Origin of the sequence: Paludibacter propionicigenes WB4 (genome assembly GCF_000183135.1) — a bacterium.
GTDB classification, from domain to species: domain Bacteria; phylum Bacteroidota; class Bacteroidia; order Bacteroidales; family Paludibacteraceae; genus Paludibacter; species Paludibacter propionicigenes.
This window is the reverse complement of the sequence record NC_014734.1, coordinates 2883569-2941239: the sequence shown is the minus strand read 5'-3', so window position 1 is coordinate 2941239 and position 57671 is coordinate 2883569. Positions and strand designations below refer to the sequence as shown.

Sequence of the window (57671 nt, the reverse complement as noted above, 5' to 3'; positions counted from 1 at the left end):
GTATAGCGTCTTTTACTTGTTCTTTACTATTTGCGCCATAAATTCTGCTTCAGCAACTATTTTTCCACCAACAAAAGCATGACCTTTCATTAACGCACAGCCTCTGCGCATTTCATCAGGCATCTCCAGATGGAAAATCACCGTATCGCCCGGAACCACTTTCTGGCGAAATTTCACATTGTCTATTTTCAAAAAATAGGTTGAGTATGTTTCCGGATTTTCAACCGAGTTTAGCACCAACAAACCACCGGTCTGCGCCATGGCTTCAACTAATAAAACACCCGGCATAACCGGTTCTTCAGGGAAATGCCCCATAAAGAAAGTCTCGTTTACAGTAACGTTCTTTACGCCTACAATAACTTTTTCGCGCATTTCTATGATTTTATCAACCAGCAGAAATGGCCAGCGATGTGGCAAAAGTTTGCGAATAGCGTTTACGTCCAAAACAGGTGCAATCGTGTCATCGTAAACAGGCGCCTGAATTTCTTGCTTTTTAAGCTCTTTACGAATCAGCTTGGCTAATTCCGTATTTATTTTGTGTCCGGGATAAGTTGCAATTACTTTTCCACGAATAGGCTTACCAATCAGAGATAAATCACCAATCACATCCAACAGTTTGTGACGTGCCGGTTCGTTTGGAAATTTCACTCCCCCATTCAGATAACCCAGTTTACCGGCATCCTGGTGAGGTTGATTCATCAAATCAGCCAGGTTATCAAAGTCTGCCTGAGATACCTGCTTGTCATAAATAACAATAGCATTTTTCAGATCACCACCTTTGATAAGGTTGAGCTTCACCAGTTGCTCTATCTCGCGTACAAAAACGAAAGTGCGTGCACTGCCTATTTCGGTTGCAAAGTCATCCAACGATGAAAGGCTTGCAAATTGGTTATTCAGCACAGCTGAATCAAATGCAATATGCACATCCACACTGAAAGTATCATCGGGAAGTAAAATGATTTTTGCTCCGGTTTCAGGTATGGTATATTCTATTTTTTTCCGAACTATGAAATAGTCCTTTTCTGCTTGTTGTTCTACAATTCCTATTTGTTGAATTTGTTCAACAAAATATTTTGCACTTCCATCCAAAATAGGGAATTCCGGTGCATTTACTTCCAATAAACAATTGTCGATTCCGAATGCATAAAGTGCTGATAAAGCGTGTTCTACAGTACTAACCTGCATTTCCCCTTTTTTCAAAACTGTACCTCGCGTAGTTTCAGTTACATACTCGGCTACTGCATCCATCTCGGGTTGCTCTGGCAAATCTACTCTTTTAATTTTAATTCCGTGATTTTCGGGGGCTGGATTGAACGTTAAGACTATTTCCAAACCGGAGTGTAAACCTTTTCCGGCTAGTGTAAAGGCTTCTTTAATCGTTTTTTGTTTCGACATACGTTATTTTAGAGATACTACTTTTTTATTTTGTTTTCTAACTCCTGAATTTGCTTTTGCAATTCCAAAATCTGCTTTTGAATTTCAGGTAAATTTTTATAAACTACTGAAGCCCTTTGAAAAGTCATAATCGGTAAAGCAGGATATCCCTGTAACGTTTGATTTGGTTTTTTCACTGAACTCGGCACGCCGGTCTGAGCACCAAAAATAGTGCCATCGGCTATATGTAAATGCCCGGCTATGCCTACCTGACCAGCCAGAATACATCGTTTTCCTAATTTTGTAGAACCTGAAATCCCTGTTTGTGCAGCTATAACAGTATTAACTCCAACCTCTACATTATGTGCTATCTGCACTAAATTATCTATTTTCACTCCTTTGCGAATGATGGTACTACCCATTGTAGCTCTGTCTACCACCGAGTTTGCCCCTATCTCTACATCATCTTCGAGTACAACATTACCCATCTGAGGAATTTTGCTATACGAACCATCTTCTACCGGAGCAAAGCCAAAACCGTCGGACCCAATCACGCAACCGGAATGCAGTGTACAATTATCTCCGATAACGCAACTGTTATATATCTTCACACCAGAGAACAACGTAACATTCGCTCCTAACTTCACACCATCTTCGACGCTGCAATGAGCGTGAATAGTTGCATTGGGAGCAATAACTACATTTTCTCCAATATAAGCAAATGGAGCAATATAAGCATTTTCACCTATTACGGCACTATCTGAAATAAATGCCAATGGCGAAACGCCTGTTTTTCTTGGTTTTGCCTGATCAACCAACGTTAACAACGTGGCTAATGACTGATATGCATCATCTACCCTTATCAGGGTAGAACTAATTTCTTTTTCTGGAGTAAAATCTTTATTAACCAGCACAATACTTGCCTGACAATCGTAGATATACTGATTATATTTCGGATTCGACAAAAAAGTCAGTGTTCCGAGTTTCCCTTCTTCAATTTTTGAAAAATTGCTTACCTTTACTGAAGGATCTCCTTGAATTTGACCGTGTAAAAAGTCTGCAATTTGTTGAGCTGTAAACTCCATATAAAATTTTTTTGGGTGCAAAAGTAATAAACTATTTCCAATAATCCATAATGACGGCCACGCTATTTAGAAAAGAAAACACATGCATCGATTGCAAAAGCCGATTTATAAGCAAGTTCAATCCGACTGTTTTACAGTTTCAGGTAGCAATAATAAAACTTCTCAACTTTCTTAGTAAGCACGGATATATTCAGCATATCCGATGCATCTGCTATATCTTTAACAGTTCCATCTTTATATAGGATGTTGATGTTGTCATCTTTCGGACTATAGGTATCAGTACTCACGATTTCTTCACCCATAAAATAGGTTGCGTCTTCTGCACTAACGTTGAAGTGAGTCATGTATTGTCTCAACAGCACTTCGCGTCTTTCGTCAGCTACAGGTTTAGTTCCGGTCTCCACTTTAAACAATCTCCTGTCGATAAATGACTTACAAAGAAACGACAGAACAATATCCGAATGCTCAGACCATACTTTGATAGCACAAATTACATCGGAATCATCAAGCATAGCAAAATGTCGAAGAGCAACCTCAGAGTCTGTAAAATGCTTTTTCGAAACTTCATTGTAAAGAAAATAATGCAATGCCGGTGATGCAAAAAGATCAACATTCCTGCCTGCCAGTTCCTTGGCTCTCCTCAGTATATTCATCAACATCTTTTCGGCTGCCACGGAAGTTTTATGCAAATAAACCTGCCAGTACATCAGTCGTCTTGCCACTAAAAACTTCTCGATAGAATAAATCCCTTTAGCTTCAACAACCAATTGATCATTATGTATATTTAACATCTTAATAATTCTGGCTGCTCCTATTATTCCTTCGCTCACACCCGAATAGAAACTATCCCTACTCAGATAATCAAGTCTATCCATATCAAGCTGACTCGAAACAAGCTGATGTAAAAACTTACGGGGATAATTATTCGTAAATATCTGCAAAGCCATATCCAGTTTTCCATCAATCTCCCGATTAATCTTCTGCATCATCCACAACGAAATTTCCTCGTGATTGACACCCGACACCAAACTGTGCTCTAAAGTATGCGAAAAAGGTCCATGTCCTATATCATGCAGCAACATACAAGCCTGCACCGCTTCTGATTCTTCTAACGAAATTTCATGTCCTTCCAGCCTTAACTGTGCAATTGCCTCACTCATAAGATGCATGGCACCCAACGAATGTTGCAAACGAGTATGTTGTGCTCCCGGATAAACGAACGACGACAATCCCAACTGTTTGATTCTACTCAAACGTTGGAAGTAGGGATGTTGGATAATATCATACAGAAAGTTATTCGGAATGTTGATAAACCCGAATACCGGATCGTTTATAATTTTCCGTTTATTTGGTTCTTTCATGCTTATTCTTTCCTGAAATTTTTTCGAAATCTACCTGCCTAAATTAACAAAAAGTTACGACAAATTTTAATTCATGAATTAAGAAGATTGTTGTTTTCGAAAAAAAGGAAAACAACGCGCTAAATTGCAAATATACTAAGGAATAAGGAATAATAAATCAACATCTTAGTATACTTTCCTTTGGAATCACAAATTTATCTGTAAATTTCGCATTTTCAGGTAATTAATTGCTCGTATGCGGAGAGGAAAGTTTTTACTGCCCGAATTCTCAACAATACAAATTGAAAAATTAGAATTCCGGCTCCGGCACAACTTATCCCCATTATGGCATCAACAACGTAATGATGACCGGAATAAATCGCCGTGATCCAAATACCCACCATGACAATTCCAAAATACCATTTCATGCTCTTTACATTGCTTTTGAACGCATAGAAAAAAGCAATAAGCGGATAAGCGCAATGAAGGGATGGCATTGCAGCAAAGACATTCGAATTTCGTGAATACAACGAGCCAAAGATATTAGCATGTAACAATTTGTCAAACCGCCCTAATCCGGCTGTATCGCCCGGTGTGTGCTGAATAAAATCAAAGCCATACTTTGCCACATACCACGGAGGTGCAGCAGGATGAAGATAATAAATACAGAATCCGATCAGATTCACAAAAAGAAAGGTAAGTGAAAAATGCAAAAACTGCTTCTTGTTTTTAAAATACAACCAAAAAGCAAAAGCAACGGGTAAAGGAATCCAATTCAGATAGAAGAAACCTCCCAGAAGATCGAAAAAAGTGGTGTGATGTAGTGCGAAAAATTCGTTTGGTGTCACTATGGCTCCATGATAATTGAACCCGAACAATGACTTTTCAAAATTATAAATGCCGCCAATATCTACCGGATTTACCCTATAATTTGGGTAAACTTTCATTAAATCATAGATAATAGCAAAAAAGATAAAAATGCTGAATGCCAATATAAATTTACGACTACTCTGTGATAGCCAGATACAGGCATTGAATGCAAGCACAATTATCCAGTTCTCGGTCTTCAATCCTATCAAAGAAGAAATTATCAGTATGTAAAGGAGCGAAACGAATAAAGCTGTTATCTTAGTTCTTTTTGCCTCTTCAAAATTAAATGTGGTCATGCTTATAGAGTTATTCTTTCATAAACAGGTTTTCTGTCTTTTTGAGAAATGCCATAAACATCCATATATTTAAATGATATGGGTAATCCGATAGCATTATTTTCGGCTTTGATATACACATCTTCGAGTTCTGCTGTTTCATTATCGATTTTCATCAAAGCGCAGTAAGTGCCCGTTGCAGTCTTCACCAGCCTAATGTCACGTTTATTAAAATTATTAAACTGAACAATAAACGAATTGTCAGACTTATCAGCCAAACGGCATTTTACACCAAATGCCCTGCGCTGAATAAAAGATAGTTCTGCTCTTTTTCCTCCTTCTTCGAAACGAATCCACGATACTTTTATCGGATTTTTCACATCTATAGTTCCATCAGCCAGAGTATTGAGCTCGTAAACGATTGTGTTTTTATTATGTGACCGCTGAAGATAAAATAACAATTTGTTTGTTTTCTGCGGAACCGGATACGATTCATGATTATTCCCAAAACACAGATTGGAAACTAATAAAATGCTTAAAAAAGCAAAGTATCTGGAAAGGAATATGGATTTTATTGCGGCAGAAGATAACCTGAGAAACATCACTATTGTATTAGTCTTATTGTAAAATATTATTTTGAAGCATTATCCTCTCCGTTCATATGTAATCTACAGTAATTCAATCGTTTGATCGCAGTAAGATTAGACATAACAGCCACTATAAGGATGGGTATTGTAAATATCGATATTGTTTCAATAACATCGTACGACATATCATTTACATACAGCTTATGATTTCCGCCGGTTATAGCCGATACTATGCCGCAAATAACTCCCGATAATCCAATAGTTACAACTCTCTCCGGACGTTGCATCAAACCGCCTTTACATTCTATATTCAGTCCTTCGGCTCTGGCTCTGACATAACTTACCATCATAGAACCTATCAGAGCCACAAATGCAAAAATTGAACTTAAGAAATAATGGTGAGCAACCAAATAATAGCAAATTCCGAAAAACATAAACAGCTCACTGTATCGGTCAAGTACGGAATCATAAAGTGCTCCGAATCGTGAAGACATATTTCCTACACGCGCCAAGCGTCCATCAATCATATCAAACAAACCTGCAAAAAGTATAAGTCCGCATCCCCAGCCGATATAAGATAAATCTCCTGTAGCTCCTTTTTCTCCTCCAATAATAAAAACAACCACGGCGATAATATTAATTATTAAGCCCACCGTTGTAATCACATTTGGTGTTACTTTCATTTTTATCAACATCTTAATAAACGGATTTATAATCTTATAAATCAATTGCTGAGCTGAATCTTTTGCTTTCATTTTCTCTATATTACTATTTGTTTAGAAATCAAATTTAAACCGCATTCTGAGTCCGATATCTGCCACGTGTGGATGATTTAGGTACGAGAAACGTTTCACTAAATCTACCCTGAAAAGTTTAAATATATTACCGATACCAATACTTCCCTCAATGTATGGCGCTTTTGCCATAGAGTAAGTCAGCGGAGATCCATCAACCTCTGTAGGCAATTTGAACAAACCGCTGGTTTGAGACGGATCATTTTGTTTGGAAATATCTCCCCAAAGAACTTTACAAGTAACGCTTTCTCTTAAATCCAGCTTATTTATGAGCGGAATCTTATTCAGGAAAAAGCCATTGAAACAGTGATCTATATTAAGTGACACATACCTGTCGCTAACAAACTCGAGGAAATTCATCAAGTTGTACGACATAATCTGATAAGAATATGTCTGATTAGCACGTGCTATATTCAACAATGGATAAGGAACTTTTCCAAATATTTTATCTGCCTCAAATACAACATCTGAATATCCCAGAACTGAAAAATAAAACCTTTTAGAGGCTGAAAAGCGAAGATTGTAATAATTATAATCATTGCCCCACAGTTTTTGACCTGAATTAAGCTGGACTTCAAAAGCAGGATACTTACTCTTCACCGGTATCCTCATTGCCTTACCCTGATAAAACTTCTCATTGGGGGCGTAACGGAGCTTAAGCGAAAATTCAGATATATTTATGTTGTCAATATCGTTAGTATGCTGAGCATAATCGGTGTAATTATAAAACAGATTTCCACCGGGAGCCTCCTTTGTGTACTGATAACCGAGTGTGTATGAGAAATGATTCTCGAACTCATTCAGATGCTCCACCTTAAATGTTTTGTTATAAAACAGTTTATCGTTGACCCCTCTTTTTATCGAGAGCAGAACAAAATCCTCCTGAATAAACTGCATTTCCTGTCCGGGTATCTTGGTATCATTCTGATAACTCATACTCAGCGATTTTACAGGAAACTCATAGGCCGAATGAGGCGTCAGCGAAACTGTCCCACTCAGGTAATACTTTAGATTCTCATCTTTAAAGCCGTAAGCCAGGTACGTATCAAAGTTAAACCTCTTGCTAAACTTAGGAGTAGTTCTACCACCAAATCTTAAACGGGTACCTTCTATTGGATTGAAGCTGTAAAAAGTATTCACAGGTCCAACTTCGAAGATTCCCAAATCTTTGTATCCGAACAGCACGATATTGATGATATCAACCGTTCTTTTAAAAATAGGCGTACTCTGCACACTATCAATGATAGCGTAAGTTCCGGTTTCAGATTTCGAAAGTTCTTTGTGTCTGTGTGCCTTCCAGTATTCTTCACTTCTTATATTGGCACTATCAAGCACCACTACACTCTTTCCTCTGAATATGGAATCACTCTTGGATGGTTCAAACCGATAACCTTTGTATGAAACAGTCCTTTTTCCTAATAAACTCTGCCCTTTTTTGGTTAGTCCAAAGTTAATTGCTGTTTCATCGTACGATAGCAACCAGCCTTTATCAGCAGTTTTGTCAAACTCCTGCGTAATTTTCACATCCTTGACAAAATTGAGATTTATATTTTTGTTTACAGACAATTCTATACCCTTAATAGCGTAACTGCCATCCAGGGTTATATACAGAAATCCCTGAAAAAGCATATCTTCCTTATTTCTCGATCCGAAAAACAGCTTGACATATTTATCTGCTCCGGACTGAATAGTATCTGAAATATAATATCTGTAAAAAGTAGGAGCCGAATTTGCAATCGGGCTTAGAAACTGGTTGGTAAGCAAGGTAATATTATTATCATATATCTCAATATCTTGATACATGTACTTGATATTATCTTCAATCCCTTTATTGTCCAATCCCTCAAAGTTGACTGACTTATTTGATTTTATAATTTCCTTTTCGTTTTTAGGCGATTTGCGATAATAATAGTCCGATATGGTTTCTTTCATGTAAATCGGCAATATCTCTTTACCATTTTCCTCCGTCGAATCAGTGCTTGCAAACATAAACTGGAGGTTTTTAAAAACCCGCTTTTGTTTAAATTTGGGAGTTATATCGTTGAAAGCGAATTGTATTTTTTCATACTTCTCGTTTTCATAATAATTTACAGCTTCTTTTCTGTTCTTCTTCTTGTTAGCTATAACATTTTCAATAAGTTCTACAGCAGGATTGTTTTTATTGCGGTACCTTGCTTTTTTTACTGTAACCTCTTTCAGATTTTGCGCTTGAGCGGTAAGAAGAACTTCCATCTCTTTTTCAAGATCTAAAACAGCAGTTACGGCCTTATAACCAACGCACGAAACTTTGATTTGTGTTTTGGAAGAAATCGACGCATCTCGCTGAATTGTAAATTTTCCGGATGCATTAGTTTTGTAAACCCGCTTATTATCATGAACAAAAACAACAGAAGCTGATGGTATAGGTTCATTAGTTTGTGCATCAAGCACAATTCCTTTGATGGCAACAGTAGATTTATCTGCTTGAGAAAAACCCACAAATGGGATAAAACTTAGAAAAATGGCTAAGATTGCTATTCTTGTTTTCATCAATTTAAAAATCGTTCTATATAGTAACGGCTCAATTGTCGTTTACGGTTAAATACTGCTTTTAGTTTTAGTTTTAAAAACAAAAGTTTTTTGTAGATAGTAATTGAAAAAAACACCTACTATCACGGCAGTTGCTATTTTGGAGATTAAATAATAAAGCCCTACAATCTCTGTAAAAAAAATAATGCCACCCATATTTAAAAGCATGCTGGATAGCCACACAAGCATATATCTTGGTATCTGATCGGCTTTCTTCTCATTTTCGGCGCTAAAAACCCAGTAGCGCCCAAGTGTAAAATTGACAACACCTCCACAAACAACGCCTATTCCTGAGGATAGGATATAGGAAAAACCAACGAAGGATGTCAAAATATAAGTTATAGAAAAATCGACTAATGTGGCCGTTAATGATGCCACTTGCGCCTTAAAAAACTTTGCCAAATAATTGAATGCTTCTACCACATGAATTGTGTTTTAATGATTAGAAACAATTGTAATGTCACATTTGCAAAAACCCCGGCAGCCACATCATCCAACATTATTCCCCAACCCTGAGGAAACGCTTCAAATTTTCTTATAAAAAATGGTTTATAAATATCAAACAGGCGGAACAAAACAAATGCCAACAACATGAATAATATATTATTCGGGATGAAGAGCATCGAAATCCACATGCCTACAACTTCGTCTATTACTACTCTTGATGGGTCTTTTCCCCATTCTGGTATTATTTTATTAGAGCTATAAACACCAATTAGTGTAAAAAAGATTATAAGTGCCAGTATGTATATATCTGGTTGACTGGAATAGTGCTTAATAAAATAACCTGAAACAAACCCTCCTAGAGCACCAAATGTGCCGGGAGCGAGGGGTATTAACCCCAAGCCCATACCGGTACAAATAAGTTTATGCAAAAAGTTCATTTTCATAATAATCCAAACCTAAATGCGTAATCAAGTCTTCACCTTTAAGGTATCTTAAAGTGTTTTCCAATTTTTCCAATTGTTTGAATACATCATTTTGAGCAGGAAGTCCCTGAGCAGTTTGAGGAGATTTGCAGTAGAATGACAACCATTCTTGCACACCACGCATGTCTGCTCTTTTAGCCAAATCAATGAATAAAGCCAAGTCAAGAGCCAACGGTGCTGCTAAAATAGAGTCGCGACAAGAGAAATTGATCTTAATCTGCATTTTATAGTTCATCCAACCGAAAATATCCAAACAGTCCCAGCTTTCTTTAAAGTCGCCACGAGGTGGATAATATTCAATTCTGATTTTATGATAAGTATTACCATACAATTCAGGGAATAATTCAGGTTCAAGAATGTCGTGCAATACGCCTGATTTTGAAACTTCTTTTGATTTGAAACTTCCCGGATCGTCCAACACTTCTCCATCTCTGTTACCCAAAATATTGGTAGAGAACCAGCCATCAAGACCGATTAAACGAGCACGTAAACCAGGAGCCAAAATTGTTTTCATCAAAGTTTGTCCTGATTTAAAATCTTTACCCATAATTGGAGTATTTGTTCTGTGTGACAATTCTACCATAGCAGGCACATCACAAGACAAGTTTGGAGCTCCATTGATATACGGATAACCTAATTTTACTGCCGCGTAAGCATAAATCATACTTGGAGAAATGTTAGGATCATTGTTTCTCAGACCTTCTTCAAGACTTTCAACAGTAGCATGAACATCTGTTTGAGCTGAATATACTTCTGTAGAAGCACACCAAAGAACAACTATACGAGAACAATTATTTTCTTTTTTGAAGTTCTCAATATCAGCCATCAATTGTTGAGCAAGGTCCATTTTTGTTGGTCCTTCTTTGATATTGTTTGGTGTTAGATTTACAAGGTATTTATGATCATAAACGGCTGTCATTGGTTTAATCTTGATCAACTCATCTTTCAATGGTTCGATGTCTGATTTTTCTAATACACCAGCCTTATTAGCAGTTTCGTAAGCATTGTCGGTAAACAAATCCCAACCTCCGAATACAACGTCATCTAAATTTGCCAATGACACGAAATCCTTAATGAGAGGGTTTCTTTTGTCAGTTCTTTTACCCAAACGGATAGTTCCCATTTGCGTTAACGAACCGATGGGCTTTGAAAGTCCTTTTCTACTAGCTAAAACCCCGGCAATCAGAGTCGTAGCAACAGCACCCATACCTGGCAACAGAATACCAAGCTTTCCTTCTGCTTTTTTAATTTCTCTTTTCATTTTTCTGATATTAATTATATTAAATATATAAATCCTAACAACATAATTAGGCTGTTATTCTTGATTAAAAAATTTGAATAATTTTATTGCGTTTCCGTTAAATCTTACGTGTAAAAAGCATTAATAGTTCTATTAAAGAAATACAAAGGAACTATTTTTTCTTTTTACAAATATCTTTTTTCATGAATATTTTTTAATAAATATGCTTATTTTCCAGCTTCAAACAAACCAATCAATCATTGATGAAATCAACTATCTCGATCAGAAATCAAAGTTTCTCAGAGTTAGCTCTGATTTGATTTACCACTTTAAAAAAAGTAGCCATTTCTTCCTCAGTTACACCCTGCTTCAACTCTTGTATTAGCTTAGACCCAATTACAACATAATCGTTCAATCCCTTTTCACCGTTTTTTGTAACCATCAAGCAGTTTTTTCTCCTGTCGCTCACATCAACCACCCTTCTAACCATGTTTTTATCTTCTAATGAATCTATTAAGCGGAGTATCGAGGACTTATCCTTCCCCAACATATACGCCATATCTTTCTGAATAACGTCAACATCGTTATTATGAATCGTATTAAGCAATATAAATTCCTCTATCGTGAGCTTAATAAATGCCTGCTCTCCAGTACGTTTTTTGAGTACTCTGATTATCTCGCGCATCATCTTGCCCGCTTCCATTATTAATGATAAATTCCGATTTTCCATTTTGTTGATTTAATTACGTTGCAAAGGTAAAACAATTAATTGACAAGTTCAACTATTGTCGAAGAAATATGATTGCAAAAAAGCAAAATGTCAATTACACATGTTTTTTACAATCACATTTAAACTCCTGTTTGGAACAACGAAACTGAGTATATGTTTATAAAGACGAACAATGTAGAATTTTACTCTAATCATTGACTTCATTAACATATTAATTCCTTTCATCTGAAACAACAGGCAATTGGCAGTTCAGATAAAATCAGTCCGCAATAATTGATTAGTGAGAAATAATGTCGAGCTATTGCTTACTTGTATCTGCCTATAGCTTGCATATAATTTGCCATTTTTATTTTATAAGAACAAACTGCATCAGTAAACTGATTTTGAGAATCTTGATACAAAGCTTGAGCTTCCAGCAAATCAGACATAGAAGAGACACCTGCTTTATAGTTGTCATTCACTACCTTTAGATTTTCTTTCGACTGATCGACAGAGGCCTGACTGGTTTTAATTTGAAAGCGGCTCTCATTCAGTTCGTTTTTAGCTTGTTGAATTTGGAGATTAAGCAGTTCCGTTGTTTCCGATAATTTATTAGCTGCCTGCTCTATTTTAAACTGGCTTTCTTTTAGCTTATGAGACCCTCCCCACCAATCGGAAATAGGGATAGACACCGATACAAAAGCCATAGCATTGGATGACGTTTTGTTGGCTACATCGTTCACAAAACCAATTCCACCCAGCGCCACCTGCGGAAGGTATTCTCCTAAAGTCATTTTTTTCTGCAGTTTTTCAGCCTCCAATGCTTTATTCAACATTTGATATTCATACCTGTCCTTTGCAGCGTCGACGGTAGATGATTGTTGTAAGAACTCTGTAGGAACTTCGGGATGAATCAGCACGAAAGTACTGTCATAATCAATACCAATATGTTGGCATAAAGCTTCTTTCGACAAACTGATTCCGTTTTTCAGCTTCAGTTTATTCATTCCTACTTCATTCAGTTTCAATTGTACTTTCAGCAAATCACTTCGCTGTGCCAACCCCGCTTTAACAGACACAGAAACATCAGAGAGTAACTGATTGAGTAGTTTTTCGTAACTGGTCAGCGTCACCATCTTATCCTGCAAGGCAATTGTACTCCAATACAGGTTCTCTGTTTTTACAAGCACTTCGGTAGTATTCAACAGCTTCTTCTGCTGACTAACTTCAGAACCAATTTTAGCCAGTTTATTTCCATTCACAATACGCCCCCCGGCAAAAAGTGGCTGGGTTACCGAAACACTTGCCATATTGATATAATCTAATGCATTTATGGGTATTTCAGGCACGTAAGCAAATTGACTTGCCGTGGCCAGATTTGCCAAATTTCCATCATAGACCGGAAGATTCATCGACGGAATAGTTCCTTTAACCAGATAATCTGCAGATCGCATAGCTAAACCGGATGCACTTACTTTCGGGAAATAGTTGGTAAATGCGCTTTTTTTAGTCTCCAGCGCACTTTTCACCTCTAAATCGGCATTCTTAATTGTTTTATTATTTTTCAATGCATAAATCTTACAAGAATCTATTGAAAGTGTGCGACTTTGAGCATGAGATCCCGTCGACATAAATGTTCCCATTACCACAAACAGCATAATTAAAGGGGTGATCTTTTTGATATTACTGTATGGAATATGCTTACTTTTAGGTTTACCCTTCTTCTCATTACGATAAATTATGGTGTACAAAACAGGAAGAATAAACAATGTAAGTACCATTGAGATTAATAGTCCAAAGCAAATAACTGTTCCCAACGGTCCCCAAAGCGGCGAACGACTTAAAATCATAGGTATTACACCTACTGATGCAGCTGCCGAAGTAAGGAAAATAGGTCGCATTCGTCGTTTGGCTGCAGCTAAAGCAGCTTCTTGTATTCCCATTCCGTGTAAAGTTCTTAGCTCTTGCAGGTAATCAATCAGGATAATTCCGTTACGGACTACTATACCGCATAGACTGGTAATACCAATAAAAGCCGTAAGACTAAATGGATACCTCATAACAAATAAACCGATTGCAGCCCCTGGTAAACCTAATAACATAGTTGACATGATCAGCGAAGCTAGTTTTACCTTTTTGAACTGGAACAGTAAAATAAAGAAGATAAATGCGATACTTATTGCTAATGCCAGACCCATTGGTAAAAATACTTCGGTTTGACCTTCATAATCTCCACCATAGCCTACTGAAACACCCTTAGGCAAATCAAGCTTATCGATTTTGGGTTTGATTTCAGCTAATATATTTGATGCCATCACTTTGGAGTCAACATCCAATTGTATGGTCAACGTTCTTGTTCCGTTACGATGAACAATGGTTCCCTCCGTCCATTCCGGCGTGAATTTAGCAAATGATCTTAAAGGCACAGACGAAAAACTCATCGGAGAAGTAACAGTTTGATTTCCTAAATAATCAATATCCTTTTTCTCTCCCTTTTCTTGTTTGAGCTCTACTGACACAGGATAATCATTTTCCCAAATAGTAGTCAACGGAATACCATTTAAGCTCATCAAAAGAGAAGTCGCAACGAGTCCTTTGGAATAACCCATTCGGTTTGCTTTATCTTTATCCAGGTCTACCTGAACATTCAGCTGTTTTTGTTCCCAGTCAGGGTACACCCAGGTAATCCCTTTTACGGGCTTTATGATGGAATCTATCTGGGCTTCTACTTTTCTCAAATCTTTAATAGAGTCACCCGAAATACGCAGTTCGATGGGATATTTATTGATCTGCATGGCCAGAATTTTCCATTTTATATGGGCATTTGGATACGCTCCCGCTGTTTTTTTACTGTATTCCTCACAGATGGCTCTGGTTGCTTCGTTGTCTACCGTATTTACCATCAACTGTCCATAGTTAGGACTTGGAATATGAGGTGCATACAAAGTATGGAAACGAGGAGAACTGCTACCTATAAAGCTGGTTACCGTACTTACTCTTTTGTCTTTTTTCAGAGTATTCTCCAAACTACTTACCACCTTGGATGTTGCTTCAAGCGAACTTCCTTTATCAAGGTAAACTTCTACAGCAAATTGATTTCGTTCTAACTCCGGAAATAAGCGCTGATCTATCTTTAGAAACAGAACAACGGCCAGAACAATAGATCCAACAGCAACTCCCATAGTCACTTTAGGATGCCTGAATGTAGCATCCAAAGCAACATCAAAACCTGCCTGCATCTTATCCAGGAAGCTCTTTTTATCCGTATTTTCATCTGCCGATTTCAGACCTTTTTTAATGAAATGGAAATTGAGGAACGGAACAACAAACAATGCAACAACAACCGAAACTACCAATGCGATACAAATGGTAAGAGGCAATGGTCTTACAAAATCGCCGGATGTACCCGGAAGCATAGATCCCAGGGGAATATATACTATACAAATAGCCATTGTAGCAGTAATAATAGGTGTTACCAGTTCGCGCGCACTTTTGATGGCTGCATGCCACGAAGACATACCCTGGTCCTTCCGTTCAATATAATTATCTATGACCACAATGGAATTATCCACAATCATACCCAACACCACAATCAATCCTGCTAACGAAACAGTATTTAACTCAACTCCAAAAAAATACAGAAACCCCAAGGTTATAAGAATAGCTATGGGAACAGTTATTCCTGCAATGGCAGCAACCTTTTTTGGCAACAATAACATCACAACCAATATCACTGCGATAATAGCGATAAGAAATTCACGCATAAAATCGGAAACCGAATCATTTACATATTGAGGCAGATTGGATATGACGTTCACTTCAATATCTTTAGGACAATTCTTTTTAAATGCATCTAATGCCACTTGTACGTCTTTACCAAAGTCAACGATATTATTCCCTTGTTGCATTTCGAGCGATAAAAGAATGGTCTTTTTCCCCTCCTGACGAATGTAGTTATCCGGTTCTTCATCCTTCCGCTCTATTTTGGCTATATCTTTTAATCGGACAACACCACCTGTCGGATCGGCAAACACTATCTGATCGGATAAATCCTTTTCCGATTCAAAATTGGCTGGAAAATGCACATATAAATCATTCTCTGGCGTTTTTAATTTACCTGCAGGTGATACCATTCCATTGAACTGGTAAGAAGACAGGAGCGAAAGTGATTTAATGTTGTACTCATTCAGTTTTTCGGGTTCAACATTGACATAGATCTTTTCCTTCTGAATACCGTAATCTTTTATCTTGGATACTGCAGGAATCTTCCGACATTCGGCTTTGAGTTTCTTCAACTCATTTTCCATGTCTTTGTAGCCCTTAGTGTTCGAAGAAAGAGTGATTAACATCGCAGAAGTATCTCCAAAATCGCTGTTGGCCATCAAAGCAATTACTCCCGATGGTAAAGAAGATTTGAATTCATTTAATCCATGTTTCAGCTTCGACCAGAACTCATCGGCATTGGTTACATTGTCGTTGAGTTCCACATAAATAATCATCATTCCTTCTTTGGATTCCGAATAGGTCTTTGCCTTTTTTACCTCTTTGAAACCAAATATATAATTCTCAACTTGCTTGGTGAGTTGTTCTTCTACTTCTGCAGAGCTTGCTCCCGGATACACTCCAATAACCAAACCTTGTCGAATCGTAAAGTTGGGAAATTCATTACGGGGCATTTTTAGCAATGCTACAACCCCAATCAGGACAAATACCACAACCAGAATGTTGGTAATGTTGTGATAGCGCATAGCCCATCCTATAAAACCTGTTTTTTTCTGTTTCATAATCAAAATGAGATTTTACTGTTATCCGACAATTTATTTCCACCATCTTTCACCACTTGTTCTCCAACTGATAATCCTGACAGTACTTCAATATTATCATTTTGATAATTACCAATTTTGATAATTCTTTTACGTACTGTTTTCTTTGTTAGATCAGCCACATACACAAAGCTATTATTCTCTTTGTCCTTATTAACAGCCCTATAAGCTACCGACAATACTTCTTTATTAGCGGTTATACCCAGATTCACATCGCAAACCATTCCTGGTTTCAACAATAATCCAGGATTTTTCACAGTGATTTTGACCTCGTAAGTACGCGAAATCTGATCGGCCACCACACCTACATTGGTTACTGTGCCATCAAAAACCTTATCCTGAAGAGCTGAAACTTTAAAAGTAGCTTTCAACCCTTTTTTTATTTTACCTATCTCATTCTCGGGTACACTGATCTTGACATACACTGTTTCGATTTTCACCAATTCCAGCGGAGCCACCGGATTTCCCAACGAGGACATACCGGGTTCTATGTTTCGTCGTCCTATAACTCCATTGTCGGGAGCATAAAGCGCACATTTAGTCAAATTGTTTTTAGCCAGTGCAGCTGAAGATTGCGCCTGTTGCAGATTCGACTCCATTTCCACCCATTTAATTTCAGATAAGCTTCCGTTATCATGAACATCCTTCAGTCTGTTGTAAGCATCTTTTGCCTGTTTGTATTTGGCATTAGCCACTTCATACATACTCAAAGCATCTGCTTTATCAACAGTCGCCAGTAATTGGCCCTTGCGAACAGCATCTCCCGCATTAACGAGCACCTTCAATACCGTTCCCGTTGTTTGAAAGGTAAGAGGTATCGTTTGAAAAGCCTCAATACTACCACTGTAATGCAAATTGCCTTCACCAGTTACTTTTGTCACTTCAGTTAATACCACCTGAGGGGCTGAGTCGTCCTGCACTTTGTCTTTATGAGCACAACTCGCGAGTAAAAATACTACTAGTGTAAATGAAATTGTCTTTTTCATACCTTGTTTTTTATCTGTATTTAAATTACTATAAGGAAAACACAAAGCGTTATTCCTGTTTTTTTATCTCTATTTATTTATCAAAATTTATTTTCTTGAAAGTTGCCAACTTTAGCGCCTTGTCCCGAAACTTTTTGCTGGCACTCATATCTTTTTTTATTTCGTTTATTCGGCTCAGTCCAAAATATCCATAGGCTACACATTCATTTCCATACGAACCAAAAAATGACAGCTTACTGATTCCTGAATTGTAGTACTGTTCAGCCAAATTATTCTCGTGATATTTCTTTTCTTTCAAAACTCCATGATAAATGCTAAGCTGTGCCTGAAAGTATTTATTTTCAATCTCTTTTTGTGAGGCAGTAATCACTTTCTCAGCGTCATCGTATTGTTTCAGAAGTAGTAGATTTTTAATATACAAAGCAAGATATTCTGAATTATCCGGGTATAACTTATTGAGGGTTCTGGAGTAATAAATAGCTTGCTGATATTTGTTTTCAAAGTTTAAATAAATTCCTGCCAGTAAATAATAAGATTCAGCCCTTAACACAACACCATTGATGGCAGCATTATGCAATTCCTTTAATCCTGTCTTCTCATTTCCAGATGGTAAAAGAAAGACTAACGGCTTATAACCGGGATTCGCTTTGGGATAAGCCTCCCGGTAATAATTGTAAACTCCGGTATAATACTGTAAATCGGTGCATGAATTGGTTAAGCCGAAAGCATGTCTAACATTGCCATAAGTACCAGTTACAAGAGGAATCACATCCATTGTAAGATTATTCAGATTATAGTATTCTAAAAGCATACCCCTTGCACACAGATTAGTCAACAAGTATTCCGCTTCATGGGCAGGAATCTTATTCTTCCCCGATAGACGGATACATTGACGTAAGTCTTCCTCAAATGAAACGTGTGCAGGGTTTGTATTTAGTAGCGGATAGTTTTTCCAGTAAGTCTGCATTCCTTTTAGAAGAAGTACAACAGGATGCCCCGGATACGCCTTCTTAATTTTCAGCAAAACTTCCTGAGTATCCTTAAACTGCATATTATAAATGCAATCAATATTTCTTTTAATCAGATTTAGCGTTACCGAATCCTGAAATAATTGTGCATTTAATGTACTTGTACCAAAAAGGAGTGGCAACAAGATGCTTATTATTAATATTTTAAATCTATTTCGCATTAAAAAACTTTATAAATTCGATTTGAACTGCTGACGTTATTAATCTTTTCTTTTTTCACTAAACCTGTTGTCGCTTTTTTATTTAGTATAAAAAAAATTGCAACCATACTAAACGACCAGTATGCAACTAAAGCTAAAAAAAAGTTACCTTTTTTTTAGCAACATATACATTTGGTCAAGTTGAGCTCTAAGATTTAGAATAGCTTCATCGATTGATTGATTTTTGATTATTGGCGCTGCAAGTCCCAGCATATTTGAAAAATAGCTTTGAGCAATTAATGTAGTGTCTATATCCGAGCGAATTTCGCCCCTTTCAATCGATTTGACCAAAATAAGTTTAATCTTATCTGTTTCATTCTGGATAAATTGCATTTTCTGATCTGCAAAGCCCGGATAGTGTCTAAAACTATCTGCAATCAGCGACATATAGTTTATAACTTCAAATTCTTCTCCATGCGAGAATATATTGTGTAGTGTCTCTTTGGCATTACGAATACAAGCCTCACTAAATTCAAGAAAAGTGTCCACCTCTTCATTTAGCACTATTTCATTGACAACAAAATATTTGTCGATGACGGCTTTAAATAATTCCTCTTTATTTTTAAAGTGATGATACAAGGCTCCTTTTGTGAGGCCGATAGCATTACTTATATCGCTGATGGATACCGCCACGTAGCTGTCTTTTAAAAACAAGCTAAATGCCTTTTCTATTATATATTCTCTTGTGTCATTCATAAAATTAAAAAAATACTGAACGATTGGTATGCAAAAGTACAACAAAATCCGAGACAATTTAAAAGCGAGAATAAATTATAACATTAATTAAGATATCCGCCCATTAATGCCCACGTTCGAAAGCCAATATATCAACCAGCCATTCCCAGCATTTTTGGGAAGAAGAGATACTTAACCGTTCATCAGGCGAGTGCACCCCATACATTTGAGGTCCAATGGATATCATATCCAGAAAAGGATATTTTTCGAGGAAAAGACCGCACTCCAACCCTGCATGAATGGCACGAATTTTAGGTTGCTGGCCGAAAAGTTTAATATAGCTGTTCTTTGCCGTTTCTAAAATACCGGAGTTAAGATTTGGTTTCCAACCCGGATAGCCATCACCTTGTGTGACAGTTGCACCTGAAAGAGAAAACACAGCTTTAACCTGATTTGCAATATCATATTTAGAGGACTCAACCGAGCTACGCTGGCTGGTGGTAATAAGGATTGTTTGGTTATCCTGCATCTTTACCGAAGCCAGATTGGTTGAAGTTTCTACCAAACCCGGCATATCAGGACTCATCGCAATAACACCATGCGGACAAGCATACAGCGCATCGAGCAACGCGTCGGATGTTTTTTTGTCGATAAGCTTTTCAGGAAGTGTTTCTGATTCTAACTCCAATCGAATTTTAGGCTCTACACTCCCTTTTTCATTTTCAATATCGTTTGTGAAATGATTAAAAAGAATTCTCACTCTCTCCTTTTCCGAAAAAGGTACACAAGCAGTAGCAGTTGCTTCTCTTGCAATGGCATTACGCAGATTTCCACCATCAAAGTTTGAAAGACGTAAATCCATTTGCCCATTAAGAGTCCACAGAAAACGATTCAATATTTTATTGGCATTTCCTAAGCCTTTATCAATGTCATCGCCGGAATGACCACCTTTTAGTCCTTTGATTGAAACAGAAAAAGCGAAATAATTCTCAGGTGTTGGATCGGCTTGGTATGAAAGAACTGCTGTGGTATCAATACCTCCGGCGCATCCTACAAATATTTCACCATCATCTTCCGAGTCAAGGTTTATCAGGATCTTTCCTGTCAGAAAATTTGGTTCCAGAGCAAATGCGCCTGTCAGACCAGTTTCTTCATCTACCGTAAATAAACACTCTATGGCTGGATGCAACAAGCTATCGTCAGATAAAACTGACAACATCATCGACATACCAATACCATTATCAGCACCAAGGGTTGTTCCTTTAGCTTTTACCCAATCACCATCAACATAAGCCTGTATTGCATCAGTCTCGAAATCAAAATCGATATCACTGTTTTTTTCGCAGACCATATCCATGTGAGCCTGCAGAATAATAGCCGTTCTGTCTTCAAAACCTTTTGTTGCAGGCTTTGATATCAGCACATTGCCGGCCGCATCTACTTTTGTCGTCAAATTGTAGTTTTCGCCAAAAGATTTTAGATAAGCAATTACATGCTCTTCTTTTTTTGATGGTCGAGGAATTTGGTTTATTTCATGGAAAAAATTCCATAATGCTTTTGGCTCAAGGGTTTTCATATAACGTTATAAATTAGTTGGATTATCAATTCAGAAAAAACACACAAAGGTATCAAAAAGTTAAGCTCTGAAGGAAATAATCTTTATAAATTAAACTATCGCATACAAAAAGCCCACTTACCAAGAGGCAAATGGGCTGTTTGCAAAACTACATCAAAAATCATGTTAGTGAATCTTAGAATCTAACTTCAAAGGAAAAGGAATCTTTGCATCATGCATTAATGCCGATTGCGCACTGAATTTATACGTTAATTCATACGTTTTACTAATCGTTGATGAATATTCACGGGTATGAATAACCAACTTAACCGAATCGTTAGCAGCATGATTCAGTTTAAGCGAACTTAAATTAAATGATGCCATACCCCATTTGGAATTTGACGGATAATCGCCGTTTGCATTATGGCGAAATTCCAGATGCGTCTTGTTATCTGTATATGTTTTGGTGCTATCGGAAACCAAACTAATATAATGAGTTTTGTTATAACCCGGATATACAAACTCAACATTCAGATAATCACTGCCAATCCAAATATTTCTAATTTCAATTTGATCATTGCCGATACTGTCCTGTTGCGCCGGTTTAATTTTAAAAATCCCTTTTGTAAGGATTTCATAGACATCATTTAGCTTTACAACATTAACCGAATTACTCGTTGGCGAAACCTTCTCAATAAAACTGTAATTTGCAATAATACGCTGACCATCCTTCGGTTTATAGTTTAATAGTCCTGCAGTATTTGTATGCATGAAAGTCCTGTCATCCAAGCGAAAATCGAACGCTGTACTCTGCGTAGGGTTTTCAACTGTGGCAATACCAATGTGATTGTTTTCATACGAATTTGAATCATCGTTACACGACATAACAAGAAACAACAATGAAATACCAATAAATAGCTTTCTCATAACCTTATAATTTTCAATAATAAATTAAATAAATGCTTACACTTAACCGATTACTAGTCTATCGGTTTTATAGGGTAGATGGTGGATAAAAACAAAACGTTGCACGCATCACGAAAAAATTTGAAAGAATTTTGCAGGCAAATTATTCTCAATAGAAACAAAACTAAATACAAATTCTACCTCATTTCTAAATACAAATACACTTACAGGAGGCCATTTTTCATAATCCTTTCTTTTTTTGTATATTTGCATTTTATCCGAACTTGGAATAAAACTGTAAATTAAATTCATGCTTTTCTCTCAAATAATTGGTCAACAAGACATTAAAAAACGTTTAATACGCACGGTAACTGAACAGAGGATACCTCATGCTCAGCTCTTGCGTGGACCGGAGGGAATAGGGAAACTGGCATTGGCAGTAGCCTACGCGCAATACATCTGTTGTGAGAATCGTTCGGCAACTGACTCGTGTGGTGTTTGTCCGGCATGTGTGAAATACAAAAAATTAGCGCATCCCGATTTACACTTCGTTTACCCGGTAATAAAACCTACAGGTAAAAACACGGTTGTTTGTGATGATTTTATAGCTGAGTTCAGAGAGATGATACTCGAAAATTCTTATTTCGGACTGAATGACTGGTATTCGAAAATTTCGGGAGACGCCAAACAAGGATTAATCTACTCTAATGAAAGTGAAGAGATTATACGAAAGCTAAGTCTCAAGACTTACGAGTCGGAGTACAAGATCATGATTATCTGGCTTCCTGAAAAGATGCATACCACCTGTGCCAACAAACTGTTGAAGATACTGGAAGAGCCACCTGAAAAAACTGTTTTTCTGATGGTTACGAATACACCTGATGAAATTATCACTACCATACTTTCGCGAACTCAACACATACACGTTCCGAGGTTAAGTGAGAATGAAATCATTCAGGCACTTCTGCGAAATGAAGAACTGGAAATAGAGCAGGCAGAAGCAGAATATGCTGCTCACATTGCTAACGGAAGCTACCTGAACGCATTAGCCGTATTGAGTGAAGGCGATGAAAACAAAGTAAACTTTGATCGCTTCGTTATGATAATGCGACTTGCATGGCAGGTTGGCAACAAAAAAGATCATGCGTCGCTCAAGACACTGCGCAAATGGTCAGATGATATGGCCGCTGCATCCATTGGACGCGAGCGTCAAAAGAATTTTCTCAGTTACGCGCAACGCATGATTCGCGAGAACTTTATCCGAAACATGCAGCAACCGGATTTAAATTACCTGACTTCCGGCGAAGCTGATTTTTCTCAACGCTTTTCGCCGTTTATCAACGAGAGAAATGTGGAAGAATTAATGAACGAATTTGCATTGGCAGAAAGACAAATAGAACAAAACGTAAACGCAAAAATGATTTTCTTTGATTTGACACTGAAAGTCATTATGCTGCTTAAAAAATAAATTTCAATAAAATCGAAACTTTCGACTTCGACAATGTCGGAGGATTCTAATTCATATACAATGGACTACAAACTAAATACTGGCGGTTGCCAAATGAATAAAAAGGGTTGCCATCGCAACTCTACCCAAAAACTCAGCACATTCGACTGGATGTGCGATTTACCTGAAACGCAGAAAGACACTGACTTTATAGAAGTACAATTTAAAAATACCCGCAAAGGATATTTCTTAAACAGCACCAAAATACCTCTTGAAAAAGGAGATGTAGTAGCGGTTGAATCTTCACCCGGTCACGATATAGGCGAAGTTACTCTGGTAGGCAGATTAGTGCTTCTACAAATGAAGAAGTACAACGTTAATCCTGAAAAGATCGAAATCAGACGTGTTTACCGAAAAGCGAAAGAAACTGACCTTGAAAAATATCAGGAAGCAAAAGGAAAAGAGCAGGCTACTATGATAAAAGCCCGTCAGATAGCCGAAAGCCTCAAGCTGAATATGAAAATTGGCGATGTTGAATTTCAAGGCGATGGCAACAAAGCTATTTTCTACTACATAGCCGATGAGCGGGTTGACTTCCGTCAATTAATTAAAGTATTTGCAGAGACATTCAGAGTACGCATAGAGATGAAACAGATCGGGGCTCGTCAGGAAGCAGGAAGAATTGGAGGAATAGGGCCTTGCGGACGCGAGCTTTGCTGCTCCGGCTGGATGACAAATTTCAATTCCGTATCGACCAGTGCTGCCCGCTATCAGGACATCTCGCTTAATCCTCAAAAGCTCGCCGGTCAATGCGCAAAATTAAAGTGCTGCATGAATTTCGAACTGGATTCCTACATGGATGCCATCAAAGATTTTCCTTCTAAAGAAATTCAACTTGAAACGCTGGACAGCACCTATTATCACTTTAAAACAGACGTGTTTAAAGGGCTGATTTCTTATTCTACCTCAGCCAATTTCGGAGCCAATGTAGTTACAATATCTGCTAAACGGGCTAAAGAAATCATAGCCATGAATAAGAGAGGCACCAAACCGGAAACACTTGGTGAGCAAGTAGAAAAAGATACTAAACCGGTTCCTGTTGACTACGAAAACGTTGTTGGTCAGGATAGTCTAACAAGATTTGACACTCAAAAGAAACGGCCAAATCATAAAAATAAACGACCAAACAATCGTCCTCAAGGAGCAAAAAACGGATCAGCAGAAAACAAAGAAAACACTCCGAGATTTCAGAAACCAATAAAGAAAAATGGGAATAATACCGGCAACAATGAAAAATAGGTTTTTATTAGCGATTTTCGTGTCGCTTACTTTTGCAGCTTGTAAAAACAACGATGTTTTTTTTCAGTACAAAGCAGTCAATGCCAAAGGCTGGAACAAAGACAGTTTATACACCTTCGACATTCAGATTACTGACACCACATCTACATACAATGTCTATGTGAACGTCAGAAACAGAGGAGAATATCCGTATCAAAACCTATGGTTGTTTTTAGACAAAACCAGTCCGGACAAAGTAGAGATGAAAGATTCAATAGAATGCTATTTGGCGGACCAAAGAGGAAAATGGCTTGGTTCGGGTATCGGTTCTGTAATGGAAATGCCGATATTATACCAAGAAAATGTCCGATTTACTAAATCAGGAATCTACCGATATAAAATTGTGCACGGAATGCGTGATACCACATTGACAGGCATAAACGATATTGGTATGCGAATAGAGAAAATTGTAAAATAAAACAGTGTGCAACTAATACCTGTTGTACGCTAAAAATTCAGCTAAGTAAAAAGTGGGTAAGAATAAATTGGCGAAATTTGCCGATATGGAAGAATTTCCGCACGTATTTCAGGTTTCATCACATGCTATACGCGAAGGAATTGAATTCGACATGAAAGGAAAATGGAATGAGATGTTTTTCAAAAACAATCATCCCATTGTTTTAGAATTAGGTTGTGGAAAAGGAGAATATACAGTAGGTCTGGGAAAACTGTATCCCGAAAAAAACTTTGTAGGTGTTGATATTAAGGGAGCTCGACTGTGGACCGGAGCTAAAGAATCACACGAAAAAGGGATGACGAATGTTGCCTTTTTACGAACCAATATTGAGATGATTCATCATTTTTTTGCAGAGAATGAAGTCAGTGAAATCTGGCTTACATTCCCTGATCCACAGATGAAAAAAGTCACAAAACGCCTCACAGCCACTAATTTTATCAAATCATACCAGCAATTTGTAAAGCCTGACGGAATTATTCATTTGAAAACCGATAGCAATTTTATGTTCACCTACACTTGTGAGATGGTGAAAGCTAATAATTTCAAGGTGGTTTTCTCTAATAATGATTTATACTCATCCGACTTACAAGACCCCATTTTAGGAATAAAAACCTACTACGAGCAACAATGGCTTGAACGTGGATTGACCATCAAGTACATCCAGTTTTTACTCGAAAAGAAAGAGACGTTAATAGAGCCTGATGTTGAAATTGAGCACGATGCTTATCGCAGTTTTGGCAGAAGTAAAAGACACAACCTGGACGTATAACTTGGAATTTGATAAAACGCAAAACATTTCAAAGAGAAAACTTGTTACAGGACAGACCCACAGTATAATTTATTGTGCGGTAATAAAAACACGTAAATAATTATGACATTACACCCTCAGTTAATATTTGATGCTTTAGTACACGTCCGTTATCCCGGAACCGGAAAAGATATTGTTTCTTCAGGCATGGTTCAGGACAACATCCAGATACAAGGAAACAAAGTAACATTTTCAATCTTTTTCGAGAAGCCGAATGACCCATTTGCTAAATCGGTCGTGAAGGCTGCTGAACAGGCGATTCTCACGTACATTAGCGAAGACATTGACATAAAAGGCAATATAGAAATTATCACAAAAGAAGTTCCAAAACCAAAGCCGACTTCAATTCTGCCCAATGTAAAGAACATTATTGCAGTTTCATCCGGAAAAGGAGGTGTTGGAAAATCGACCATTTCATGTAATCTTGCTATCTCTCTGGCAGCTTTGGGCTATAAAGTTGGATTGCTTGACGCAGACATACACGGACCATCGATTCCCAAGATGTTTGGAGTAGAATCGGCGCATCCTGAGGTAGTTGAAACAGAAGGTCGACATATAATTACACCCATAGAAAAATACGGAGTGAAAATTCTGTCCATAGGCTTTTTTGTGGATCCGGCTCAGGCGTTAGTTTGGCGTGGTGCAGTTTCGAGTAATGCGCTTAAACAACTTATCACTGATGCAGACTGGGGCGAACTGGATTTCTTCGTAATGGATCTACCTCCGGGCACAGGCGATATTCACCTGACATTGGTACAAACCATGGGAATTTCGGGTGCGATAGTTGTAACCACTCCACAAGAAGTAGCGCTGGCTGATGCCCGAAAAGGTGTCAACATGTTTACCGGCGAAAAGGTAAATGTACCAGTTCTTGGAATTGTAGAAAATATGGCTTGGTTTACGCCTGCTGAATTACCTGAGAATAAATACTATATTTTTGGTAAAGAAGGAGGAAAAAGACTTGCCGAAGAATTGAATGTTCCGCTTCTCGGACAAATTCCATTGGTGCAAAGCATACGTGAAGGAGGTGATTCCGGACGACCTATTTCGGTTGATGAAAACTCAATATTATCTTTATCATTTAGAGCTCTTGCCCAAAATGTGGTAGAAAGAGTTGATTACCGTAACAAGAATATGGAAGCTACCAAGAAGGTAGAAATGTCACAGTAATCACTTATTTTATAGAAAATTCCACCTGATTCATCCATACCTTTTCTGTGAAATTGGGTTCTTACCCTTGCATTTTGCTATAATTTATTGTACTAAACAATGAAAATAAGATAAATATGCAATAAATTATGAATTATTTTTATTAAGCCAAAAAATACGTACATATCTATAAAACAGCATATTAATTAAATAAAGGGGTGAATTTGTAATAAAATGTAATATTACATAATATTACATCAACATTATTAAATAAAATATAATGCTATCTTTGACGCTCATATTTAGGAACTTCAGTGAAGAATAAAATTATTTACTGAGTTTTAATCTTTCCAATCCACATGAAAAGATTTCAATTATTTGTAATTCTACTTGTATTAACAGTTAAGGCATATCCGGAAAATAAACATTTTTCGCGATGGTCATTAGCACCTGAAGTCGGGATTAATAAATTTGATGGAGATGCCGCTCAAAAGTTAACCAGTGCATTTGTTACCACCAGTAACAACTTCTCGGCTGGTGTTAATTTAGAATGTGCTCTGACACCTATTTGGGGAGTCTCTTTTGATTATTTGTCACTTCCTTTTACAGGAATTTATTCCAGTCCGCAGGATACCTTCAATACTAAACTAAACAATATTTCCCTGAGCATGACGATAAACTTCTCGCGCATGCTTTTCCCACAAAATAACTCAAAACTATCAGTTAATGGATCGGTCGGATTGGGTTTTGCATCGTACAATTTCGATGTGCAGCCTATACCACAAGCAAACCCTGTCGCACCCATCACTCCTCCAAACGGCAATTCAGGCTGTATTCCTGTAAGCTTTTCGCTTGAATACAATGTTAGTAAGGCACTAGGACTTGGAGCAAAAGTAAGGTATATCACCTACACAAAAGATAATTTAGAAGGAGTAAGAACTTATCAGGGTGTAACCAATGATAGAATCATAATGGGAAGCCTCTTTCTTAGATATAAAGTAAATGCTATAAAAAAAGACCATCTACGAAATATCAGAATGAATGAATTTTCGCCTGATGAAGGACTGGCTTTAGCCACCCTGAACTCAGACAGAATAAACAAGTTAGATAAGGAACTGAAAAAGCTGGATAAGAAAGTTGATAATCAGGGAAGAAAGATTGACTCTATTGCCCGATTCCTATCCAATGATGGTCCTGACTCCGACGGCGATGGTGTACCCGATGTGAGAGATAACGACCCCCACACGCCTCCGAATACGCCTGTAGACTTCTGGGGTAAACCCATGAAAAACATTGTTATAAATAGTAATTCATCATCTGTCAACAACTCGAAATCCAATGGGAATAATGGCTTTGACGATACACCGACAGTATATTTTGACTTTGACAGAATTGATTTAGACAATGATGCGCTTGAAACTATCAGTAAAATAGCTTTCAAAATGAAAGCCGACCCAAGTCTGTATGTAGAAGTTCGTGGTTATTGCGATTATTTGGGAAAGAATCCGTATAACGAAACGCTGAGTAAAAAGCGAGCCGAAAGGGTAAAAGCCGAATTGGTAAAAATGTGGAAAATACCTTCCGATCATATTATTGTCAATGGAAAAGGGAAGATTATAGAGCCGCGTGTAAGATACCGCCCGAACCGGCGATGCGACTTCTTCTTTGATAAGCAATAAAATTTAAATCCAACAAAAAGCCTGCAATTAAGCAGGCTTTTTTGTGTACATATACCAGAACTGTTATTCCTGCTCAACTTTAATACTGATTTAGTATCTTTGCAAGAAGAAACGAATATCTTTCATTACAAAAATCATGGTAAAACACAAACATAATATCACAGATAAATGAAACCTACCATCATAGACTTACTCAACAGCAGTGTAGAAAGATTTGCACAAAATCCTTTTTTATGGGAAAAAACAACCACCGAGTTTGTTCCTACAACTTACCTTGAAACGCAACAACAAGCGCAACACCTGGCTGCCGGTTTAATACAGCTTGGAATAGAAATGTATGATAAAGTGGCATTGCTTTCGGAAGGTAGAAATGCCTGGATTATAGGAGAACTGGGCATACTGCATGCAGGCGCAGTGAATGTTCCCTTATCAATAAAACTCGAAGAAAGTAATGATTTGATATTCCGCCTAATTCATTCTGAAACAAAATATATTTTTGTTTCGGGCGGTCAATTGAAAAAGATACGTGCTATAATAAAGTCGCTTCCACTGATAAAGAAAGTAATCATACTTGATGACCAGACAGAATATGAGGAGCTCGAGATCCCGATAAGCAAATTGATTGCAGATGGGAAACAACTTTTGAAAACGCAGCCCGAAGCGGTACAACGCAGAGTTGAGGCAATAAAACCTGATGATCTGGCAAATATAACTTATACTTCAGGCACTACGGCCGATCCAAAGGGAATAATGCTAACACACAGAAATTACACGGCAAATGTAGAGCAAGCATTGACGCTGATGGACATTTCCACCTCTACCCGAACACTACTAATTCTTCCACTGGATCATTGCTTTGCTCATGTGGCGGGCTTCTACAGTTTCATGGCTTTAGGCGCAAGTGTTGGAACCGTTCAGAGCGGTAAAACCGGCATGGAGACATTAAAGAATATACCTATAAATATCAAAGAATTAAAACCAAATATATTGCTTAGTGTTCCAGCACTTGCTAAAAGCTTCAAAAAGAATATTGAGGCTAACATACGAGCGCAGGGAGATATGGTAAACCGCTTGTTTAACTTTGCCCTAAATCTATCTTATTCTTACAATAAAGAAGGATACAACAAAGGAAAAGGATTACAGATATTGAAAAAGCCACTTATCGTATTATTCGACAGAATATTATTCAAGAAAGTGCGCGAAGCATTTGGTGGAAATCTTGATTTCTTCATTGGAGGCGGTGCATTATTAGATATTGATCTACAGCGCTTTTATTATGCAATAGGTATTCCTATGTTTCAGGGATACGGACTGTCCGAGGCAACTCCGATCATTTCATCCAACGGGCTGAAACATCACAAACTTGGATCATCGGGCTACTTGGTAAAGCCGTTGGAACTGAAAATTTACGATTCTGAAGGAAAGCAACTTCCAAATTACGAAAAAGGGGAAATCGTGATAAAAGGCGAGAATGTCATGGCAGGATACTTTAAAAATGAAAAAGCCACTGCCGAAACGATAAAAGACGGTTGGTTACATACTGGCGATATGGGCTATATGGACAATGATGGATTTTTGTATGTAGTTGGACGATTTAAAAGTCTGCTGATATCGAGTGATGGAGAAAAATACAGTCCGGAAGGAATTGAAGAATCTATAGCTGATAACTCTCGATACATAGATCAGGTGGTGCTCTACAACAACCAGAACCCTTACACAACTGCTCTGATTGTTCCCAATAAAGAAGCGCTTAAACGCTATGTAAAAGAAAAGAAACCGCAACTAAGCTGGGATAGTAATGAAGCTAAAGAGTTAGCGCTGAATAAACTTCAGAAAGAAATAAATGAATACAAAAAGGGCGGAAGATTGGAAGGACTGTTTCCCGAACGCTGGCTTCCTTCAGCTGTAGCTGTAATTGGCGAGCCGTTCAGCGAACAAAACGGATTGGTAAACAGCACCATGAAAATAATGCGTGGTAAAGTAGAAGAACGATACGCCGCGAGAATAGAAGGCTTGTATTCCACCGGAGCAAAAAGCATACAAACTCCTGAAAACTTAGAAGCTCTAAAATAAATACCTTATTCTCTATATTAAACAAAATGTCATTCTTATCTGGAATGACATTTTGTTTATACAAGTGATTTAGTTACAATCTTAGCTATTTTTTCGAGATAAGTAACATCTGTTTCATCAAGCACATCGTAGCGTTCACTGTCGACATCCAGCACAGCGATTACCTTATCTTGGTTGTCAAAAACCGGGACTACAATTTCGGAAACAGAGCTACTGCTACACGCAATATGTCCCGGAAATAAATTGACATCCGGCACAAACTGACTCTTTTCTTCTTTCCAGGCTGTACCACAAACACCTTTCCCTAAACGTATACGCGTACAGGCAATTGGTCCCTGAAACGGTCCAAGCACCAACACATCCTCTTTCACAATATAGAAACCAACCCACCACCAACCAAACGACTCTTTTAAAACTGCCGTAATATTTGCCAGATTGGCAATAAAATCAGTTTCGCCTTCTATCAGCGCTGCTATTTGCGGGAGTAAGGTTTCATATATCTCTTTTTTCCCTGATCCTACAGGAATAAACAATTCTTCTGACATTGTGTTATGTTTTTACATTACAAAAGTACATTATTTATCAAAGCGCCTCAACAAGTAAACCGGTTAAAACAATAGAAATATTGGAATATCGGTCTAAAATCTATGCAGATTAATAAATAATTATCGAGAAACAATAAAATGATTTTGTTATTTCACTAATTATACTTTCCTTTGTAACCGATTTAACTGCGAATATTATTCTCTAATAAACAATCATCAATTCAAAAAACAATTCAATTATGAAAAAAAATCTTTTCAGGTTGTTTTCCGTAAGTTTGATGCTCATGCTGGCACTACAGGCCGGGGCTCAACAGGTACAACCTATTCCGCTTGATCCTAAAATACGCTATGGGAAGTTAGACAACGGTTTAACCTACTACATTCGTGCTAATGCTGAACCAAAACAACGTGCTGAGTTTTTCATTGCACAGAATGTTGGTTCTATTCTTGAAAACGATAATCAGAACGGTTTAGCGCATTTTCTTGAACACATGGCATTTAACGGCACCAAAAACTTCCCCGGAAAAGGAGTAATTAGTTTTCTTGAAAAACACGGTGTGAAATTCGGTGAAAATATTAACGCTTATACAGCTCTTGACGAAACAGTCTATAATTTATCGGATGTACCAACTATTCAAGAAGGAGTGGTTGACAGCGCATTACTTGTTTTGCACGACTGGTCGAGCTATATAACCCTTGATGATAAAGAAATTGATAGTGAACGCGGTGTTATTATGGAAGAATGGCGTACGCGTTTTGGTGCGGACCGCAGAATGTGGAAAGAATCGAACAAAATTAAATATCCCGGATCGCAATATGGAATAAGAGACGGAATAGGTGATACAGCTGTAATTAAACACTTTAAGTATGATGTCATCAGAGATTATTATAAGAAATGGTATCGTCCGGATTTGCAGGCTATTTTAGTAGTTGGAGATATCGACGTAGATAAAATTGAAGCTAAAATAAAAACTTTATTCTCTTCAATTCCAAAGAAAGAAAATGCTGGAGAACGCCCGATATACACTGTTGCAGACAATGACAAACCCATCGTAGCTTTAGTTTCTGACAAAGAGGCTAACGTAACCCGCATTACGCTTGAGTACAAGCACGAAAAACTTCCTGCCGAAATTCAGCTTTCGGTACAGGGATACGCTAAGGGTATTGCTGACAATCTGATTTCCACTATTATCGGAGAACGTTTTAACGAAATCACACAACAAGCTAATGCACCTTTTGTGGGAGCTATGGCAGGTTATGGCGAATTGGTAAAATCCAAAGATGCATTCACGATGCTGGCTGTGCCCAGAGAAGGAAAAGAAGCAGAGGGATTAAATGCATTGTTGCTTGAAGCTGAGAAAATCAAACGTTTCGGGTTTACAAACGCTGAGTTGGAAAGAGCCAAAACCAATATGCTAAAACAATTTGAAACATCCTACAAAGATCGTGATCATCGGAAAAACAACAGTTTAGTAACTGAATACGTTCGGAATTTCTTACACAACGAACCTGTTCCCGGCATAGAATGGGAGTATCAAACAATTCAGGCTATTTTGCCGAACTTAACAGTCAATGTAATTAATCAGGTAGCAAAATCATATATTACCGAGAAAAATCTGTTGGTAACTATCACCTCGCCCGAAAAACCAACTGTGAAGGTTCCAAACAACGATCAGGTTCTTGCAGCTATTACAGAAGCAGGCAAAGCTCAACTAACAGCTAAAGCAGAAGAAACACTGAATAAACCGTTGGTAGAGAAAGCACCTGTTGCTGGTAAAGTAATTAAGAAAGGACAAAACCCAAAACTTGGTACCACAGAATGGACGCTGAGCAATGGTGTACGGGTAATTTTCAAACCTACTACCTTTAAACAAGATGAAATATTGCTAAGTGCATACAGCGAAGGAGGTCTTTCCAAAGTAAAAGATATTTCGCTTCTACCTTCAGCCACATTAGCATCTACCATTGTTGGCAACAACGGATTAGGCAGCTATTCACAAGTAGATTTGAATAAAATTCTAACAGGAAAAGTAGTTAGCGTTCAACCTCAGATTACCAATTACGAAGAAGGCTTTGGAGGAAAATCTTCGGTAAATGATTTTGAAACCATGATGCAGTTGGTGTATTTATACTACACTGCTCCCCGCAAGGACGACAATGCTTTTAGCGCATTAATAAACATGTATCGCACCAGTTTGGCAAATAGTGCTACGGATCCCCGTAAAGCATTCTCCGACACTATAAACACTTTGGTTACCAACCGCAATCCGCGTACTGTAATTATGAATCTGAACACTATCACTAAGGTAGATCAGGATAAAGCATTAGCATTTTTCAAAGAACGATTTGCCAACCCAGCTGATTTTACGTTTATCTTGGCTGGAAATGTTGATCCAAACAATGTGAAAGTAAGCAATGCTATTTGTACATATCTTGGAGGTTTGAAAACAACCAAGGTACTGGAAAAATTTACGGACAACAATATACGTAAACCGCAGGGAAAAGTTTCGAATACATTCGAAAAAGATATGAAAACTGCGAAAGCAAGCAATCTGGTACTATATAACGGCGCAATGCCTTACAATATTGTGAATAACACATTGGTTGGAGCCATTGGCGATATACTGGATATACGATACACCGAATCCATTCGTGAGAAAGAAGGTGGAACCTACGGTGTAGGCGTTCGTGCAGGCATTAGCCATCAACCGATAGACAATGCAACTTTACTCATGCAATTTGATACCGATCCTGCTAAACAAGCCAAACTTATTGGAATGATTTACGATGAGGTAAACGAAATTGTGAAGAATGGCCCGAAAACAGAAGACGTTCAAAAGGTAAAACAAAACTTGCTGAAAACTTATAATGAAAATCTGAGAGAGAACGGATGGTGGTTAAACACAGTAGAAAGCTACTATCATAATCAGATAAATTATGTGGACAACTATAAAAATGCAGTAGAAGCAATCACTCCACAGTCGATTCAATCTACTTTAGCAAAATTGGTAAGCCAGGGCAACGTTATGGAAGTAGTAATGAAACCTACGAAATAAAACATGGTGCTATAAAAAAAAAGTCTGACTCAGATAATGAGTCAGACTTTTTTGTTTTCTAAGAAACAACTATTTCCAAGTAGCAATGGATATGAAGATTTTGTATAAACCGTGATATTTTATTCTTCACATATTTCTTTAAGCCTATCGAGTGCCAATGGATAAGTTTCGTTCATAAAATCTTCAAAATCATCGGGAGTATCCAGTTCAACATTAAGCACAGACACTCCATTGATTTCTTCAAATGAATAGTTTTCAAATCCACAAGCCCATTTCTCTACTTCAGGGCCTTCGGTTATTTCCTTATCAGCCTTTAAAAGGCCGTAATGCCGGATTGACACAAACCGGTTCGGAATGTTTTCTGCTATCTCCGAAACCATTCCTCCATTTTCTCCATTTTCATCCACTCCGATAAAATGCATTTTGCTTCCCTTATTCCAGCTACCTTCATAAGTGGATGTAGGGTTAAACAACGCTGTCCATTGCTCATAAGTAGCTTTATTGCTAATGCCAAGCATAACATCATAGACTTTGCTTACAGGTGCATTGATCTTTATGTTGTATCGTAATTTCTTCATACGCATCTAATATTTAGTTGATTACTCTTGCTGTATTACTCTATGTATATTACAACAGTTCAATGTAATTTGTTCAATACAGTCCGAAGTTGATTGTAAATCTTGTCAATGCTGATAAAAATATAAACTTATTACCTCAGTTTGGCGTAGTTTAGTATTCTCACTCCACCGGATATTTACATTGACCCAAATTTACTTGAGTGGGGAAAATGTGGGGAAGAAATAAAAACAAAAAACCTCAATTGATTGATAATCAATTGAGGTTTTACTTTGAAAGTACCCAGAGCCGGGATCGAACCGGCATGGAAGTGAATCCACTGGTGTTTGAGACCAGCGCGTCTACCAATTCCGCCATCTGGGCGATTGCGGTGCAAAAGTAAGGTATTTTTTGGAACTGACAAATAGTTGAACCGTTTTAAATACCTAATTCAGTAGTTGCACTTTTGAACCGATTGAAAGCCAGTGTATTATTTTTGAAATATTTGTGACTTATCCTTTGTTTCCCCGTTTGTTTGCCAGAAAGTCGTTTCGTTTTCCTGCAAAAATGTCGTAACGACAATACCAACAGTCGAGCGATCCGTTCAACAAACGGATGCGTTCGGTGGGTTTCAGGCCTATTTTATCCAGACATTCTTCGTGGGAGCTGATAATCCAAACAGTGCTGCCCGGAAATTTGTGCTTCACGGTAGAGCCTAGCGATGCATATAGTCCGTAGATATCATCCGAAGTGATACGCTCACCATAGGGAGGATTGGTTACAATCATACAGTTTTCGGCAGGAGCTTCCAGTTTCTGAACAGGCATAATCTGTAGGTCGATATACTTGCTTAGTCCGGCACTTTTAATATTCTGCTCGGCTATTTTTATCGCCCGCGGCGAGTTGTCCGATCCGTATATTTTGAAGTTGAACGGACGTTCGTACGAATCGTCATTGTATAGCGTATCAAAAAGTTCCTCTTCAAAGTCATTCCACTTTTCGAATGCAAAAGAAGAACGATAAATTCCGGGTGGTATATTAAGCGCTATCAGGGCTGCTTCTATTAATAAAGTACCTGATCCGCACATGGGGTCTAAAAAGTTCGATTGTCCCTTCCAGTCAGCCATTAGAAGCATTCCGGCAGCCAATGCTTCGTTTAGTGGAGCTTCGGTCTGAGCTACCCGGTAACCGCGCTTGTGGAGCGATTCGCCCGAACTGTCCAATGACAACGTGCAGCGAGTAGCAGCAATATGAATATTGATCATCATCTGTGGTCCGTCCAAACGAACTGATGGTCGACGTTCATATTTCTCCATGAACCAGTCGGCAATAGCATCTTTTACGCGATAGGCCACAAATTTTGAATGGCGAAACTCTTCCGAAAAAACGGTAGAGTCGATGGCAAAAGTACTGTCCACAGACATGTAGTTGCTCCAGTTTATTTTTTTTACTTGTTCGTAAACTTCGTCGGGATTTGAAGCGTCGAATGATAAAATTGGTTTCAGTATGCGTGAAGCCGTCCGGCTGTACAAGTTTGCTTTGTACATCAGAGCTTTATCGCCCGTAAAACTAACAGCCCTCCGTTGGATTTGTACATTATTTGCCCCTATACTTACTAATTCGGCGGCCAGTACTTCTTCCAATCCGCGAAAGGTTTTCGCTAACATTTCAAATTCCATATAATTCTTTTTCTTTTATTCTTTTGTGTTGATTGTATAATTTCGTTCTGATTTTTGCTCTTCGTTCCTTTTATTATTTGCTCATATTTTTGTTTTGCGACAGTTTTGCCCCGGGAGTAACATTGTTGTCAATCCAGAGGTTACCGCCAATGACCGCACCATCGCCTACAGTGATATTGCCTAAAATAGTAGAGTTGGAATAAATAATTACGTCATTGCCTATATGAGGATGCCGGTCAATGCCTTTAATCGGATTGCCATCCTTGTCCAGCGGGAAGCTTTTAGCGCCCAGCGTAACACCTTGATACATTTTTACATTATCGCCAATGATTGCCGTTTCGCCGATTACCACGCCGGTACCATGGTCTATGGTGAAATAATTGCCTATTCTTGCTCCGGGGTGAATATCTATCCCGGTTTCGGAATGCGCCATCTCGGTAATTATTCGGGGAATAAGCGGCACATCGAGCTTTAGCAAAGCATGCGCTATGCGGTAATTGCTTATGGCACGAATGCTGGGGTAACAGAAAATAATTTCTCCAAAACTTTTAGCAGCCGGATCGCCATTGTATGCAGCAATAACATCGGTATGCAATTTTTCTCGAATCTCTGGCAGTTGAATAATAAAGTCGATAGCTTTTCTTCCCGCAGTTTGTTCTATTTCATCCTGACTCTTCATTCCACTTTGGCAGTTGAAACACATACCGGCTTTAATCTGTTGAACCAATAGCAGATGCAGTCTATCAATGTTCACACCAATGTGATACATCATTGTTTTAGGATTTACTGCAGAATCGCCGAAATATCCGGGGAATAGTATCGAACGTGCCAGTTGTACTATTTCCTTCAGTACATCCGTCGAAGGCATTGGTTCGTTATTGGACTGCTCATGGCAGACATCTTTGAAACCTTCCAGCTGAGAAAGTTTTTTTATTGATTCTAATAATTCGTTGTTCATAATATATAAACAGTGTTTAGAATTTCAGAGATTGTAAAGCAGTTATTGCATTTTTCATGCGCTGATCCCCAACTCCGGTTATAATAACATAGGCTTTCTTTGTTTCTTCAATTTCTCTTTTGTACCAATTGAAAAAATACTCTCTGTCTTCACCGTGTTCTCTGACAGGATCCGGCTCCCAAGGTAAATCGGGGGCACAAAGCAGATAGGCGTCGAAAAAGCCTGAGTGTAATTGATCTAATAAAAACTCGGGAATTTTATCAAAACAGTAAGAAAACCACACTTTAGTGATGATTAAATCAGTGTCGAAGAAAACAAACTTAGCTTCAGAAGCATTATTTTCGTAAAACTTCTCGAACTCTATTTGTTTTAATGCAATATTACAAACGTCTTCGTAGGTGTACGGGTTTGTCAGATTTTCCACATAGTCGCGCGCATATTCAGGAACCCATGGAGCGTTATAATACTCGGCCAACTGTTTTGCCAGTGCTGTTTTCCCTGTAGATTCCGGGCCGATAATTGCTATTTTAAACATTTTGTGCGAATACGACTAATTTATAGATAGTAGTCATGTGATGTAGAAAACGAAAAACGATATTTCTCTACGAAATAGCATAGTCTAAACTCAATTTGATGATTCTCTAACAGTTCGACCAATATTTTATTTATCTTTGACACCAAAAACATGTGCAAATTTACGACAATTATTCTGCTTTGTGGTGCTTTTTGTATTTTTAGTACGCAAGTTTCAGCACAAAATGCAGATATAGAGATACTAAGGACAATTAATGGTTCCCAGTCAAATGGGCTCAGACAGTATTCCAAATTCATGTCCAACACTACTGCTGTTGTAGCAGTGTCTACCCCTTTGGTTATAGGAGTTGCTGCTATCATTGATAAAAACGATGACCTGCTGAAAAGTGCTCTCTACACAGGAGTGAGTATAGGAGTGAGTGGAGTGCTCGCTTACTCAATGAAAGAGCTTGTAAACCGCCCCAGACCTTATACTGCCTATCCGGATATTACGGCTTATCAGTTAGAATCGTCTTCTTCATTCCCCTCGGCGCATACATCCGTAGCATTTGCCACAGCCACTGCGTTAAGTCTGAAATACCCGAAGTGGTACGTAATTGCTCCCAGTTACTTTTGGGCCTGCTCGGTGGGTTATTCGCGTATGAATCTGGGAGTGCATTATCCATCGGATGTGTTGGCAGGAGCTGTTCTGGGTGCCGGAAGCGCTTATGTAACCTACAAGCTGAACAATTGGTTTTGGAAGAAAAATGACAACAAAAGATTAATAGGACTTGAAGCTTATAAATAATGCCGCAGAGACCTATTTAGCGAGTGATTTTTTCCACTGCCGATATCCGATTACAGACATTGCCGTGTAAATTGCAAACAGAACGGTTGTCGGATATAGTTCTTTGTAAATATAAAGTCCTACGCAAAGACCATCAACAACAATCCATACAATCCAGTTTTCAAGCAGTTTCCGAGCCAGCATCCAGGTGCCGATAACACTTAATGCACCTACCAGAGAATCTACTTTGGGAATTGTGGAATCGGTGAATTTAGCCAGTACAAAATAGTATACAAGGTATATAAAACCTGTGGCGATACTTATTTTTATCAGAAGTGTTCCGGATGCTTTTGTTGTCGGTAGTTCTTCTCTATTTCCCGATTTTCCGTGTTTCCAATTTATCCATCCATATACGCTTATTACTACATAATAAAACTGTAGACTCATGTCGGCGTATAGCTTTGATTGAAAAAAAACAACTATATAAAAGACAGAAGATACTATCCCAAAAAACCACAGGCTTACTTTTTGGTTGATAGAAAGGTACAGATAGATAAGGCTGAGTATCGCCCCAACAATTTCTATCCAGTTTTTTTGTATATAGTCTAAAATCATAATTGTTTTTATACAGAAATCCCCTAAAGGATCGTTGTTGATTCCGATAGGGGATTGGTTGTTATTTTAGAATTTTCTCGTAAGCGCCCGGTGTTTGCAAGATTTCAACCGCCTTCTTCAATGATTCGTTGTCAGCGTCAATAATTTGGTAATACGCGTTTTCATCCCATAAATCGCGAGCCAACAGAGCTTTTAGCTGAAGTTTGATTAGAGGTTTTGATTTCTCAAATTCGTTAGGCTCGGCATTTTTGTTCGGTTTCTTTTCCGAGTTCAACAGTTTCTTCAGCAGCTCATTATCTACCAAATGATCATTTTTGAATTTGTCGCTAATAGCAAGGAGTTGATTTCTGGTTGCATCGTTGACAGAGTCCGATCCGTTGATTTTTATTTTTTCTTTTTCAGCCGCACTGATTAATTGCTTCAGGAGGGCATCATCAACTTCATACTCTTTCTTGAATTTCTCGAAAGTAGGATATTTTTTCTTCAACTCAGTACGATTTTTATCGATATATTGCACCGAAACCTTGTTTACAACTCCCTTGGCAATAATGTTTCTGTGGAAATTGGTGTAACGCGTGGTATCAAGCGGCACAAAAATATCGGGCATAATACCACCACCGCCATATACAGTGCGTTTCAGGCTCAGAGTCTGATAGCGCAATGAATCAGGGAAGTGTATGCTGTCGGCATGAAGCAGTTCACCTTTGTTGAAACGGTCAAGCAGATCCATTTCATATTTTTCGTATCCTCCTTTATATGATTTTTGTATACTGCGTCCGGTAGGTGTATAATAACGCGCCACGGTTAGTCGCATCATCGAACCATCAATGAGCGGAAACTGGCGCTGAACCAATCCTTTTCCAAAAGTACGACGACCAATAATAATTGCTCTGTCCCAGTCTTGTAGCGCACCCGAAAGGATTTCGCTGGCAGAAGCCGAGTATTCATCCACAAGAACAATTACTTTGCCTTGCTCAAAATTACCTACAGCTGTTGCTTCTGCAATGGTCTTAGGCTGATTCAATCCCTGGGTATAAACAATCAGACTATTCTTTTGAAGAAACTCATCCGCCATTTCGATAGCTGCATTCAGGTAACCCCCACCATTGCCCTGAAGGCTTAATATCAGGCTTTTCATTCCCTTTTGCTGTAGATTAGCCAAAGCATCTTCAAATTCTTTGACGGTTGCGCTTCCGAAATTGTTGATTTTTATATAGCCAATCTCTTTATTAATCATATAATTGGCGTCAACGCTATGAATAGGAATTTTGTCGCGTATGATTTTAAATTCCAGCAATCCGGCTTTTCCTGCACGACGAATTTTCACTGTAACTTCGGTTCCTTTAGGTCCACGAAGCCGTTTAAAAATACCCGAACTTTCCATTTTTACACCGGCTACCAATTCATTATTGATATAGATAATGCGGTCTCCAGGAAGTACACCAACCTTTTCGGCAGGACAACCGGCTACGGTTTGAACAACCAACAGCGAATCCTGAAACATTTGAAACTGAATACCCACACCTTCGAAACTGCCTTCGAGCGGCTCGTTTACTCTATCTACCTCTTCTTTCGAAATATAAGATGAGTGCGGATCCAACTCTTTCAATACTGATTGTATTGTACTTTCAACCAATTTTTTATCATTGATGCTATCGACATATAGGTTTGAAATAGCGGTAAGTGCATTGGCTAATTTGCGTTGCTGCAATGAAGAAAATCCCTGAGCGATAAGCACAGGTGTAAAAATAAGGAAAAATAAAAATGGAACTGTCTTTTTCATGTCTGCGTTAATTTGAAAACGGAACGCAAAGATACAATAATAAGTAATTAAAAATTAGTAATAAACAAATAATTAATGCCAACTAATAGTAATTTTAATCAGAAATGTGGGTTATAAGGTCGAGACAGCACTAAAAAAGTGCTCTCCGGCAATCAAAAAGTCAGGGTCAGTGCTCTTTATCTGCGCAATGTGCCTGTAAATTTCGCTTATCGGTGTCTGACTTTCGTCTGTTTCGACATAAAGTTTTTCAAGAGGAGTTAAGCGTACACTTTCTTCGTTGAAATGCTCTCCGAACGAAAGTGCGCATCCGGCTTTTAATGCCTGCATTGCCAGTTGGGGTTTCGCCCTGAAACCATGAATTATCCACAATTGCCGGGGATTGATTTTCTTTTTTATCTCAAACAACTCATTGAAACAGCCTACACAGTGAATTATCAGAGGTTTTTCAGTTTGTTCGGAGAGTGCTATTTGTTGTTCGAATGCATACTGCTGCACATCCAGAGGAATGTTGCAGTGCTTGTCGAGTCCGCATTCACCAATCGCCACCAGACGTTTGCTCTTAGTCCAATGCTTCAGTTTGGCAAATAATGTAGCGCTGAAAAGATCGGCATGCCACGGATGAATGCCAACGGAAAACAATCCCTTTTCATTGCTCGAAAACAGGATTTCTGCTTCCTGAAAAGTAAGATTCCGAACGGCTGGAACATCCGTTGTAAACGAATTGTGGGTATGAATATCAACAAACATAGTACTGAATATAAATCTATTGTCAACAAAGATAAATATTTCCGTCGAAAACATGTATCTTTGCACTCCCAAATCAGAATTAAAATAAAACACATAAAAATAAACATGAGTACATCCGAATTATTCAGCGCTTTGCCTTATAAAGTAGCTGACATGTCGTTGGCCGATTTTGGTCGCAAAGAAATAGAATTAGCCGAAAAAGAAATGCCGGGTTTGATGGCGTTGCGTGCAAAATATGGTCAGCAAAAACCGTTGAAAGGAGCTCGTATCATGGGTTCACTTCACATGACTATTCAAACAGCAGTGCTTATCGAAACATTGGTTGAACTTGGAGCAGAAGTGCGCTGGTGTAGTTGTAACATCTATTCTACTCAGGATCATGCAGCTGCGGCTATTGCAGCTTCGGGAGTTCCTGTTTTTGCGTGGAAAGGTGAAACACTGGAAGAATACTGGTGGTGTACACTTCAGGCATTGACTTTTGAAGGACACAAAGGTCCGACTGTTATTGTTGACGACGGAGGCGATGCTACCATGATGATTCATGTGGGTGGTGCAGCCGAAAAAGATGCTAAGGTACTTGATAAAGCTGCCGGTGGCGATGACGAACGTTTACTGTATGCCATCCTGAAAGATGTTTTGAAAGAAGACAGCAGCATTTGGTCCCGCATGATACCAGAAATTCGTGGTGTGTCTGAAGAAACCACTACCGGAGTTCACCGTTTGTACCAAATGCTGGAAGAAGGCTCACTGTTATTCCCTGCTTTCAACGTAAATGACTCGGTTACCAAATCTAAATTCGATAACCTGTACGGTTGCCGCGAATCATTGGCGGATGGTATCAAACGCGCGACCGACATCATGTTGGCAGGTAAAGTGGTTGTTGTTTGCGGATATGGTGATGTAGGTAAAGGTTGTGCACGCTCTATGTTGGCATACGGAGCTCGTGTCATTGTTACCGAAATTGATCCTATTTGTGCACTTCAGGCTAGCATGGAAGGTTTTCAGGTAACCACCATCGAAGAAGCTTTGGCCGAAGGAAATATCTACGTAACCACTACAGGAAACAGAGACATTATCCGCATAGAACATATCGAAAAAATGAAAGATGCCGCTATCATTTGTAACATCGGTCACTTCGATAACGAAATTCAGGTAGAAAAGTTGAAACAATATCCGGGCATTGAATGTGTAAACATCAAACCTCAGGTTGATAAATATATTTTCCCTGACGGAAAATGCGTATTGCTGTTGGCCGATGGTCGCTTGGTAAATCTTGGTTGTGCTACCGGTCACCCATCATTTGTAATGAGTAACTCGTTTACCAACCAGACATTGGCACAAATAGAATTATTCACCAAAGATTACGCAGTTGATGTTTATCGTCTGCCAAAGCATTTGGACGAAGAAGTAGCACGTTTACACCTGGAGCAATTGGGTGTAAAGTTAACCGTACTTACTCCTGAACAAGCTGAATACATTGGGGTAAATGCTAACGGACCTTACAAACCGGAACATTACAGATATTAGGAATTAGTTACAAGTAAATAGTTACGGGTTACAAGATTGGTTATCTCTTTTTGATATCAAAATACAGATAACCAGACATTACTACTTCCTTTTTGTTTAAAATCGTAGATCAGAAATCTAAATTCAAGTTATCTTATTCTCAATCGTTGACCCGGTTTTATTTTGGCTTTAGTTTTTAAACCATTCAACCTGCACAGGGCTTTCACACTGGTTCCGTTACGTGCAGCCACGCGCGATAAAGTATCGTGTTTTTTGACTTTGTAGTATTTAGCAGATACAAATGATTTTACCTCGTGCTGATAGTAAAAAGCATTTTTCTTGGTCAGCAGATACGTTCGTTCGTGTACCAATCCGGTGTTGAAATTGACAATATGAGCCGGGTTAATAGCATTGCCTATGTATCGTGTTTCGAAATGAAGGTGTGGTCCGGTGGAATGTCCGGTATTACCACCATACGCAATGAGCTGACCGGCTTTTACCGTTTGATTAAGGGTTACCAGCACTTCAGAGAGATGTCCGTAAACAGTTTCCAGCCCGTTATCGTGGCGAACAACTATGTAATGTCCATATCCTCTGGCTTCATAATCAATAATTCTGATTTTTCCTTTGAATGCACAACGTACCGAATCACCCACTTTCAGCCTGAGATCAATACCATAATGGAAACGATAGCGGCGTGGTCCGAATTCCGAAGTAACGGCTCCGCGAACAGGTACTACAAAATTAGAACAGTCAATCCGAACAGAATCGGGCATGCTGTCAATCGGAATTTTATAGGGGTTGACGCGGTCGCTCCTCCAGATGTTATTGTAGATGTCCTCAGCCGGATGGTTTTCCATCAAATCATCCGATTGATCGTTCAACATTTCCTGGTAAATGTTGACTGTATCTTTTTTCGGAATCAGACTGTAATTGATATGTTGAGCATTTGCACCCCAAACTGAGGTGAAAAGAATTATGAGTAAAAGAGTTTTTTTTGAGAAAATAAACATGAATTTTTAGTTGTCCTGATTTAATGTTCAGAATGAGTTTTATTGTTATATAATTTCGTCCTCGGAATATATGTATTCCAAATATGATTGTTTGTATTCGAAAATTTCTCCTTCCTTAAAAAAACGGGCTAACTCCAGGTCGGCAGTTTTTATGGAATCGGAAGTATGTATAATGTTCCACTGAACGCTCATGCTATAATCTCCACGCATGGTTCCCATGGCAGCTTCGCGTCCGTTGGTAGCTCCGGCAAGACGATGCACCACATGCACTGCGTCCATACCTTTGAGGCAGCAAACAATGACCGGAGTGGCCTTCATGGCTGCTTTAACCCGTGGGAAAAAGGGTTTATCCACAATGTGTGCGTAATGTTCTTCCAGAATTTCGTCTGTTAGTTGCAGCATTTTTAATCCACAAAGTTGTAATCCTTTTTGTTCGAAACGTCTGATTACTTCACCCACTAATCCACGCTGTATGGCTCCGGGTTTAATTATTACAAGTGTTTTTTCCATTTGATTTTAATAAGTAATTATAAATTGTGTGATTTAAAGTTGTCCAAAAATAAAGAAATGGCTCGTTCATACAAAAGAAATTCTATTTTCTTAACTAATTGAACCCCAATTTAAGGTATTCGTTTTCATTTTTCTTAATTGTGTAGCCAACACCCTGTTCTCAGTTTTGATTAGTTGCGGGTCATCTTCCAGAATTTCCATGGCAGCGTTTCGGGCTATCTCCAACATTTTTCCATCCTGAGCCAAGTTGGCTATTTTCAGGTCGAAAGGCAAACCGCTTTGTTGCGTTCCTTCCAAATCGCCGGGTCCGCGAAGCTTCAGGTCGGCCTCCGAAATTTCAAAACCATCGTTGGTTCTAACCATAATTTCCATGCGCTTGCGGGTGTCCGAAGCCAGCTTATAATCTGTTAATAAAATACAAAAAGACTGCTCGGCTCCACGCCCTACTCTGCCCCTCAACTGATGCAACTGCGACAGGCCAAATCGTTGTGCACTTTCTATCACCATCACCGATGCATTGGGTACATTTACCCCTACTTCTATCACCGTGGTGGCAACCATTATCTGGGTTTGACCCGTTACGAATTTTTGCATCTCGTGGTCTTTTTCTGCGGGCTTCAATTTGCCATGCACTTTGCTGATTGTGTACGTTGGAAACACTTCGCGCATATATTCATAACCCGTTTCCAGGTTTTGTAAATCAATTTTTTCCGATTCCTGAATGAGCGGATACACGATATAAATTTGCCTTCCGGCTTCTACCTGTTTGGCAATAAACTGGTTGAGACCCTGCCGCTTATTTTCGTAGTAATGGTAAGTCTGAATCGGTTTTCGTCCGGGTGGCAATTCATCAATCACCGAAACGCTTAAATCACCATAAAGCGTCATGGCCAATGTCCGCGGAATAGGTGTAGCAGTCATTACCAGTATGTGTGGCGGCTGAACGTTTTTCCGCCAAAGCCGGGCGCGTTGCTCTACGCCGAATCGATGTTGCTCGTCGATAACCACCAGGCCCAGGTTGCTGAATTGCACCGTGTCTTCAATCAGTGCGTGTGTTCCTATGAGAATGTTCAACTCGCCGCTGCGGAGTTTCTCGTGCAGCTCCACGCGGGCTTTGGGGCGAGTAGAGCCGGTAAGCAATGCTACACTAACGCCCATATCGCCTAAAAATTCTGTCAGGCTGGCAAAATGTTGCGTAGCCAGAATTTCGGTAGGAGCCATGATGCATGCCTGAAAGCCATTGTCCACAGCCATAAGCATAGCCATCAGCGCTACGAGAGTTTTTCCACTTCCCACATCGCCTTGCAGCAGGCGGTTCATTTGACGACCCGAAGCAACATCGATGCGAATTTCGCGTAACACCCGTTTTTGAGCGCCGGTAAGTTCGAACGGAAGAAAATCTTTGAAGAAAGTATTGAAATAATGTCCTATTTGCCCGAAAACAAACCCTTTGAAATGTTGGTCGCGCCACTTGGTTTGTTGCAGGATATTCAGCTGAATATAAAAAAGCTCCTCGAACTTTAGTCGCTGACGGGCTTTGTTGAGCGCATTGGCATTTTTGGGAAAATGAACGTTCACCAGCGATTCGGTGAGGTTCATAAGTGCAAATTTCTGAAGCAGATACGCCGGAAGTGTATCGGGGATGCCGGGCTTGATAGACTGAATAACCGGGAAAATGATTTTCTGAAGCATCTTCGAATTCAGAAAACTGTTTTTCATTTTTTCCGATGTATTGTAAAATGGTTGGAGTCCCATTTGCTCGGGTGGTGGCAACTGCGATACCAACTCTATCTCGGGATGAACAATGTTGAACCGTCCGTTGAATGGCGATGGTTTACCGAAAACAACGTACTGAACTCCTGTTTTGTACTTATCAATAACGTATTTTACGCCTTTAAACCAAACCAGTTCTATGGTTTCACGCCCATCGGTAAAAATGGCTGTCAACCGTTGCGTAGGTCCTTCGCCTACTTTTTCGAAACGGATAATTTGCCCTTTTACCTGAATAAAAGGCATGTCTTCGGATATTTCGTGGAGGTAATAAAACCTGCTCCTGTCCACATATTTGTAAGGGTAGTGGCGCAACAAATCCTCGGCACTGCGTATGCCAAGCTCTTTGTTGAGCAAATCCGCTTTTTTCGGTCCTACACCGGGCAGGAATTTTATGTCTTGTGAGGAGAGATCCATAGTTTGTTATGTTTGCATTAACCCGTCACCCGTTTACCGCCCGGCAGTATGCGAAACACATAAATAATGGCAAACGAGCATACCAGTACCATAAGCGTAATCACAGGCAATGAAATAAGCGGATGGGCAATACCCCAATAAATTCCGTGGTCGAACATGATGCTGATAATGATAATATGAACCAGGTAAATACCATAGCTGTATTTGCTCACAGTTTCGAAAGTCTGATACAGATGCCTGTTTTCAAATGTCAGGTCTTTTACCAGCATAAATATGGCAATGGACTGAATGATGGTGTTTACGCCAAGGTAACTGTACATGGTCAGATCCAGTTTATGGTTGTTTTTGCTGAAAAGGTAAGTGAAAAATGCCGACACTGCCACAGTCAGCAGAAATACTAAAGCCGCTGCAAATCGGGTTTTGGCTGTACAAACGGGTAATTTCAGCAGGTAATAACCCAGCACCATGTAGCCCGAATACAGAACATACCCCAACAGTTTACTGCCGTAGTCGCCGGACCAGCTGTACATGTTCAACGGTATAGATTTACAGGCAAAGGTAAGCACCACCCACACCAACAGCACCCAGGATATTACCGACAGGTTAAGCTTTTGCAGCGCTTTGCCCAGAAACGGGACAAACAGGTAGAGAAACAAAATCATGTAGATATACCAAAAGTGCTTCGAGACGCCTTCCAGTAAAAACAGGTTGGTAGCCCATTGCACAATGCCCTGAAGGTCGTGCGGCTGTATTTTGGGATAGAGCAGCAGCCAGCGGTAAACCCAATACGCCACCATCCAGAAAAGAAATGGAATAAGAACGCGGGTGAATCTCCTTTTGTAGAACTCGCTCAGTTTGTATTCTTTCCCCAGCAGAGTGGCACCACTGAGCATAAGAAACAATGGTACGGCAAACCTTACGGCACTGTCCACCACATTACCTATCCACCAGAAGTGCAAATTTTTACCGTAGGTCATATTGACCAGCGGCGAAGACACATGAATAATAACCACACCCACTATAGCAAGCGTGCGTAGGGTGTCCAGCCATTGAATGTTGGTATGCTTTGCTGTCATTGCATAAGAGTTTCTACAATTCGTAAATCAAATTCTGTAGTAATTTTGATGTTTTCGCGGTTGCCTTCCACCAAATGTATTTTCACTCCGTTGGCTTCCACCACCGATGCATCGTCGGTGAAAAGCGGAGAAAAGTCCTGCTCATAAGCTTTCAGCACTATCTCGCTGCTGAACACCTGCGGTGTCTGCACCAACTTGTAGGCTGTCCGATCCACCGACAGGCTTTCGCCTTCGGTCAGCTGCCTGATACTATCCACCAAATCCACCACCGGAATAACGGCGCCGTGTCTGGCAGCTTCGTCAAAGCAGCGTGCAATGGTTTCGGTGCTCACCAAGGGTCTGACACCGTCGTGTATTGCCACCCGGGCAGCAGTTCCAATGGCTTGAAGTCCGTTTTTGACCGACTGAAAGCGGGTTTCTCCACCTGCTACTACCGTATGCGACAGCGTGAAGGCGTGCTTCCGGCAGAGCTCATCCCAAAAACCAAACTGAACAGCAGGCAGTACCAGAATTAATGGCATCAAGGCATCGTAACGCCGAAAAGCTTCGAGCGTATGCATCAGCACAGGCTTGCCCTGCACCTCAATAAACTGTTTGGGAATGTCGGCTCCCATGCGCACTCCTTTTCCTCCGGCTACAATAATGGCAATGTTGGAATTAGTCATAAAACAAAAAAAATATAAAGGCACTTTTAAAAAATGCAAGAACAAAGATAGCATTAAGCGATTAAAAACAAATTATGAAGAATGAATAATTATAAGAAAATTTGATTCTTAGTGTTTTACAAAACATATAAATTACAATTTTCGGGAAAATAGTCTGAAAAACCATAACATTTATATAACTTTGCAGCCAATAAAAAACAAGAAAATGAAAATGAAAAGTTTTGCGTTTGTTGCTGCTTTAGTCCTGATAATAGGAGCCTTACAAGCACAACAAAACCAGGAAGTACAGAAACACAATATCGTTGATGCACTAACTTCTACCGACTCCACCACTCGTGCAACCGTAAAAATTCATCAGGATAAACGAATAGACCAACTGCTTGCCAACAAGAAGCATATCAGCGACCCTACGATGGCCAATGGTTTCAGGGTGCAGGTTTTTTCGAGCAATGTGCAGCGTACAGCCAAAACCGAAGCTTTTCGGATAGAGAAACAAATTAAAGAACAATTTCCGGACGAAGCTGTTTATGTAAACTATACTTCGCCTTTCTGGAAAGTGAGAGTGGGCGATTTCAGAACACAAGCGGAAGCACAACGGGTTAGAGCTCAACTCAAAGAAGCATTTCCCAATTTAAAAAGCGAAATATATATTGTTCGGGAACAAATTATAATTTCGAGCTCAAAATAAAAATATGATGGATTTCAATCTCAACCAACCGGTTCCTTTTGACGCAGAGAAAACAGCTAAAATTGCCGAACATTACCACCAAATTATAGAATTACTGGGCGAAGACGTAAATCGTGAAGGTTTACTGAAAACCCCCGAACGTGTTTCGAAAGCCATGCAGTTTTTGATGCAGGGCTACGAGCAGGATCCGGAAGAAATACTCCGCTCGGCCATGTTTACCGAGAACTACCGCCAAATGGTAATCGTGAAGGACATCGATTTCTACTCCATGTGTGAGCATCACATGCTACCGTTTTTCGGCAAAGCGCATATCGCCTATATTCCGAACAAACAAATTACCGGATTGAGCAAAATAGCCCGTATAGTGGAGGTATATGCCCGCCGCATGCAGGTACAGGAACGCATGACCACGCAAATAAAAGCCTGTATTCAGAAAACATTGAACCCCATGGGCGTGATGGTAATTATCGAAGCGCAACACCTTTGCATGCAAATGCGCGGAGTGCAGAAACAACATTCTATCACCACCACTTCGGACTTTACTGGTGTATTTGAGCAGGCTAAAACCCGCGAAGAATTCATGAATCTGATCAACAGGAAATGACCCCTAATCCCCTAAAGGGGACTTTTATAGTTTTTTCTCTACCAGTTCATCGGCTATACGCACACAATGAGGGCACGGGAATGCACTTTCTTTTATGTCCGGGCAGTTCCGATGTCCTGTAGCGGCTATAAACTCACTTTCGATGCTTGGTTTGCCTGCCTGACGCAGTAATCGTTCGGCAGCAAACAGAGCTCCACAAATTCCACCCTCGGCGCGTCCGCCACCCCAAGCGCGGAATTCTTCTATTTCAGCATCGCTGATAGTAAATTCTTTTTGAAAGCCTTTCAATAGTGCTTGAGCGCAATTTAAATTTTCAGGAAGAACATGAAAATATTCTTCGGATTTTTTACGTGACATGATTATATTTAGTTACGAGTTACAAGTTACGGGTTACAAGATGGTGTTGATTGCTTAGGGTGGTTTTATTGATGATTCTTTTGTTCGTAGATTATTATCACCACCGCACCTTTCTCAAACTGCCTGACAGGAGTCCAGCGCATCGGGTTCTCCAGTTCATCGAGCAACGAGTCGTCTACATTCGAAATGTTGGAGTAAATAAAATATCGGTTGTTAGCGTTAGCGCTAATCGTCTTGTCGGCATTGCCTAACTCGGTAAACCGCCGGTTACCATACAAACAAAAGCCGCCCGAAATGTCTTTATAATTCCATCCTTGCTTATCAATATACTGAAAACATTCGGTTCTTAATCCGTAGTAAGGCAGATGCGCCAGTGTGCAGTCCCACGATTTTGCTATCTTTCGGGGATAAATCCACAGATGCCCGGTGAGTTCGAAGCAAAGCACCACCATCAGATACACAATGATTTTTCTGCCTGCAACAATTTCTGTAAGCCCTTTCAGCACCAGTACCGTGAGCAGAAAAAACTGCGGCATAAAATATCGGGCTGAGAAAGGCATACGGGTAACGCATCCCAACAGCAAATACAATCCTGCCAGAAACACAAAAAGTAAAAGCACGGTTTTGAGTTCCGCCGACAGCGTTTTTATTTTCTTTGCCAAATGAAATGCAACATATATTCCAATAAGCCAGAGAGCGATTCGCCCATTCTCTACCGAGCGAAGTCCGTATTCAGCCAGATGTTTCACCACAGCCCCTACGCCCGACGGAAGCGAGTAATGTCCATCGGCAGCCCCATGAGTGAAAAACCACCCACGAACAGCAAAGTAATAACCGAAATAAGCTGCTGTAAGCACAAACGCCGGAAGGTAAGGCAGCAAAATATTGGAAACCGAACGCAGGTTCAGGGCTTTGGGTGCTTGCAGGCGGGAGTAGTAAAGCTGTGCAGCCAACAAGGCGGCTCCGGCAAAAATCCCCCGCATATTCACAGCACACAACACTATCAGCCCCAGGGCAAGTAGCCGGGGTTTATGCTCCAGCATTCCCCTGAGCGCAACGATGAATGCCGTAAGCAAAATAAAATCGGGCGAAGCGATGGCAAACTGCGTAAGCACCGTAGGCTCCAGCATGACGATAAACAGCACCCATCCGGCCATCGCGTGGGAAAAGAACCGAGTGAGCAGCTTCCACACATTGCAGACCAAAACCACAGCCCACAACATCACAAAAGCGTGCGACACCCAAAGCCGGTAGCCGAAAATTTTCCACAACGCAGCGGTGATCGTACCCATCAGCGGAGGATGATATCCCGTAGCAATCCCGTCGACACCCGTATCGGTAGCAGGCAGTAACAATGTGCTGAATCCGTTCTGATAATATCCGTGAGCCTCCTTGGAAATCTGTTGAATAGTATCCCAGAAATAGCCATTGTTCAGACACAGCACGCCAAGCACTGCATATATCAGCAGCACCGGCACCTGAAAAGACAAGCTGTTTTTAGTCTCCGCTGTCATGCGCTTTGGGTTTTTAAACCGACCACAAAATCCACCGAAGTGAAAATAATGACCAGTAAATAAACAAAAAAGGCCGGTTCAGCAGGCAAAATATCGTGATACCTGGAGCAGCGGATATACGAGTAGGTAGAAACCAGCACAATGCCTAAAGTCAAATGAATATTCTTACGGATAACCATATAATACAATACGCCCAACACATCGGCTGTGTACATATAGCGTTCGTGCATGCCCGGAAGCAGAAACGGCACCACCATGGCACTCAGAAAAGCCAGTCGCACCCAACTCTCGAACGTAAACGTAATGCTCTTTCGGCTCAGCCACCAGCCCGTCGCGACCGTAAACAGAGTCGTGCTAACCGTACCTGCCACGCGCACCGACGTATAATACTCATTGCTTATCCAGATATAGATATTGGGAAAGTTTAGCGTAAGGTATCTGAACTCACCGGCCTGTTGCAGATAAATGCTCAGCAGTCCGGTAAACGACCGACCGTACAACCACGCTGGCAGTATGCTTAGCACAAACACAACAGGGACGAGCAGGAAGTAATACCAGCGGATATTTCCCTTTAGCAGCATCACAAAGTAAAACGGCAGCAATAGGGCGGTCTGCAACTTAAAGGAAAAGGCTATTCCCAAAAAGAGCAGAGACAGAAACTGTTTCTCACGGAGTGCATAATAAATGCTTCCCACCACAAAAGCGGCATAAACAGCATCGCACTGAGCCAGATAACTACTGTTGAGCAATACGGTAGGCAGCAGTGGAACGATGGCGAGCGAAATCCACAGAACGTTGTTGTTCCGGTATTTCAGGTAAGCAGTTTTTCCGATATAATAGGCCATCAGGTATTCGAACAGTATCGACACTATTTTGACGGCATACAAAGGGTACACTCCCACCTTGGCAATGCCAATGAGCAGGTAGATATACGCCGGAGTATAATTATAAAAGTCAAACTTCAGCGACGCCGCATAGCCGTGCGTTTGAATAAAATGCAACCACGGTGCAAGATAGTGCGTATAATCTCCTGTCTGTACGGGGAACAATGCCACTTTGACAACCAACCCGAAACAAATCAGAAGCAGGCAGCTTTCCTTTCTGAAAAGAACAGTGCTTGTAAAATTACCGTATGGCAGAGGTTTCATGGCAGGTATTGAGTTATAAGGCCGTAAAATTACAAAAAAACAAGGTATAAAATTCCGATAATAGCTAAGTACAATGATAAAACGAGGTCAGCCCGCAAAATAATCTTATACGCTGGGCAATCTATAGAACAATATTAGCAAACTATTAGAAACCAACTCAAAAATATTGCCGCTTCGGTAAAAAAGAATGCGTCTGCCAAACGAAAGAACACGTCTGACGAACGAAAGAATGACACCTACAATAGTGTAGAGATGTCTTGACATATCATACCATCCACTTCACACACCGACAATTAGCTTTAAGCTAACAAAAATCATGTTGTGTGAATTAAAAAAATAATACAATTATTGATTTTGTAAAATAATGTTTTTATCTTTGGGGCTGAAATATACTTTTCCATGTAAACGAAGGAGATAGCAAGGCGAACAGTATGCTGATAAAAGCTTTCTGGTAGTAAAACAACAGAGATATATACACATATAACGGTGAAAGGTTTCGATCAAATCAAAAATCCATTGGATCAGTTAGATATAAAATGAAGCACAGCGTAGATTTCCTAAGTAAATAAGAGCACCTATGCAAAATAAGTGACAAAACTATATAATACACAATAACAGATAATTAATAGCACATCAAACAGAAACTAAAGTTTATATATGGTCACCTAGGTGCCGATATAAATTGTTATGCGGCATAGTAAAAAAAGAAAAAGACTGAGTTACGGTTGAAAAATCTTTGACTAACGACCTACTTTCGAGAATGAATGAATACTATAATATTTAAAGTAATGACTTATATCGACTTCAATTTATGTTAATACAACAGGACTTATTTTCGTATTGGGATATTATTTTGGGTATTTTGATACTCTTTGTTTTTATTCCTTTTATCTATATTGGGTATTTGAAAAGGCTTAAATTATCAGAGAAGAACGAACTATATCATTTTCCAGGAGAATATAATGCAAATGAAGCAAATGAAATTATCGACTATATTGAAAAACTTGAAAAGTTATTTGGGAAAAGATTTTCAAACTTTAAAAACTTATTAGTGAAGTTTGAGAAAGATCCAGCTGAAGACAAAAGAGTGTATGTTGAAGCAATCGAAAGTATTATATTTTGCATTAAACTCAACGGAGAAAGAAGATTGAAAGTATTTTGGAACTTTTCTGACAGTTTTCTTAAGATTTTAATTTTTATGTTACCTATTACAAGTGTAATTATCGTAATCATATCCGAAATCTATTTTGATTTGACGGGGCTTGTGTTTAGCATAATTGCAACGATTTTTAGTTGGCCGTTTATCCTGATTAATTTTTCGTCTTTTTTGAAAATTTCACAGAAAATATTTCGAAAAAAAGGAACTTCGTTACCAGCTTTAAGTCTCGCTTACTTTGCATTAGACACGTTAATTAACAGTCATGTTTCTAGAGCCTATGACAAAAAAACGGAAACTTACTATTATTGTACTACAATTCACAAATACAACGAATTAGTAAACGAAGATTTTAAATTTAGTAGTTATCATATTCCGACCAGCGGAGAGATATTAGGTGATTTGAGTAAACAAGCATTAGGAGAAAAATAAAATGTTCGACAGACTTTGCTCATTATCTTGCTGAAAGCGCATTTAGACAACGAGAATAACTGTTTGCGATAGAATTTACATTTTATCGGCGGACATTTAAACGACTGAAAACAACAAAACTACGACCGCATAACACACGCCTATGTTCATTGGCTGGCTGACGTGCATTCCGGCAGCTTTGCTCCCGCATTAACTTTGTCGTTTCGCGACAGCGAATTGAAAATCAGCGAAGCTAATGCTCACGCAAACCGCCAATGCCCATAGCCTCGGTCGTTAGCACCAATTTAAAAAAAAAGAAAAACTAATGGAAAAAAGATATCAAGTATTTGTGAGTTCAACATATCAAGACCTTGTTGAAGAACGTATTGAAGTTATTCAAGCACTATTGGAACTTGATTGTATTCCTGTTGGTATGGAGTATTTTCCTGCTGCCGATGAGACTCAATGGGATTTTATAAAAAAACTGATTGACGAATCTGATTATTATGTTGTAATCATAGCTGGAAAGTACGGTTCTGAAGACGAAAAAGGAATTAGCTATACACAGAAAGAATATGAGTATGCTTTGAGTAAAGGTATACCTATTATTTCATTTATACATGATGACATTGATTCATTGCCAAGTTCAAAAACAGAAAAAGACAAAAAGAAAATTGCTAAGTTAGAGGCTTTCAAAGAAAACGTAAAGAAAAAACTCTGTAAATATTGGAATAACCCGCAAGGTTTAGGTGCAGTTGTTAGCAGAAGTATTAGTCAAGCTAAAAAGAATTATCCAAGAATTGGATGGGTTCGAGCGGATTCCTATAGTGAAACTTCAGAAAAAGAAGTAGTTCAATTATACAAGCGAATTGAAATTTTAGAAAAGCAGCTAAATGAGAAATCTACATTTAATCAAACTAAAATTGAAAACTTAGCTGGTGATAATGAATCTATAGAAATTTTTGTAGACGTAGAGTTCGGACCATGGGGAAAACGTAAAATAGAAAGAAAATCGCTAATTTTAACTTGGAATAAAGTTGCATATTATATGTTTCCAAAATTGATTGAACCACAAAGAGAAACAGCTATTAAATCACATGTTTCTACATTCTTAAAGGAGATATATTTAAACGAAAATATTGGGACTGAATTTGACGACCATATTTCTTTAAAAGTTTCGAATGTCTTTTATGATACATTGAAAATTCAATTTCAGCTACTAGATTTGATAAAATATTACGACACTGAAGTTACAAATGATGAAGGAACCAAAACAGTAAAAATGGGGGTTTTGACTGAAAAAGGGAAAGAAAAACTAATAAGTCTGAGAGCCGTAATAAAAAAATAAAAACTGGTGCTAACACACGCCTATGGTCACCGGCTGGCTGACGTGCACTTTGCGGGTTTTGCTCCTGCCTGCGGCAGGCAAGCCCGCATTAGCTACGCTGATTTGCAATTAGCTTCGCTGATCTTCGATTCACTTTGTCGTTCCACGGCAGCGAATGCTCACGCAAACCGCCAATGCCCATAGCCTCGTTCGTTAGGGGCAATATTAGAAAAAAAAGAAAAGACATGAAAATCAGAGACATTTCATTAGTGTTATTCTTTCTTTTTACTCTTTTGAGTTGCACTGAAAGACAAAAAGGAAATGAAGTAAGACGAAATTTTGATACAACGACTATAGTTAAACTCTTAAAAACAAAATCGGCAGTAATCGACACGACTTCTAAAGTTTCCCACGACTTCGGATTTTCTAGTAAGAAACTGAAAGAGATTGCAAATAGGTCAGAATATAAATTTAGTATGCTTTATGACAACAATTCAAAGACACTTAGTATTTGTTGTGCAGGAGAAAAATTCTCAAATATCTTTGGTTCTATTGAAAAAGACTCGTTACTTTCAAAGTATCCATATTTTGAATTTAGAGGAGAAACTTATAAATCTTTTGGAGAGACTTTTAAAGTGACAAAATACTTTTATAAAGGTTCTTTTATCAAGACTTTCTTTTACAAACATGCAAATTCTTTAGAAATTGCATGTGCAAAAATAGTTGATGACAGCATTGAAATTAAGAACCATATTAAAATAGGTTTTCCCAAGAAACAGTTTCTAAATATGCTATTCGACAAACAAGATATTGATTATTTGGCAAAGTACGACACTATAAATATTGGAGAAGATGAAACTGGAGAAATGGACTACTATTACATTTTCAGAAAAGAGAAATTGAAAAAGATTATAATCGACACTGCAAATGATTGGTTGGACAAAGAACTAAAATAAAACAAAATACTGCCCCTAACACACGCCTATGTTCATTGGCTGGCTGACGTGCATTTGGCAGGTTTGCTATTGCCTGCCGCAAGCAAGCCCGAAATCAACGGGCACGACCAACGGGAGTAAACTGCAGGATGCCTATAGGCTAGGTCGTTATGGGGCAAGTTTTAAAAAAAATACAAACTTGTTGGCTGAAAAACTATCGACTAGCTTTTCGTTTTTCGACTCTAAAATAATAGAAAACACAAATATGAACTCAAAGACTAAAATGCAGAATTTTTTCGACTCGAAATACGAAAACATTCAATATATTGAGAAATATGAGGAGAATATAGAATTCTTTAATAATCTCTTGAAAAACGGACATAAAGAAGATATTGAGTTTGTAATTCCGATTAAAATGTACCATTATGCCGACCCTTTGAA

The 57671-nt window shown here is 39.0% G+C and carries 47 protein-coding genes, 1 tRNA gene and 2 pseudogenes (1 of these 50 cut by a window edge); 16 read left to right on the top strand and 34 right to left on the bottom strand.

Features of this window, described 5'->3' with window-relative positions:
- Positions 1-12: 12 nt before the first annotated feature.
- The 17 genes from PALPR_RS12125 to PALPR_RS15505 form a co-directional block, all read right to left on the bottom strand.
- On the bottom strand, positions 13-1395 hold the full coding sequence (locus PALPR_RS12125) for a bifunctional UDP-3-O-[3-hydroxymyristoyl] N-acetylglucosamine deacetylase/3-hydroxyacyl-ACP dehydratase (protein ID WP_013445927.1): 1383 nt from the start codon (positions 1393-1395) through the stop codon (positions 13-15).
- A gap of 17 nt (positions 1396-1412) precedes the next feature.
- On the bottom strand, positions 1413-2459 hold the full coding sequence (gene lpxD, locus PALPR_RS12120; RefSeq protein WP_013445926.1) for a UDP-3-O-(3-hydroxymyristoyl)glucosamine N-acyltransferase: 1047 nt from the start codon (positions 2457-2459) through the stop codon (positions 1413-1415).
- Between the two features lie 131 nt (positions 2460-2590).
- On the bottom strand, positions 2591-3820 hold the full coding sequence (locus PALPR_RS12115; protein ID WP_013445925.1) for an HD domain-containing protein: 1230 nt from the start codon (positions 3818-3820) through the stop codon (positions 2591-2593).
- A 215-nt stretch (positions 3821-4035) separates the two neighbouring features.
- Complete coding sequence (locus PALPR_RS12110; protein ID WP_013445924.1) at positions 4036-4965, bottom strand: phosphatase PAP2 family protein; 930 nt, start codon at positions 4963-4965, stop codon at positions 4036-4038.
- A gap of 2 nt (positions 4966-4967) precedes the next feature.
- Positions 4968-5546, bottom strand: a complete 579-nt coding sequence (locus PALPR_RS15515) for a DUF4833 domain-containing protein (RefSeq protein ID WP_013445923.1) — start codon at positions 5544-5546, stop codon at positions 4968-4970.
- A gap of 29 nt (positions 5547-5575) precedes the next feature.
- Entirely contained in the window at positions 5576-6286 is a 711-nt protein-coding gene (locus tag PALPR_RS12100) for a CDP-alcohol phosphatidyltransferase family protein (protein WP_013445922.1), read from the bottom strand.
- 21 nt (positions 6287-6307) lie between these two features.
- The gene (locus PALPR_RS12095) at positions 6308-8854 is read right to left on the bottom strand and encodes a DUF5686 family protein (protein ID WP_013445921.1); all 2547 of its coding nucleotides are present in this window, start codon (positions 8852-8854) and stop codon (positions 6308-6310) included.
- Between the two features lie 48 nt (positions 8855-8902).
- A complete protein-coding gene (locus tag PALPR_RS12090; protein ID WP_013445920.1) occupies positions 8903-9316 on the bottom strand; it encodes a GtrA family protein in 414 nt (137 codons plus the stop codon).
- Positions 9310-9783, bottom strand: coding sequence for a phosphatidylglycerophosphatase A family protein (locus tag PALPR_RS12085; protein WP_013445919.1), 474 nt, complete (start codon positions 9781-9783; stop codon positions 9310-9312). Before PALPR_RS12085 ends, PALPR_RS12090 begins: the two co-directional genes overlap by 7 nt.
- The gene (locus PALPR_RS12080) at positions 9761-11083 is read right to left on the bottom strand and encodes an inositol-3-phosphate synthase (protein WP_013445918.1); all 1323 of its coding nucleotides are present in this window, start codon (positions 11081-11083) and stop codon (positions 9761-9763) included. The genes PALPR_RS12085 and PALPR_RS12080 overlap by 23 nt, the downstream gene beginning before the upstream one ends.
- Positions 11084-11351: 268 nt before the next feature.
- Positions 11352-11792, bottom strand: coding sequence for a MarR family winged helix-turn-helix transcriptional regulator (locus PALPR_RS12075; protein WP_013445917.1), 441 nt, complete (start codon positions 11790-11792; stop codon positions 11352-11354).
- Between the two features lie 305 nt (positions 11793-12097).
- Complete coding sequence (locus tag PALPR_RS12070; RefSeq protein WP_013445916.1) at positions 12098-16555, bottom strand: efflux RND transporter permease subunit; 4458 nt, start codon at positions 16553-16555, stop codon at positions 12098-12100.
- Positions 16556-16557: 2 nt separating this feature from the next.
- Positions 16558-17580, bottom strand: coding sequence for an efflux RND transporter periplasmic adaptor subunit (locus PALPR_RS12065; RefSeq protein ID WP_013445915.1), 1023 nt, complete (start codon positions 17578-17580; stop codon positions 16558-16560).
- Between the two features lie 73 nt (positions 17581-17653).
- Complete coding sequence (locus tag PALPR_RS12060; RefSeq protein WP_041620402.1) at positions 17654-18769, bottom strand: tetratricopeptide repeat protein; 1116 nt, start codon at positions 18767-18769, stop codon at positions 17654-17656.
- A gap of 144 nt (positions 18770-18913) precedes the next feature.
- Positions 18914-19504, bottom strand: coding sequence for a TetR/AcrR family transcriptional regulator (locus PALPR_RS15510; RefSeq protein WP_013445913.1), 591 nt, complete (start codon positions 19502-19504; stop codon positions 18914-18916).
- A 103-nt stretch (positions 19505-19607) separates the two neighbouring features.
- Positions 19608-21059 carry an aminoacyl-histidine dipeptidase gene (locus PALPR_RS12050; RefSeq protein WP_013445912.1) on the bottom strand — a complete coding sequence of 484 codons (1452 nt, stop codon included), beginning with the start codon at positions 21057-21059 and terminating at the stop codon, positions 19608-19610.
- A 165-nt stretch (positions 21060-21224) separates the two neighbouring features.
- The gene (locus PALPR_RS15505) at positions 21225-21965 is read right to left on the bottom strand and encodes a NigD1/NigD2 family lipoprotein (protein WP_013445911.1); all 741 of its coding nucleotides are present in this window, start codon (positions 21963-21965) and stop codon (positions 21225-21227) included.
- Positions 21966-22254: 289 nt separating this feature from the next.
- Here PALPR_RS15505 and holB point away from each other — a divergent pair, with 289 nt between their 5' ends.
- The 7 genes and pseudogenes from holB to PALPR_RS12005 all read left to right on the top strand — a co-directional run bounded on the left by holB (position 22255) and on the right by PALPR_RS12005 (position 30895).
- A complete protein-coding gene (gene holB / locus PALPR_RS12035; protein ID WP_013445910.1) occupies positions 22255-23412 on the top strand; it encodes a DNA polymerase III subunit delta' in 1158 nt (385 codons plus the stop codon).
- A 60-nt stretch (positions 23413-23472) separates the two neighbouring features.
- A pseudogene (locus PALPR_RS12030) lies at positions 23473-24678 on the top strand (PSP1 domain-containing protein); the annotation flags it as partial.
- Between the two features lies 1 nt (position 24679).
- Positions 24680-25147, top strand: a complete 468-nt coding sequence (locus tag PALPR_RS12025) for a gliding motility lipoprotein GldH (RefSeq protein ID WP_013445908.1) — start codon at positions 24680-24682, stop codon at positions 25145-25147.
- 52 nt (positions 25148-25199) lie between these two features.
- Positions 25200-25955, top strand: coding sequence for a tRNA (guanosine(46)-N7)-methyltransferase TrmB (trmB, locus tag PALPR_RS12020; protein ID WP_041620399.1), 756 nt, complete (start codon positions 25200-25202; stop codon positions 25953-25955).
- A 102-nt stretch (positions 25956-26057) separates the two neighbouring features.
- Positions 26058-27164, top strand: a complete 1107-nt coding sequence (locus tag PALPR_RS12015; protein ID WP_013445906.1) for an Mrp/NBP35 family ATP-binding protein — start codon at positions 26058-26060, stop codon at positions 27162-27164.
- Between the two features lie 338 nt (positions 27165-27502).
- The gene (locus PALPR_RS12010) at positions 27503-28822 is read left to right on the top strand and encodes an OmpA family protein (protein ID WP_013445905.1); all 1320 of its coding nucleotides are present in this window, start codon (positions 27503-27505) and stop codon (positions 28820-28822) included.
- Positions 28823-28990: 168 nt separating this feature from the next.
- Positions 28991-30895, top strand: a complete 1905-nt coding sequence (locus PALPR_RS12005; protein ID WP_013445904.1) for an AMP-dependent synthetase/ligase — start codon at positions 28991-28993, stop codon at positions 30893-30895.
- Between the two features lie 56 nt (positions 30896-30951).
- On the opposite strand, the gene PALPR_RS12000 is transcribed toward PALPR_RS12005, so the two are convergent.
- A complete protein-coding gene (locus PALPR_RS12000) occupies positions 30952-31440 on the bottom strand; it encodes a GAF domain-containing protein (protein WP_013445903.1) in 489 nt (162 codons plus the stop codon).
- A 239-nt stretch (positions 31441-31679) separates the two neighbouring features.
- On the opposite strand from PALPR_RS12000, the gene PALPR_RS11995 reads away from it, so the two are divergent.
- Positions 31680-34496: a M16 family metallopeptidase gene (locus PALPR_RS11995; RefSeq protein WP_013445902.1), complete on the top strand. Its 2817-nt coding sequence runs from the start codon at positions 31680-31682 to the stop codon at positions 34494-34496.
- A 119-nt stretch (positions 34497-34615) separates the two neighbouring features.
- Here the strand turns inward: PALPR_RS11995 and PALPR_RS11990 are convergent, their stop codons facing one another.
- The 5 genes and pseudogenes from PALPR_RS11990 to PALPR_RS11970 all read right to left on the bottom strand — a co-directional run bounded on the left by PALPR_RS11990 (position 34616) and on the right by PALPR_RS11970 (position 38223).
- Positions 34616-35074, bottom strand: coding sequence for an SRPBCC family protein (locus PALPR_RS11990; RefSeq protein WP_013445901.1), 459 nt, complete (start codon positions 35072-35074; stop codon positions 34616-34618).
- A 277-nt stretch (positions 35075-35351) separates the two neighbouring features.
- Positions 35352-35435: transfer RNA gene (locus PALPR_RS11985), tRNA-Leu, on the bottom strand.
- Positions 35436-35593: 158 nt separating this feature from the next.
- A pseudogene (locus tag PALPR_RS11980) lies at positions 35594-36730 on the bottom strand (RNA methyltransferase); the annotation flags it as partial.
- A gap of 73 nt (positions 36731-36803) precedes the next feature.
- Positions 36804-37688: a serine O-acetyltransferase gene (locus PALPR_RS11975; RefSeq protein ID WP_013445899.1), complete on the bottom strand. Its 885-nt coding sequence runs from the start codon at positions 37686-37688 to the stop codon at positions 36804-36806.
- 16 nt (positions 37689-37704) lie between these two features.
- Complete coding sequence (locus PALPR_RS11970) at positions 37705-38223, bottom strand: AAA family ATPase (RefSeq protein ID WP_013445898.1); 519 nt, start codon at positions 38221-38223, stop codon at positions 37705-37707.
- A 150-nt stretch (positions 38224-38373) separates the two neighbouring features.
- Here PALPR_RS11970 and PALPR_RS11965 point away from each other — a divergent pair, with 150 nt between their 5' ends.
- Positions 38374-39009 (top strand): phosphatase PAP2 family protein, encoded by a 636-nt coding sequence (locus tag PALPR_RS11965; RefSeq protein WP_013445897.1) that lies wholly within the window; start codon positions 38374-38376, stop codon positions 39007-39009.
- Positions 39010-39021: 12 nt separating this feature from the next.
- On the opposite strand, the gene pnuC is transcribed toward PALPR_RS11965, so the two are convergent.
- The 3 genes from pnuC to PALPR_RS11950 form a co-directional block, all read right to left on the bottom strand.
- Complete coding sequence (gene pnuC / locus PALPR_RS11960) at positions 39022-39603, bottom strand: nicotinamide riboside transporter PnuC (RefSeq protein ID WP_013445896.1); 582 nt, start codon at positions 39601-39603, stop codon at positions 39022-39024.
- A 61-nt stretch (positions 39604-39664) separates the two neighbouring features.
- Complete coding sequence (locus PALPR_RS11955) at positions 39665-41386, bottom strand: S41 family peptidase (RefSeq protein ID WP_013445895.1); 1722 nt, start codon at positions 41384-41386, stop codon at positions 39665-39667.
- 111 nt (positions 41387-41497) lie between these two features.
- On the bottom strand, positions 41498-42133 hold the full coding sequence (locus PALPR_RS11950; RefSeq protein WP_049777042.1) for a TatD family hydrolase: 636 nt from the start codon (positions 42131-42133) through the stop codon (positions 41498-41500).
- A gap of 105 nt (positions 42134-42238) precedes the next feature.
- Between PALPR_RS11950 and ahcY the strand changes: the two genes are divergently transcribed.
- Positions 42239-43660, top strand: coding sequence for an adenosylhomocysteinase (gene ahcY / locus PALPR_RS11945; RefSeq protein ID WP_013445893.1), 1422 nt, complete (start codon positions 42239-42241; stop codon positions 43658-43660).
- Positions 43661-43788: 128 nt separating this feature from the next.
- Here ahcY and PALPR_RS11940 read toward each other — a convergent pair whose 3' ends face one another.
- The 5 genes from PALPR_RS11940 to PALPR_RS11920 all read right to left on the bottom strand — a co-directional run bounded on the left by PALPR_RS11940 (position 43789) and on the right by PALPR_RS11920 (position 49090).
- Positions 43789-44652 carry a M23 family metallopeptidase gene (locus PALPR_RS11940; protein ID WP_013445892.1) on the bottom strand — a complete coding sequence of 288 codons (864 nt, stop codon included), beginning with the start codon at positions 44650-44652 and terminating at the stop codon, positions 43789-43791.
- 45 nt (positions 44653-44697) lie between these two features.
- Positions 44698-45162 (bottom strand): nucleoside-diphosphate kinase, encoded by a 465-nt coding sequence (gene ndk / locus PALPR_RS11935; RefSeq protein ID WP_013445891.1) that lies wholly within the window; start codon positions 45160-45162, stop codon positions 44698-44700.
- 90 nt (positions 45163-45252) lie between these two features.
- A complete protein-coding gene (gene recG, locus PALPR_RS11930; protein WP_013445890.1) occupies positions 45253-47349 on the bottom strand; it encodes an ATP-dependent DNA helicase RecG in 2097 nt (698 codons plus the stop codon).
- Between the two features lie 17 nt (positions 47350-47366).
- The gene (locus tag PALPR_RS11925) at positions 47367-48425 is read right to left on the bottom strand and encodes an acyltransferase (RefSeq protein WP_013445889.1); all 1059 of its coding nucleotides are present in this window, start codon (positions 48423-48425) and stop codon (positions 47367-47369) included.
- Complete coding sequence (locus PALPR_RS11920) at positions 48422-49090, bottom strand: 2-C-methyl-D-erythritol 4-phosphate cytidylyltransferase (RefSeq protein ID WP_041620398.1); 669 nt, start codon at positions 49088-49090, stop codon at positions 48422-48424. The genes PALPR_RS11925 and PALPR_RS11920 overlap by 4 nt, the downstream gene beginning before the upstream one ends.
- Before the next feature lie 205 nt (positions 49091-49295).
- Here PALPR_RS11920 and PALPR_RS11915 point away from each other — a divergent pair, with 205 nt between their 5' ends.
- Together PALPR_RS11915 and folE are read left to right on the top strand one after the other, a co-directional pair.
- Positions 49296-49778 carry an SPOR domain-containing protein gene (locus PALPR_RS11915; RefSeq protein WP_013445887.1) on the top strand — a complete coding sequence of 161 codons (483 nt, stop codon included), beginning with the start codon at positions 49296-49298 and terminating at the stop codon, positions 49776-49778.
- 7 nt (positions 49779-49785) lie between these two features.
- Entirely contained in the window at positions 49786-50382 is a 597-nt protein-coding gene (folE, locus tag PALPR_RS11910; RefSeq protein WP_013445886.1) for a GTP cyclohydrolase I FolE, read from the top strand.
- Positions 50383-50406: 24 nt separating this feature from the next.
- On the opposite strand, the gene PALPR_RS11905 is transcribed toward folE, so the two are convergent.
- The 3 genes from PALPR_RS11905 to PALPR_RS11895 all read right to left on the bottom strand — a co-directional run bounded on the left by PALPR_RS11905 (position 50407) and on the right by PALPR_RS11895 (position 53401).
- Entirely contained in the window at positions 50407-50739 is a 333-nt protein-coding gene (locus PALPR_RS11905; RefSeq protein WP_013445885.1) for a hypothetical protein, read from the bottom strand.
- 65 nt (positions 50740-50804) lie between these two features.
- Positions 50805-52253, bottom strand: coding sequence for a hypothetical protein (locus tag PALPR_RS11900; protein WP_013445884.1), 1449 nt, complete (start codon positions 52251-52253; stop codon positions 50805-50807).
- A complete protein-coding gene (locus PALPR_RS11895; RefSeq protein WP_013445883.1) occupies positions 52250-53401 on the bottom strand; it encodes a hypothetical protein in 1152 nt (383 codons plus the stop codon). Before PALPR_RS11895 ends, PALPR_RS11900 begins: the two co-directional genes overlap by 4 nt.
- An 811-nt stretch (positions 53402-54212) precedes the next feature.
- Here PALPR_RS11895 and PALPR_RS11890 point away from each other — a divergent pair.
- From PALPR_RS11890 to PALPR_RS11875, 4 genes are all read left to right on the top strand, one after another.
- Positions 54213-54989: a hypothetical protein gene (locus PALPR_RS11890; protein WP_013445882.1), complete on the top strand. Its 777-nt coding sequence runs from the start codon at positions 54213-54215 to the stop codon at positions 54987-54989.
- 304 nt (positions 54990-55293) lie between these two features.
- The gene (locus PALPR_RS11885; protein ID WP_013445881.1) at positions 55294-56316 is read left to right on the top strand and encodes a DUF4062 domain-containing protein; all 1023 of its coding nucleotides are present in this window, start codon (positions 55294-55296) and stop codon (positions 56314-56316) included.
- A 224-nt stretch (positions 56317-56540) separates the two neighbouring features.
- Positions 56541-57251, top strand: a complete 711-nt coding sequence (locus tag PALPR_RS11880) for a hypothetical protein (protein ID WP_013445880.1) — start codon at positions 56541-56543, stop codon at positions 57249-57251.
- A 244-nt stretch (positions 57252-57495) separates the two neighbouring features.
- On the top strand, positions 57496-57671 hold the start of the coding sequence (locus tag PALPR_RS11875; protein ID WP_148226476.1) for a hypothetical protein. The gene runs 439 nt beyond the window's last position; only the first 176 of its 615 coding nucleotides appear in the window; its start codon is at positions 57496-57498; its stop codon lies beyond the right edge, outside the window.

Bases quoted from the DNA above. Each gene is read 5' to 3' on its own strand.
- PALPR_RS12125 (WP_013445927.1), bottom strand. From the start codon at position 1,395: ATGTCGAAACAAAAAACGATTAAAGAAGCCTTTACACTAGCCGGAAAA.
- lpxD (WP_013445926.1), bottom strand. From the start codon at position 2,459: ATGGAGTTTACAGCTCAACAAATTGCAGACTTTTTACACGGTCAAATT.
- PALPR_RS12115 (WP_013445925.1), bottom strand. From the start codon at position 3,820: ATGAAAGAACCAAATAAACGGAAAATTATAAACGATCCGGTATTCGGG.
- PALPR_RS12110 (WP_013445924.1), bottom strand. From the start codon at position 4,965: ATGACCACATTTAATTTTGAAGAGGCAAAAAGAACTAAGATAACAGCT.
- PALPR_RS15515 (WP_013445923.1), bottom strand. From the start codon at position 5,546: ATGTTTCTCAGGTTATCTTCTGCCGCAATAAAATCCATATTCCTTTCC.
- PALPR_RS12100 (WP_013445922.1), bottom strand. From the start codon at position 6,286: ATGAAAGCAAAAGATTCAGCTCAGCAATTGATTTATAAGATTATAAAT.
- PALPR_RS12095 (WP_013445921.1), bottom strand. From the start codon at position 8,854: ATGAAAACAAGAATAGCAATCTTAGCCATTTTTCTAAGTTTTATCCCA.
- PALPR_RS12085 (WP_013445919.1), bottom strand. From the start codon at position 9,783: ATGAAAATGAACTTTTTGCATAAACTTATTTGTACCGGTATGGGCTTG.
- PALPR_RS12080 (WP_013445918.1), bottom strand. From the start codon at position 11,083: ATGAAAAGAGAAATTAAAAAAGCAGAAGGAAAGCTTGGTATTCTGTTG.
- PALPR_RS12075 (WP_013445917.1), bottom strand. From the start codon at position 11,792: ATGGAAAATCGGAATTTATCATTAATAATGGAAGCGGGCAAGATGATG.
- PALPR_RS12070 (WP_013445916.1), bottom strand. From the start codon at position 16,555: ATGAAACAGAAAAAAACAGGTTTTATAGGATGGGCTATGCGCTATCAC.
- PALPR_RS12065 (WP_013445915.1), bottom strand. From the start codon at position 17,580: ATGAAAAAGACAATTTCATTTACACTAGTAGTATTTTTACTCGCGAGT.
- PALPR_RS12060 (WP_041620402.1), bottom strand. From the start codon at position 18,769: ATGCGAAATAGATTTAAAATATTAATAATAAGCATCTTGTTGCCACTC.
- PALPR_RS15510 (WP_013445913.1), bottom strand. From the start codon at position 19,504: ATGAATGACACAAGAGAATATATAATAGAAAAGGCATTTAGCTTGTTT.
- PALPR_RS12050 (WP_013445912.1), bottom strand. From the start codon at position 21,059: ATGAAAACCCTTGAGCCAAAAGCATTATGGAATTTTTTCCATGAAATA.
- PALPR_RS15505 (WP_013445911.1), bottom strand. From the start codon at position 21,965: ATGAGAAAGCTATTTATTGGTATTTCATTGTTGTTTCTTGTTATGTCG.
- holB (WP_013445910.1), top strand. From the start codon at position 22,255: ATGCTTTTCTCTCAAATAATTGGTCAACAAGACATTAAAAAACGTTTA.
- PALPR_RS12025 (WP_013445908.1), top strand. From the start codon at position 24,680: ATGAAAAATAGGTTTTTATTAGCGATTTTCGTGTCGCTTACTTTTGCA.
- PALPR_RS12015 (WP_013445906.1), top strand. From the start codon at position 26,058: ATGACATTACACCCTCAGTTAATATTTGATGCTTTAGTACACGTCCGT.
- PALPR_RS12010 (WP_013445905.1), top strand. From the start codon at position 27,503: ATGAAAAGATTTCAATTATTTGTAATTCTACTTGTATTAACAGTTAAG.
- PALPR_RS12005 (WP_013445904.1), top strand. From the start codon at position 28,991: ATGAAACCTACCATCATAGACTTACTCAACAGCAGTGTAGAAAGATTT.
- PALPR_RS12000 (WP_013445903.1), bottom strand. From the start codon at position 31,440: ATGTCAGAAGAATTGTTTATTCCTGTAGGATCAGGGAAAAAAGAGATA.
- PALPR_RS11995 (WP_013445902.1), top strand. From the start codon at position 31,680: ATGAAAAAAAATCTTTTCAGGTTGTTTTCCGTAAGTTTGATGCTCATG.
- PALPR_RS11990 (WP_013445901.1), bottom strand. From the start codon at position 35,074: ATGAAGAAATTACGATACAACATAAAGATCAATGCACCTGTAAGCAAA.
- PALPR_RS11975 (WP_013445899.1), bottom strand. From the start codon at position 37,688: ATGAACAACGAATTATTAGAATCAATAAAAAAACTTTCTCAGCTGGAA.
- PALPR_RS11970 (WP_013445898.1), bottom strand. From the start codon at position 38,223: ATGTTTAAAATAGCAATTATCGGCCCGGAATCTACAGGGAAAACAGCA.
- PALPR_RS11965 (WP_013445897.1), top strand. From the start codon at position 38,374: ATGTGCAAATTTACGACAATTATTCTGCTTTGTGGTGCTTTTTGTATT.
- pnuC (WP_013445896.1), bottom strand. From the start codon at position 39,603: ATGATTTTAGACTATATACAAAAAAACTGGATAGAAATTGTTGGGGCG.
- PALPR_RS11955 (WP_013445895.1), bottom strand. From the start codon at position 41,386: ATGAAAAAGACAGTTCCATTTTTATTTTTCCTTATTTTTACACCTGTG.
- PALPR_RS11950 (WP_049777042.1), bottom strand. From the start codon at position 42,133: ATGTTTGTTGATATTCATACCCACAATTCGTTTACAACGGATGTTCCA.
- ahcY (WP_013445893.1), top strand. From the start codon at position 42,239: ATGAGTACATCCGAATTATTCAGCGCTTTGCCTTATAAAGTAGCTGAC.
- PALPR_RS11940 (WP_013445892.1), bottom strand. From the start codon at position 44,652: ATGTTTATTTTCTCAAAAAAAACTCTTTTACTCATAATTCTTTTCACC.
- ndk (WP_013445891.1), bottom strand. From the start codon at position 45,162: ATGGAAAAAACACTTGTAATAATTAAACCCGGAGCCATACAGCGTGGA.
- recG (WP_013445890.1), bottom strand. From the start codon at position 47,349: ATGGATCTCTCCTCACAAGACATAAAATTCCTGCCCGGTGTAGGACCG.
- PALPR_RS11925 (WP_013445889.1), bottom strand. From the start codon at position 48,425: ATGACAGCAAAGCATACCAACATTCAATGGCTGGACACCCTACGCACG.
- PALPR_RS11920 (WP_041620398.1), bottom strand. From the start codon at position 49,090: ATGACTAATTCCAACATTGCCATTATTGTAGCCGGAGGAAAAGGAGTG.
- PALPR_RS11915 (WP_013445887.1), top strand. From the start codon at position 49,296: ATGAAAATGAAAAGTTTTGCGTTTGTTGCTGCTTTAGTCCTGATAATA.
- folE (WP_013445886.1), top strand. From the start codon at position 49,786: ATGGATTTCAATCTCAACCAACCGGTTCCTTTTGACGCAGAGAAAACA.
- PALPR_RS11905 (WP_013445885.1), bottom strand. From the start codon at position 50,739: ATGTCACGTAAAAAATCCGAAGAATATTTTCATGTTCTTCCTGAAAAT.
- PALPR_RS11900 (WP_013445884.1), bottom strand. From the start codon at position 52,253: ATGACAGCGGAGACTAAAAACAGCTTGTCTTTTCAGGTGCCGGTGCTG.
- PALPR_RS11895 (WP_013445883.1), bottom strand. From the start codon at position 53,401: ATGAAACCTCTGCCATACGGTAATTTTACAAGCACTGTTCTTTTCAGA.
- PALPR_RS11890 (WP_013445882.1), top strand. From the start codon at position 54,213: ATGTTAATACAACAGGACTTATTTTCGTATTGGGATATTATTTTGGGT.
- PALPR_RS11885 (WP_013445881.1), top strand. From the start codon at position 55,294: ATGGAAAAAAGATATCAAGTATTTGTGAGTTCAACATATCAAGACCTT.
- PALPR_RS11880 (WP_013445880.1), top strand. From the start codon at position 56,541: ATGAAAATCAGAGACATTTCATTAGTGTTATTCTTTCTTTTTACTCTT.